Annotated in this window: 54 protein-coding genes and 1 tRNA gene (2 of these 55 running past the window's edge); 30 read left to right on the top strand and 25 right to left on the bottom strand. The window is 64.4% G+C overall.

The window, feature by feature from the left end:
• From flgL to BerOc1_RS16450, 9 genes are all read right to left on the bottom strand, one after another.
• A protein-coding gene (flgL, locus tag BerOc1_RS16490) for a flagellar hook-associated protein FlgL (protein ID WP_071546859.1) crosses the window boundary here: on the bottom strand, window positions 1-1,630 show its 5' portion. The gene continues 38 nt to the left of window position 1, outside the view; 1,630 of the gene's 1,668 nt are visible here — the first part of the coding sequence; the start codon lies at window positions 1,628-1,630; the stop codon falls past the left edge of the window.
• A gap of 15 nt (window positions 1,631-1,645) precedes the next feature.
• Window positions 1,646-3,781: a flagellar hook-associated protein FlgK gene (flgK, locus tag BerOc1_RS16485; protein ID WP_071546858.1), complete on the bottom strand. Its 2,136-nt coding sequence runs from the start codon at window positions 3,779-3,781 to the stop codon at window positions 1,646-1,648.
• Window positions 3,781-4,260 carry a flagellar export chaperone FlgN gene (gene flgN, locus BerOc1_RS16480; RefSeq protein ID WP_071546856.1) on the bottom strand — a complete coding sequence of 160 codons (480 nt, stop codon included), beginning with the start codon at window positions 4,258-4,260 and terminating at the stop codon, window positions 3,781-3,783. The genes flgK and flgN overlap by 1 nt, the downstream gene beginning before the upstream one ends.
• Before the next feature lie 77 nt (window positions 4,261-4,337).
• A complete protein-coding gene (locus tag BerOc1_RS16475; protein ID WP_071546854.1) occupies window positions 4,338-5,072 on the bottom strand; it encodes a rod-binding protein in 735 nt (244 codons plus the stop codon).
• A 1-nt stretch (window position 5,073) separates the two neighbouring features.
• Window positions 5,074-6,231 (bottom strand): flagellar basal body P-ring protein FlgI, encoded by a 1,158-nt coding sequence (locus BerOc1_RS16470; protein WP_071546853.1) that lies wholly within the window; start codon window positions 6,229-6,231, stop codon window positions 5,074-5,076.
• A gap of 57 nt (window positions 6,232-6,288) precedes the next feature.
• Entirely contained in the window at window positions 6,289-6,984 is a 696-nt protein-coding gene (locus BerOc1_RS16465) for a flagellar basal body L-ring protein FlgH (RefSeq protein WP_071546851.1), read from the bottom strand.
• Window positions 6,985-6,999: 15 nt separating this feature from the next.
• Window positions 7,000-8,013 carry a flagellar basal body P-ring formation chaperone FlgA gene (gene flgA, locus BerOc1_RS16460; RefSeq protein WP_071546849.1) on the bottom strand — a complete coding sequence of 338 codons (1,014 nt, stop codon included), beginning with the start codon at window positions 8,011-8,013 and terminating at the stop codon, window positions 7,000-7,002.
• A gap of 36 nt (window positions 8,014-8,049) precedes the next feature.
• Window positions 8,050-8,832, bottom strand: a complete 783-nt coding sequence (gene flgG, locus BerOc1_RS16455; protein WP_071546847.1) for a flagellar basal-body rod protein FlgG — start codon at window positions 8,830-8,832, stop codon at window positions 8,050-8,052.
• A 17-nt stretch (window positions 8,833-8,849) separates the two neighbouring features.
• Window positions 8,850-9,626, bottom strand: a complete 777-nt coding sequence (locus BerOc1_RS16450; RefSeq protein WP_071546845.1) for a flagellar hook-basal body protein — start codon at window positions 9,624-9,626, stop codon at window positions 8,850-8,852.
• 137 nt (window positions 9,627-9,763) lie between these two features.
• On the opposite strand from BerOc1_RS16450, the gene BerOc1_RS16445 reads away from it, so the two are divergent.
• The 12 genes from BerOc1_RS16445 to uxx1 all read left to right on the top strand — a co-directional run bounded on the left by BerOc1_RS16445 (window position 9,764) and on the right by uxx1 (window position 20,766).
• Window positions 9,764-9,839: transfer RNA gene (locus BerOc1_RS16445), tRNA-Gly, on the top strand.
• 116 nt (window positions 9,840-9,955) lie between these two features.
• Complete coding sequence (rimP, locus tag BerOc1_RS16440) at window positions 9,956-10,414, top strand: ribosome maturation factor RimP (protein WP_071546843.1); 459 nt, start codon at window positions 9,956-9,958, stop codon at window positions 10,412-10,414.
• A gap of 54 nt (window positions 10,415-10,468) precedes the next feature.
• Window positions 10,469-11,842, top strand: coding sequence for a transcription termination factor NusA (gene nusA / locus BerOc1_RS16435; protein ID WP_207503316.1), 1,374 nt, complete (start codon window positions 10,469-10,471; stop codon window positions 11,840-11,842).
• Between the two features lie 20 nt (window positions 11,843-11,862).
• The gene (locus tag BerOc1_RS16430) at window positions 11,863-12,099 is read left to right on the top strand and encodes a YlxR family protein (protein WP_071546839.1); all 237 of its coding nucleotides are present in this window, start codon (window positions 11,863-11,865) and stop codon (window positions 12,097-12,099) included.
• 4 nt (window positions 12,100-12,103) lie between these two features.
• Entirely contained in the window at window positions 12,104-14,995 is a 2,892-nt protein-coding gene (gene infB / locus BerOc1_RS16425; RefSeq protein WP_071546838.1) for a translation initiation factor IF-2, read from the top strand.
• Between the two features lie 71 nt (window positions 14,996-15,066).
• Window positions 15,067-15,360, top strand: coding sequence for a DUF503 domain-containing protein (locus BerOc1_RS16420; RefSeq protein WP_071546836.1), 294 nt, complete (start codon window positions 15,067-15,069; stop codon window positions 15,358-15,360).
• Between the two features lie 11 nt (window positions 15,361-15,371).
• Window positions 15,372-15,713 (top strand): 30S ribosome-binding factor RbfA, encoded by a 342-nt coding sequence (gene rbfA / locus BerOc1_RS16415; RefSeq protein WP_071546834.1) that lies wholly within the window; start codon window positions 15,372-15,374, stop codon window positions 15,711-15,713.
• The gene (locus BerOc1_RS16410) at window positions 15,688-16,656 is read left to right on the top strand and encodes a DHH family phosphoesterase (protein WP_071546832.1); all 969 of its coding nucleotides are present in this window, start codon (window positions 15,688-15,690) and stop codon (window positions 16,654-16,656) included. Before rbfA ends, BerOc1_RS16410 begins: the two co-directional genes overlap by 26 nt.
• Entirely contained in the window at window positions 16,657-17,598 is a 942-nt protein-coding gene (gene truB, locus BerOc1_RS16405) for a tRNA pseudouridine(55) synthase TruB (RefSeq protein WP_071546830.1), read from the top strand.
• Window positions 17,599-17,662: 64 nt separating this feature from the next.
• Complete coding sequence (gene rpsO, locus BerOc1_RS16400) at window positions 17,663-17,932, top strand: 30S ribosomal protein S15 (protein ID WP_071546828.1); 270 nt, start codon at window positions 17,663-17,665, stop codon at window positions 17,930-17,932.
• A gap of 254 nt (window positions 17,933-18,186) precedes the next feature.
• Window positions 18,187-20,436, top strand: coding sequence for a polyribonucleotide nucleotidyltransferase (gene pnp / locus BerOc1_RS16395; protein ID WP_071546826.1), 2,250 nt, complete (start codon window positions 18,187-18,189; stop codon window positions 20,434-20,436).
• Between the two features lie 126 nt (window positions 20,437-20,562).
• Window positions 20,563-20,766 carry a UXX-star selenoprotein family 1 gene (gene uxx1, locus BerOc1_RS16390; protein WP_071546825.1) on the top strand — a complete coding sequence of 68 codons (204 nt, stop codon included), beginning with the start codon at window positions 20,563-20,565 and terminating at the stop codon, window positions 20,764-20,766.
• A gap of 96 nt (window positions 20,767-20,862) precedes the next feature.
• Here the strand turns inward: uxx1 and amrB are convergent, their stop codons facing one another.
• From amrB to BerOc1_RS16375, 3 genes are all read right to left on the bottom strand, one after another.
• Window positions 20,863-21,672: an AmmeMemoRadiSam system protein B gene (gene amrB, locus BerOc1_RS16385; RefSeq protein ID WP_071546823.1), complete on the bottom strand. Its 810-nt coding sequence runs from the start codon at window positions 21,670-21,672 to the stop codon at window positions 20,863-20,865.
• A gap of 131 nt (window positions 21,673-21,803) precedes the next feature.
• Window positions 21,804-25,088: a tetratricopeptide repeat protein gene (locus BerOc1_RS19450; RefSeq protein WP_278248077.1), complete on the bottom strand. Its 3,285-nt coding sequence runs from the start codon at window positions 25,086-25,088 to the stop codon at window positions 21,804-21,806.
• A gap of 190 nt (window positions 25,089-25,278) precedes the next feature.
• On the bottom strand, window positions 25,279-26,295 hold the full coding sequence (locus tag BerOc1_RS16375) for a sigma-54 interaction domain-containing protein (RefSeq protein ID WP_071546820.1): 1,017 nt from the start codon (window positions 26,293-26,295) through the stop codon (window positions 25,279-25,281).
• A 432-nt stretch (window positions 26,296-26,727) separates the two neighbouring features.
• Between BerOc1_RS16375 and BerOc1_RS16370 the strand changes: the two genes are divergently transcribed.
• The 9 genes from BerOc1_RS16370 (at window position 26,728) to BerOc1_RS16330 (ending at window position 33,972) form a co-directional block, all read left to right on the top strand.
• Window positions 26,728-27,423 carry a type 1 glutamine amidotransferase gene (locus BerOc1_RS16370; protein ID WP_071546818.1) on the top strand — a complete coding sequence of 232 codons (696 nt, stop codon included), beginning with the start codon at window positions 26,728-26,730 and terminating at the stop codon, window positions 27,421-27,423.
• On the top strand, window positions 27,424-27,903 hold the full coding sequence (locus BerOc1_RS16365; protein ID WP_071546816.1) for a pyridoxamine 5'-phosphate oxidase family protein: 480 nt from the start codon (window positions 27,424-27,426) through the stop codon (window positions 27,901-27,903).
• 348 nt (window positions 27,904-28,251) lie between these two features.
• Window positions 28,252-29,079, top strand: coding sequence for a nitrogenase iron protein (nifH, locus tag BerOc1_RS16360; protein ID WP_071546814.1), 828 nt, complete (start codon window positions 28,252-28,254; stop codon window positions 29,077-29,079).
• A gap of 67 nt (window positions 29,080-29,146) precedes the next feature.
• A complete protein-coding gene (locus tag BerOc1_RS16355; RefSeq protein ID WP_242653023.1) occupies window positions 29,147-29,470 on the top strand; it encodes a P-II family nitrogen regulator in 324 nt (107 codons plus the stop codon).
• Between the two features lie 9 nt (window positions 29,471-29,479).
• Window positions 29,480-29,851 (top strand): P-II family nitrogen regulator, encoded by a 372-nt coding sequence (locus BerOc1_RS16350; RefSeq protein WP_071547161.1) that lies wholly within the window; start codon window positions 29,480-29,482, stop codon window positions 29,849-29,851.
• A 34-nt stretch (window positions 29,852-29,885) separates the two neighbouring features.
• Window positions 29,886-31,451 (top strand): nitrogenase iron-iron protein, alpha chain, encoded by a 1,566-nt coding sequence (gene anfD / locus BerOc1_RS16345; RefSeq protein WP_071546811.1) that lies wholly within the window; start codon window positions 29,886-29,888, stop codon window positions 31,449-31,451.
• A gap of 9 nt (window positions 31,452-31,460) precedes the next feature.
• Complete coding sequence (anfG, locus tag BerOc1_RS16340) at window positions 31,461-31,811, top strand: Fe-only nitrogenase subunit delta (protein WP_071546809.1); 351 nt, start codon at window positions 31,461-31,463, stop codon at window positions 31,809-31,811.
• A gap of 12 nt (window positions 31,812-31,823) precedes the next feature.
• A complete protein-coding gene (anfK, locus tag BerOc1_RS16335; RefSeq protein ID WP_071546807.1) occupies window positions 31,824-33,212 on the top strand; it encodes a Fe-only nitrogenase subunit beta in 1,389 nt (462 codons plus the stop codon).
• 112 nt (window positions 33,213-33,324) lie between these two features.
• Window positions 33,325-33,972 carry a gamma-glutamylcyclotransferase family protein gene (locus BerOc1_RS16330; RefSeq protein WP_071546805.1) on the top strand — a complete coding sequence of 216 codons (648 nt, stop codon included), beginning with the start codon at window positions 33,325-33,327 and terminating at the stop codon, window positions 33,970-33,972.
• Window positions 33,973-34,089: 117 nt separating this feature from the next.
• Here BerOc1_RS16330 and BerOc1_RS16325 read toward each other — a convergent pair whose 3' ends face one another.
• The 6 genes from BerOc1_RS16325 to BerOc1_RS16300 form a co-directional block, all read right to left on the bottom strand.
• The gene (locus BerOc1_RS16325; protein WP_084641650.1) at window positions 34,090-35,733 is read right to left on the bottom strand and encodes a sigma-54-dependent Fis family transcriptional regulator; all 1,644 of its coding nucleotides are present in this window, start codon (window positions 35,731-35,733) and stop codon (window positions 34,090-34,092) included.
• 656 nt (window positions 35,734-36,389) lie between these two features.
• Window positions 36,390-37,784 carry an NAD(P)/FAD-dependent oxidoreductase gene (locus BerOc1_RS16320; RefSeq protein WP_071546803.1) on the bottom strand — a complete coding sequence of 465 codons (1,395 nt, stop codon included), beginning with the start codon at window positions 37,782-37,784 and terminating at the stop codon, window positions 36,390-36,392.
• A 312-nt stretch (window positions 37,785-38,096) separates the two neighbouring features.
• Complete coding sequence (locus BerOc1_RS16315; protein ID WP_071546801.1) at window positions 38,097-38,423, bottom strand: flagellar basal body rod protein FlgC; 327 nt, start codon at window positions 38,421-38,423, stop codon at window positions 38,097-38,099.
• 89 nt (window positions 38,424-38,512) lie between these two features.
• Window positions 38,513-39,283, bottom strand: a complete 771-nt coding sequence (gene folE2 / locus BerOc1_RS16310; protein ID WP_071546799.1) for a GTP cyclohydrolase FolE2 — start codon at window positions 39,281-39,283, stop codon at window positions 38,513-38,515.
• A 191-nt stretch (window positions 39,284-39,474) separates the two neighbouring features.
• A complete protein-coding gene (gene nikR, locus BerOc1_RS16305; protein WP_071546797.1) occupies window positions 39,475-39,894 on the bottom strand; it encodes a nickel-responsive transcriptional regulator NikR in 420 nt (139 codons plus the stop codon).
• A 14-nt stretch (window positions 39,895-39,908) separates the two neighbouring features.
• A complete protein-coding gene (locus tag BerOc1_RS16300) occupies window positions 39,909-40,604 on the bottom strand; it encodes a class I SAM-dependent methyltransferase (RefSeq protein ID WP_071546795.1) in 696 nt (231 codons plus the stop codon).
• A gap of 314 nt (window positions 40,605-40,918) precedes the next feature.
• Here BerOc1_RS16300 and gcvH point away from each other — a divergent pair, with 314 nt between their 5' ends.
• From gcvH to BerOc1_RS16265, 7 genes are all read left to right on the top strand, one after another.
• Window positions 40,919-41,299, top strand: coding sequence for a glycine cleavage system protein GcvH (gene gcvH, locus BerOc1_RS16295; protein ID WP_071546794.1), 381 nt, complete (start codon window positions 40,919-40,921; stop codon window positions 41,297-41,299).
• A gap of 73 nt (window positions 41,300-41,372) precedes the next feature.
• Entirely contained in the window at window positions 41,373-42,707 is a 1,335-nt protein-coding gene (gene gcvPA / locus BerOc1_RS16290) for an aminomethyl-transferring glycine dehydrogenase subunit GcvPA (protein WP_071546792.1), read from the top strand.
• Window positions 42,704-44,146 carry an aminomethyl-transferring glycine dehydrogenase subunit GcvPB gene (gcvPB, locus tag BerOc1_RS16285; protein ID WP_071546790.1) on the top strand — a complete coding sequence of 481 codons (1,443 nt, stop codon included), beginning with the start codon at window positions 42,704-42,706 and terminating at the stop codon, window positions 44,144-44,146. The genes gcvPA and gcvPB overlap by 4 nt, the downstream gene beginning before the upstream one ends.
• Complete coding sequence (locus tag BerOc1_RS16280) at window positions 44,136-45,500, top strand: dihydrolipoyl dehydrogenase family protein (protein ID WP_071546788.1); 1,365 nt, start codon at window positions 44,136-44,138, stop codon at window positions 45,498-45,500. Before gcvPB ends, BerOc1_RS16280 begins: the two co-directional genes overlap by 11 nt.
• The gene (locus BerOc1_RS16275; RefSeq protein ID WP_071546786.1) at window positions 45,497-45,940 is read left to right on the top strand and encodes a NanQ anomerase/TabA/YiaL family protein; all 444 of its coding nucleotides are present in this window, start codon (window positions 45,497-45,499) and stop codon (window positions 45,938-45,940) included. The genes BerOc1_RS16280 and BerOc1_RS16275 overlap by 4 nt, the downstream gene beginning before the upstream one ends.
• A gap of 296 nt (window positions 45,941-46,236) precedes the next feature.
• On the top strand, window positions 46,237-46,413 hold the full coding sequence (locus tag BerOc1_RS16270) for an ATP-binding protein (protein WP_071546784.1): 177 nt from the start codon (window positions 46,237-46,239) through the stop codon (window positions 46,411-46,413).
• Between the two features lie 255 nt (window positions 46,414-46,668).
• Window positions 46,669-47,055 carry a rhodanese-like domain-containing protein gene (locus BerOc1_RS16265; RefSeq protein ID WP_071546782.1) on the top strand — a complete coding sequence of 129 codons (387 nt, stop codon included), beginning with the start codon at window positions 46,669-46,671 and terminating at the stop codon, window positions 47,053-47,055.
• Window positions 47,056-47,140: 85 nt separating this feature from the next.
• Here the strand turns inward: BerOc1_RS16265 and BerOc1_RS16260 are convergent, their stop codons facing one another.
• Window positions 47,141-47,662, bottom strand: a complete 522-nt coding sequence (locus tag BerOc1_RS16260) for a hypothetical protein (protein WP_071546780.1) — start codon at window positions 47,660-47,662, stop codon at window positions 47,141-47,143.
• 104 nt (window positions 47,663-47,766) lie between these two features.
• Window positions 47,767-49,530: a chloride channel protein gene (locus tag BerOc1_RS16255; RefSeq protein WP_071546778.1), complete on the bottom strand. Its 1,764-nt coding sequence runs from the start codon at window positions 49,528-49,530 to the stop codon at window positions 47,767-47,769.
• Between the two features lie 188 nt (window positions 49,531-49,718).
• Here BerOc1_RS16255 and BerOc1_RS16250 point away from each other — a divergent pair, with 188 nt between their 5' ends.
• Together BerOc1_RS16250 and BerOc1_RS16245 are read left to right on the top strand one after the other, a co-directional pair.
• Complete coding sequence (locus BerOc1_RS16250; RefSeq protein WP_071546776.1) at window positions 49,719-50,240, top strand: hypothetical protein; 522 nt, start codon at window positions 49,719-49,721, stop codon at window positions 50,238-50,240.
• Between the two features lie 2 nt (window positions 50,241-50,242).
• On the top strand, window positions 50,243-51,559 hold the full coding sequence (locus tag BerOc1_RS16245) for an L-cysteine desulfidase family protein (protein WP_071546774.1): 1,317 nt from the start codon (window positions 50,243-50,245) through the stop codon (window positions 51,557-51,559).
• Between the two features lie 354 nt (window positions 51,560-51,913).
• Here the strand turns inward: BerOc1_RS16245 and BerOc1_RS16240 are convergent, their stop codons facing one another.
• The 5 genes from BerOc1_RS16240 to BerOc1_RS16220 all read right to left on the bottom strand — a co-directional run.
• Window positions 51,914-52,381, bottom strand: a complete 468-nt coding sequence (locus BerOc1_RS16240) for a hypothetical protein (RefSeq protein ID WP_071546772.1) — start codon at window positions 52,379-52,381, stop codon at window positions 51,914-51,916.
• 66 nt (window positions 52,382-52,447) lie between these two features.
• The gene (locus BerOc1_RS16235) at window positions 52,448-52,915 is read right to left on the bottom strand and encodes an outer membrane protein assembly factor BamD (protein WP_071546770.1); all 468 of its coding nucleotides are present in this window, start codon (window positions 52,913-52,915) and stop codon (window positions 52,448-52,450) included.
• Between the two features lie 78 nt (window positions 52,916-52,993).
• Complete coding sequence (locus BerOc1_RS16230; RefSeq protein ID WP_071546768.1) at window positions 52,994-54,649, bottom strand: ribonuclease J; 1,656 nt, start codon at window positions 54,647-54,649, stop codon at window positions 52,994-52,996.
• Window positions 54,650-54,653: 4 nt separating this feature from the next.
• Window positions 54,654-55,376, bottom strand: a complete 723-nt coding sequence (locus BerOc1_RS16225; RefSeq protein WP_071546766.1) for a lysophospholipid acyltransferase family protein — start codon at window positions 55,374-55,376, stop codon at window positions 54,654-54,656.
• 219 nt (window positions 55,377-55,595) lie between these two features.
• A protein-coding gene (locus BerOc1_RS16220; RefSeq protein WP_071546764.1) for a 4Fe-4S binding protein crosses the window boundary here: on the bottom strand, window positions 55,596-55,628 show its end. Its footprint extends 741 nt past the window's final position; only the last 33 of its 774 coding nucleotides appear in the window; its start codon lies beyond the right edge, outside the window — the gene reads right to left on this strand; it ends in the stop codon at window positions 55,596-55,598.

Below are 55,628 nucleotides of genomic sequence, written 5' to 3'. Positions count from 1 at the left end.
AGGTCGAGCGCAGCACGGACTCGTAGACGATCTGCTGCTGGGCCAGATCGGTCATCAACTCGGACACGTCAGCGTCCTCGATGGAACTGAGCAGGGACTTCTCGTTGAGCGTCAGCCCGTCCACGATGTTCTCGCTGATGGCCAGCCGGTTCTGTCGGCCGCCCACCACGGCGATGGAGTTGACGATGTGCTCCTGGGCCTTGACGAGGTTGGCCAGGGACTGCTGGCAGCCGGTCTGGTTGTTGGTCTCGGCAAAAGCCACCAGGTTGCCCATGACCTCGAACAGATTCATGGAGTCCTCGTCCTGGCCCTGGATGGACAGGGCCATGTTCGGTGCGCCGTTGGAAAGAAACGCCCGGCTGGCGTTCAGGCTGCCCAGCGTCAGGATGGAGCCGTTGGACGACAGGATGACGTCCGGGTCCATGTAGATGCCGCCGAAGATGTCCTTGCCCACGTGGTTGACCTGGATCTGCTCGCTGTCCGAAACGTCCAGGTTGATGGCCGCCACGCGCGGGTGGATGACGAACTGCTGACCCGGCCGCAGCTGGTTGGAGCCGTTGGAGGTCAGGGTCAGGATGCCGCCGTTGGCTACGGACAGCACCGCCTCGTTGGCCGAGGTGTCGGCCTGGGCCACGTTGCCGGTCACCCAGTTGATGCCGCCGTCCAGGCTGTAGGAGTACTGGATCGCCTGGTCCATGGTCACGGCCGACTGGTTGTCGATGCGGATGGTTACGTTGGTGTCCAGGAAGGAGCCCGAGGCCGCGGCCGAAAGCAGGCCCACCCCCGGCCCCAGGGAATCCACCTGCGGCGGCGCGTCCTCGTCGTCGCCCACGTACTGGGCCGAGGGCCTGATCCACATCCAGGTGCCGTCGGACACGGCCACGTCGGTCGGATCGTTGACCTTGATGGCGGTATCCCCGTGGAAGCTCACGCTGGTGCCGCTCTGGGGCAGGTTCAGAACCCCTTCGGTGCCCGTGAAATTCATGGTCGCGTCCGTTTTCCAGGTGCGCCCGCCGTCGATGGAGTAGCGCACGCCCAGGTTGGGGTCGGACAGGTTCATGTTGCCGCCCACCGGGGTGGCCCCGGTGGTGTCGTAGTACTGTACCAGGACCGTGGTGTCCGAGGAGCCGTTGACCGTGAACTCCGCGTTGCGGCCGAAGTCCTCGTCGTTGGTGGTCAGCCACATGATCTGCTTGAAGGCCGCGCCGTCGGTCTTGTGTCCCGCGAAAATGGACTTGTCCTCGAAATCGGAGTTGGACAGGCTGATGAGCTGTTCGAACAGGGAGCGCATCTCGTAGCTGACCTGCTCGCGGTTGTCCGCATCCACGGTGCCGGTGGCCACCTGGGTGGCCAGCTCCTTGGCCCGGGTCAGGATGGTCGAGACCTGCATGAGGGCCTCGTCCGCGCTGCCCAGCCAGCCCTTGGCCGTGGAGATGTTCTCCCCGTACTGGTCGAGCGAACGCAGGGTGTCGCGGTGGTCCAGGATGCGGGTCATGCCCGTGGGGTCGTCGCTGGGCTTGTTGATGGCCTTCTGCGTCTGGGCCTTGATGTTCAGGTCCATGAGCGAACTCAGCGACGTGTTCAGATTGTACACGTAGCGATTGAAAAGCATCTGTTGTGTTACGCGCATAGCCTTTTCTCCGGCCTACGGTTTAAGCGAAAGGATGGTCTGAAGCATCTGGTCCGCCGTGGTGATGAGCTTGGCCGCCGCCGTGTAGGACGCCTGATACTTGATCAGGTCGCTCATCTCCTCGTCCAGGTTGACGCCCGAGATTTCCTGCTGGCGTTCATCCAGGTCATTGGCCAGGGTCTGATAAAAATTCTGGTTGAACTTGGCCCGATTGGTGTCCGTGCCCACGTTGCCCACGATGCCGTTGTAATAGTCGAGAATGGTCTGCGAGGTGGTCCCCTCCACGGCAGTGGAGGTGGTCACGTTGGCCTCGCGCAGGGCGTACATGGACAGGGCCGTGGTGTTGTCCCCGGAGTTCATCTCCCCGGCACCGTTCACGTGACCCGTGGCCAGATAATCCAGGTCGCCGGATATCTTCTCGTTGATGGCCATGGAGTTCGGGTCCTCCCCCTTGAAGAAGGTGTTCAGCCCCAGGCCGGCGTAGAGCCCCGCCGAGTCCGTACCGAAGGCGAAGGTGTAGCCGTCCTCGGCCTCCAGGCGCAACTTGTTGTTGACGATGGTGGCGTTGATGGCCCCGGCATAGGTCCGGTTGAAGGCGTCGCGCACGTCCTCCAGGGTGTGAATCTCCGGGTTGAAGGTTCCGCCGCTGCCGTCGAAATCCAGAGCCGCGCTCGAGGCCAGCAGGCCGGTGGACGCGTTGTAGACATACATGAAGGAACTGCCGGACTGGAGCTTGTCGCCGAAGGCCAGCCCCGTGGAGTCGCTGGCGAGCGCCTTGTTGGTGTAGTCCACCTGGTAGGTGCCGTCGGCCACGGTGAAGGCCTGCAGTCCCGCACCCTGGCTGTGTCGGCGGTTGGTCTCCCAAATAACCGATCCGGCCAGTTCGTCGAGCTTGGACCGGTACTTGCCCACATAGTTGTCGCGGAAGGAAAGCAGTGCGGCGATGGAACCGCCCGTGAGCCGCTGGGTGTTCTCCTCGCCGTTGAAATGCAGCTGCGGGGTGATTTCCTCGGCGTGGGAGGTGTTCTGCACCCAGTACAGTCCCTGGTGCGGGCTGATGATGAACCGGTCGCCGTCCACAAAGGTGCCCGAGGGCGAGCCCTGAGCCCCGGCGTTGGAGCCGAACCAGATCTGCAGTCCTTCGACGTTGACCCGGTCGTCGTACTCCCGGGCGGAAAAATAGCGCGTGCTGCCGTCCTCGTTGGCCAGCCAGGTCACGCCGCCGTCCAGGGAGACCCGGAACTGCGCCGCCCCCGCTCCCGAGCCCACCTGCCCCACCGGGTCGCCCGCGTTGGAGGACACGAACTCGATGGTGTACTCGAAGTCGTCGTTGCCGTCGAAATAGATGTTGCCGTCGAATGTGGAGTCCGGCCGCAGGTCCTCGACCTTGGCCGGTGCCCGGAAGTCCAGGGAAAAGGCGCTCTCCGCGTCCACCAGGGTCTGCCCGGACTGGGTCAGAACCGTGAAGTTGCCGCCGCCGTTGTCGATGGTCTTGATGTCCACCAGCTCGGCCAGGGCGCGGACCTTGCGTGCTCGCTCGTCGTACAGGGTGTTGGAGTTGTTCTGGCCGGGTACGTCATGAACCTGGATCTCCCGGTTCAGGGAGGCGATGTCCTGCATCAGGCTGTTGGCCTCGGCCACCTGGGCCGCCACCTCGCCGTTGATCCGCTCCTGCATGAGCGAGAGGTTGGTGTCCACGGCCTTGAGGGTGGATATCAGGGTGGCCGCGTCATTGACCACGGTCTGGCGCGCCCCGTAGTTGTCGGGCCGCTGGGAGACCTCGTTCCAGGAGTTGAAATACTGGGACAGGGCATCGCTCACGCCGCTGCCGCTGGACTCGTTGAGCAGGTTCTCCACGCCCTGGAGCTGTTCGAAGAGATTGCCCCACATGCTGCTCAGGGAGGACTGGCCCAGGTACATGGCCTCGACCATCTCGTCGAAATGCCGTACCACCTCCGTGGCCTTCACGCCCGTGCCGAGCTGGCCGGGCGAGTAGTCGATGTAGGGCCCCTCCTCCAGATTCACCGAGCGGCGCGAATAGCCTTCGGTGTTCACGTTCGAGATGTTCTCGCCCGTGACCTGCAGTTGGACCTGCGAGGCGAACAGGGCCCACCGGCCCATGTCCAGGATGGAGTTGGCTCCGAAGGACATTACAGTCTCCCGCTCAGCAGGCGCGCGTCATTGATGCCCTTGGCGAACCGGGCGGTCCGGCCGTAGGTCGTGGTGGATTTGGGCTTGATCTGGTTGTGCATGAAGTCGAGCAGCCCCTTGGACTGGTCGAACAGGGCCATGGCCAGCTGCTGGTTCTTGGCGGCCTGGACCCCGCACTTCTGCTCGGTTTCGTCGAGCCGCTTCAGAAGCTGGGTGATGGCCCCGGCCTCCTCCTCGTCCAGGCCGGGCAGGATATCCCGGACCCGCTGGGCCGAGGGCTCCACCCGGGCGACAAGACGACGCAGGGAGACGCGCTCGCCCGCCACCTGGCGCATGAGTTCCTGGATGGACAGCTCCACCCGGGAAACGGACTGGGGCTTGAGTTGGGTGAGGCGGGAAAATTCTTCCTCGAGCAGCAAGAGCATGAGCAGCATGGCCTTGTTCTGGCGGACCAAATTTTCCTCTATCAGACGGATCATCCTGCTACCTCATCATGAATAATTGGTTATATTCACTTAATAAATCTTGATTTTCGTCCCAATTCGCTCCCAAGAGCTCACCCAATTTCTGCAAGTTTCCGGCCAACCTCGCCGTCCCCGGCTCCTTCCGCCGTGTAGCCGTTGCGCCTGCCTCTCTGCGCGGCCCCGGACAGTCCCTCGCGGATGCGCCGGGCCTCAAGCCTGTGGGTCAGCGCATCGAGCCGGGTCCTGACCTCCGCGTCGCTCAACACGCCGGTCGGATCGTTGGTCCGCCCCTTCGCGTCGGACGCCTCCAGAGGAGCCGCCCCTCTGGAATCGTCGACCGCCGAGTCACCGCCCCAGTCCTCCAGGGTCATGCCCTTGTCGCGGTTCAGGGCGATGGGCTCGGCGTCCCGCTTCAGGGGGATGCCCTCCTCCTTGACCGGGTTGATCTCGACCCCGCCGGACAGGGTCTCCTGGCTGGCCTGCTTGAGCTTCTGGCTGAGCTGGTCATAGATCATGTCCGCCAGCCCGATGCCGCCCGCCTGGGCCATCTTTTCCGAAAAGTCCCGGTTGAACATGGACATGTAACTGTCCTCCTGCTTGGAATGCAGGTAGCCCTCCTTGGGCACGGACTCCTTCATCTGCTCCCAGAGCTTGCCGATGAAAACCGCCTCGAAATTCTGGCAGGCCTTCTTGAGCTTGCCCAGCTTGTCCGGATCCGCGCCGGACAGGTTCTTCTTGAGCCCGTCCATCTGCGACTTGAACCGGGCCAGGTCCTGGGTGTCGGCCACCTGCGCGGCCAGTCGGGGGTCCATGGTGCTGTCGATCATGCTAGATAACCTCCACTTCGGCGTGCAGGGAGCCCGCCGCCTTGAGGGTACGAATGATGGAGATGAGGTCGCGCGGGGTCGCGCCGATGGAGTTCAGGCCGTCGACCAGCTCCTGCAGGGTGGCGCCCTCCATGAGCATGAGCTGCTTGTTCTGCTCCTGGACCTGGATGTCGGTCTGGGGCGTGACCACGGTCTCGCCGTCCGAGAACGGGCCGGGCTGGCTGACCTGCTGGGTCTCGGAGACCACGATCTGCAGGTTGCCGTGGGCCACGGCCACGCGGCTCAGGCGCACGTCCTGGCCGAGCACCACGGTGCCGGTCTTTTCGTCCACCACCACCTTGGCCTTGCCGTCGGGCGAGATGTCCAGGTCCTCCAGGGAGGCCATCAGCGGGACCATGTTGCCCCGGAACCGGTCGGGCAGCTCCAGGTCGATGGTCGAGATATCCTTGGCCCTGGCGAACTGGCCGCCCATGCTGGCGTTGATCTTGTTGACCACCTGCATGGTCGTGCCGAAGTCGCGCACGTCCAGGTTCACGGTCATGTGGTCCTGGTTGTTGAACTTGAAGGGCACGCTGCGTTCGATCACCGCGCCGTTGGGAATGCGGCCCACGGTGGGAATGTTCTGCTGGGCGTTGGCGGCCGCTCCGGCCACGTTGAAGCCGCCGATGGTCAGGGCGCCCTGGCCCACGGCGTAGACCCGCCCGTCCAGACCCTTCAGCGGCGTGACCAGCAGGACTCCGCCGAGCAGGGACTTGGCGTCGCCCAACGAGGAGACCGTGATATCCAGGTTGGAGCCGGGCTTGGCCGAGACCGGCATCTTGGCCGTGACCATGACCGCGGCCACGTTCTTGGGCTTGAGGTCGTCCGGGTTGGCCTCCACGCCCATCTTCTCGAGCATGTTGGACATGGAACGCATGGTGAACGTGCTCGACGTGCCGTCGCCCGTGCCGGCCAGGCCGACCACCAGGCCGTAGCCCACCAGTTCGTTGGTCCGCACCCCGCTGAAGCTGGCGATGTCCTTGAGCCGGGCCGCCCGGGCCTCGGCCGGGGCGAACACGAAGGCCAGATACAGGACCAGCGTGACGAACAGGGCCGCCAGGATCAGGGTCCGGGCCGCTTCGCCGGTGTCCACGGGGTTGATGCGTTCATTCAGGGTCATGGCATTCACTCCTCAAACCTCTTCTATTTCTTCAACTATGTTGCCCAGCCGCTCAGGCTAGAAGGGGAAAATGTTGTCCAGGATGCGCGACAGCCAGCCGGGCCGCTGCTTGTCCGCCAGCACGCCCTGACCGTAGATCTCGATCTGGGCCTCGGCCAGGCTGGTGGACGGGATGGTGTTGCCCGACGAGATGTCGCGTTGGCGGATCAGGCCGCGGACCACCAGGAACTGGGTCTCGTTGTTGACCCGGATACGGCGCGCGCCCTCCACCTGCAGGATGTTGCCCGGCAGCCTGCGCACGATGCGCGTGGCCACCGTGGCCTCGAAGTTGGACTCCTGGGTGGTCTCGCCGGTGCCCTCGAACTCCGAGGACTGGTTGGCGACGATGCCCATGCCCGCCTTGGCCCCCAGAGTTCCCGCCAGAGGCACGCTGCCGATCAGCCCGGTGGTCGGCATGGCCGTGACCGAGGTGTTGATGTCATTGGACTTGTCGGCCGTGGTCTCGGACTTGATCTTGGTGTTCGCGGTCTCCTCCACCTGAACCAGAACGATGTCGCCCACGCGGCTGGCGCGGTTGTCGTCGTACAGGAACTCGGACCGGTTCGAATCATAGAGGGAGCCGGGGTTGGACGCGGGGTCCTGCTCCTCGTAGGCGGGCGGCGTGAGCACGGGCATGGGCTCGTTCTCGTATTTCCGCGCGCAGCCCGAGGCCAACAGAATGGCGGCCATGACCATCAGAAAATAGCGTCTCATGACGATGCTCCTTGTCTACCTGACGACCACGGTCTCGCCGTCCACGACGGTCGCCAGGATGATCTTGTTGCTCTGCGTGTTGCGGACTTCCACCTGCTGGCCCACTCCGGCCTCGCCCATGGCCTCGGCCTTGACCGACAGCCGGATACGGTTCCCGTTGTAGACCAGGTTGACCATTTCGCCCCGCTCGACCAGCGGCACCGGCTCCAGGTGGGACATGGTGAAGACCTGGCCCCGGCCCAGGGTCCGGGCCATGCGCCACGGCCCGCCCGTGCCGTCCCAGACGTCGCGGTTGTAGGCCATGTTCATGCGCCGGAAGGTGACCTTTTCCCGGGTCAGCCGCTCCATGCGGTTCAAGGGCCGCGCGGCCACGGGCACGGCCTTCCAGACGTCGGCGAAGACCACGGCCGACCGGCGTGAAACCACCTTGCCGTCCGGGGTCATGCCGCTCAGGACGATCTCGTTCCGGCCGGGCTCGAGGTCGTCGTTCATGCTGACGACCAGCTTGTCGTAATCGTTGGGGAAAAAGATATAATGCGGCATCTGGAGCGTCTTGAACTTCACGTCCCCGCCCAGGTCCTTGGCCCGAGGCGTCAAAAAGGCGACGATCCGTGACGTGAGCTCGGCCTCGTCGATCACCCGGCCGCCGGTCTGCACCGTCAGCTGGCTCGGCAGGGCCAGGTTGTCCGCCACGTCGCCCATGTAGTATTTAAGGATTTGGGCGATCTTGTCCCGGGGCACGGTGACCACATGGCCGAGGCGGTCCGAGGCCTTCCAGAGCTTGATGGACGAGAGCGTCGGCCACTGGCGCCGGGCCGCGTCGTCCACCGGGTCCGCGATCTCGCCCAGCAGGACCTCCGGCCCCTTGACGCAGGCCACGCTCCTGACCAACCCCTTCCACCGGTTGCCCTTGGCCGCGCCGGTCATGACGGGCACGGACAGCAGGACGAGGGCCAGGGCCGCCGCCAGGGCGTACCGGGCCGCGCCGCCCGCGTTGATGCGCTGATTGAACTTGCTCCACATAAACATGAACCTGCCTTGCGGCGTGATCTCCCCGATCCGCCGCTATCGCTTGATGTTGATGGCCGTCTGCAACATGCCGTCCGAGGTGGTGATGGCCTTTGAATTGATCTCGAAGGCGCGCTGGCCCACGATCAGGCCGACCATCTCGTCGACCATCTCCACGTTGGATCCCTCCAGGAATCCCTGGGCGATGGTCCCGTAGTTGTCGTCGCCCGGGGTCCCGGCCACGGGCGCGCCCGAGGCCTCGCTCTCGCGGTAGAAGTTCCGCCCCGCAGCCAGCAACCCGGCCGGGTTCTGGAACCGGTACAGGTCGATGTCCGCCGTGGCCAGCACGGTGCCGTCCTTGTCCAGGGCGGAGATGGTCCCGGTCTCGGAAATGGACACGCTGGACGTCTCCGGGGGCACGGTGAACTCGGGCTGCAGCGGGTAGCCGCCCGCCGTGACCACGCGGCCCTGGTCGTCCAGTTCGAAGGAGCCGTCGCGGGTGTAGACCTCGTCGTCGTTCATCATGACCTGGAAGAAGCCGCCGCCCTCGATGGCCATGTCCAGCGGGTTGCCGGTGTTCTGGAAATCGCCCTGGGTGAAGAACTTGTGCACGGACACGGGACGCACGCCCATGCCGACCTGCATGCCCACGGGCGTCCGGGTGCCGTCCGGATTCTCGGTGCCGGCCACCTTCAGCGTCTGGTACATGAGGTCCTCGAACTCCGCCCGGCTCTTCTTGAAGCCGGTGGTGGAGACGTTGGCCAGGTTGTTCGACAGGGTGTCGATCTGGGTCTGCATGGCGATCATGCCGGTGGCGGAAGTCCACAGGGAACGCATCATGATACGAGCCTCCTAGGCTATACGGTGGGACGCCCCACCTGGGTGATCAGTTTGTTGTCCAATTCGTTGTCGGCCTGGATCATCTTGGTATACATGGTAAAGGCCCGTTGGGTTTCGATCATGGAGACCATCTCGGTGACCACCTCCACATTGGACTTCTCGATGAAGCCCTGAGCCACTTCAGCGTCCTCGGACGGGACGCCTACCGCCCCGTCGAGCCCGCGATAGCTGTTGGAGCCCACCCGCTCGAGCTGGGTCGGGTCGGGAAAGTCCACCAGGTCGAAGGCCCCGGCCGGTACGCCGTTGACCATGACGTTGCCTTCGTCGTCCACCTGGACGCGGCCGCCCTGGGGGATGACCAGCGGGCCGCCGTCGACCATGACCGGATTCCCGTCCACGGTCCGGAGCATCCCGTCCGCGTCGGTGACGAAGTTTCCGGCCCGGGTGTAGAGCATCTCGTTGTCGCCCTGGATGGAGAAGAAGCCCGGTCCGGACACGGCGAAGTCGAGCTGGTTGCCCGTGTTCTCCAGGCTGCCCTGGGAGAGATCGGCCTGCTGGGCGGACAGGCGGGCCTTGGCCATGATGTGCCCCTCGGGGAACAACTTCTTGCCGCGAATGTAGGTTCTCTCATCCACCAGATAGTCGTGGGCGAAACGAACGAAGGTGTCGTGAAAGGCCAACTTGTCTTTCTTGAAGGCCGACGTGTTCACGTTCGCCAAATTATTGGCGATGGATGACATCCTCAATTCATTGGATAAAGCCCCGAAAATGGCGCTTTGTGTACAATCCCGCATAGGGCGATCCTCCTGTTCGACGAGGGAATTGCACTATGCATGCCAATGCGCGGCTCACCTTTTTCGGGTTCCGGCGGGAACCTGCACGATGGTTGTTGACAACCTGCGTATATATGTATAAATAGGCTCGTTTCCAAGCGGGTGTAGCTCAGTTGGTAGAGTACAAGCTTCCCAAGCTTGGTGTCGCGGGTTCGACCCCCGTCACCCGCTCCAAAAGCCTTTCGCAGGGTTCAATAAAAGAACCCTGCGGGGTTCGCGTAGGTGAGCTCGGGCTCACCTTTTTTATTTGCCGGACCGGGTATTCCGGTCCGGCGGGAGAATTAAGGACGATGCGTCAGACTTTCGAAGAAATGTTGTCGGACATGATCCGGCCCGAGGTGGAGAATCTCGGCTATGCCTTTTGGGGACTGAGCTCCCCTTCTTCGGGCAAGAAACGCGTCGTTCGCATATACATAGACGCCCCCGGCGGGGTGAACATCGACCAGTGCGCCGAGGTCAGCCGCCAGGTGGGGCTCATGCTCGAGGTCGAGGACGTCATTCCCGGCGCCTTCGTGCTCGAGGTTTCCTCGCCCGGCCTGGAGCGCATCTTCTTCGCCCCGGCCCAGCTGGCCGATTATGTCGGCCGCACGGTCGACGTCCTGCTCTTCGAGCCCATGGGCGACCGCCGCAAGTTCAAGGGCGAGCTGGCCAAGGTCGCGGGCGACACCGTCACGGTGACCGTCGACGACCAGACCATGAACTTCGACTGGACCGCCATCAAGAAGATCACCCTGGTCCACGAATTTTAGCAGATATCACTGCCGGAGGGGAAAGGCCCCGACCGGCACAAGCGGAGGTTTATCATGTCGGAGCTGAAAAGAGCCATCGACCAGATTAGCAAGGACAGGGGTATCGACCGCGACCTGCTGATCGACACCCTTGAAGAGGCCGTCCGGTCGGCCGTGGCCCGTAAGTACGGCGAGACCATGGACATCGAGGTGGCCTTCAACGAGGAGCTCGGCGAGATCGAGGTCTTCGAGTTCAAGGTGGTAGTGGACGAGGTGCACGACCCGATCAGCGAGATCGCGCTCGAGGACGCCGTGGCCCACGATCCCAACGCCCAGCTGGACGACGAGATGGGCTTCCCGGTCAAGGTCGAGGACCTCGGCCGCATCGCCGCGCAGTCGGCCAAGCAGGTCATCATCCAGCGCATGCGCGACGCCGAGCAGGAAATCATTTACGAAGAGTACAAGGACCGCGTGTCCGAGATCGCCAGCGGCATCATCCAGCGCCGCGACCGCACCGGCTGGATCATCAACCTCGGCCGGACCGAGGCGCTCCTGCCCAAGGAGGAGCAGATCCCCAGAGAGCGCTACAAGCGCGGCGACCGGGTGCAGGCGTATATCATAGATGTATTGAAGGAGTCGCGCGGACCGCAGGTCGTCGTGTCCCGGTCCCACCCGGACTACATGATCGAGCTGTTCAAGCGCGAGGTGCCCGAGGTGGCCGACGGCACGGTCAAGATCATGGGCGTGGCCCGCGACCCGGGCCTGCGCGCCAAGGTGGCCGTCATGTCCCGCGACCGCGACGTGGACCCGGTGGGCGCCTGCGTCGGCATCCGCGGCTCCCGCATCCAGAACGTGGTCCAGGAACTCAAGGGCGAGCGCATCGACATCGTGGTCTGGTCCCCGGACATCGCCATGTACGCCCAGCACGCCCTGTCCCCCGCCCTGATCTCCCGGATCACCGTGGACGACGAGGATGAAGCGCTGGAAGTGGTCTGCCCCGACGATCAGCTGACCCTGGCCATCGGCCGCAAGGGCCAGAACGTCAAGCTGGCCGCCAAGCTCCTGGGCTGGAAAATAGACATTTTCACGGAATCCCGGTACGGCGAGCTCAACGCCGCCCGCAAGGGCATGGACCAGATCGCCAGCGTGGCCGAGGTCCCCATGGAGAGCTTCTTCAGCGCGGGCTTCGAATCCATCGAGTCCATCGTCCAGGCAACGGACGAGGAACTGCTGGCCATCAAGGGCATGACCGAGTCCAAGATCGGCGACATGCGCCTGGCCATCAACATGCTCGCTCCCGACCTTGAGGCCGAAACCGACGATTCGGCCGACGCCCCCGAGGCTGAGGAAACGGTCCCCGAGGCGATTGAGGAAGTGGTCGAGGAAACGGCCGAGGACGGAACCGAAGACGAAAACGAAACTCCCGCCGAGGGCGAGGAGAACAAATAGGCTCCGCAAGGGGGCGACGCATGGGCGGCAAGGGACACCAGCCCGAACGCATGTGCGTGGTCTGCCGCGAGCGGTTCCCCAAGGGGGAGCTGATGCGGTACGTGCTCCCGGAGGAGACGGATGGACCGGACGCCAGCCCGGTGCCGGACCCGGCCATGAACAGGCCGGGACGTGGATATTACGTATGCGGCCAGGCCCGGTGCGGGGAACGATTCCCCAAGATGATCGTGGGCCTGATGAAGAAACGTGCGAGGTGATTAGATGACGGCGAAGGTTCGGGTAGAAGACTTGGCTGCTGAGCTCGGTCTCAGCAACAAGGAGATCATTCAGCAGCTTCGTGAGATCGGCGTTCAGGCGAAAAGCCAGAAGACCGTCGTGGAAGACGAAGATGTGGACCGCCTCAAGGCGGAATTGAAGAAAGGCGGCGGCAAGAAGGAAGTCCGCCGCGTGGGCGAGTCCGGCGTCATCATCCGGCGCAGGCGCAAGAAAGCCAGATCCCCCAGGGAGGAGGCCGTCGAACCCGAGGTCGAGGAATCGGCCGAGGAGCCGGAGGAGTCCGTCCCGGAGACTGGTGCGCCCGAAGCCGTCGAGGCCGCGCCCGCCGAACAGGAAGCCGAGGCGCCCGCCGCAGAGCCCGAGCTGGAGCCCGCTCCCGTGGAGGCACCGCGCAAGGCCGCGCCCAAGGTCAAGATCATCAAGCCCGCCGTGGAGGAGCCCGAAGAGGCCCCCGAAGCGGAAACCGCCGAGGCCGAGCAGGCCCCGGCCGGTGAAGCTGTGGCTGCAGAGGCCGCTCCCGAACCCGCGCCTGCCGAAGCCCAGCCCGAACCGGAAGCCGTTTCCGAACCCGAAGCCCCGGCCCCCGTCGAGGAAACTCCGGAAGAGGCCGTCTCCGAAGAGGCCGAAGCCGCCGTGTCCGAAGAGGACAAGGCGGACAGGGGCGATGCCAAAAAGAAGAAAAAGAAGAAGCGCGAGCCCGAGGCCCCCAAGGTCAAGATCATCTCCATGCCCACCGAGGCCGAGGTGCAGGCCCGCGAGGCGGCCAAGATGACTCAGCCCGAACGCCGTCCCGGCGGTCGTCCCGGCGGACGGCCTGGCCCCGGACGCCCTGCGGCCGACCGTCCCGGCGGTCCGCGCCCGGGCGGCCGTCCCGGTCCCGGCGGCGCTCCGAGCCCGGTCCCGGATCCGTCCGCGGGCGATGGCCGCAGCAAGAAGAAAAAGGGCAAGAAGGACCGCCGCGTGGTGGAATTCGCCACCGATGGCGGCCAGGATCATACCAACAAGCTGTACAATGACTCCAATTTCCCGCAAGGCCGCAAGGGCCGCAAGAAAAAGGGACGTCGCGGCCAGCAGCAGATGATGCAGCCGGAACAGACCCAGGCGCAGCCCATGAAGGCGGCCAAGCGCAAGATCAAGTTCGACGAGGCCATCCGCCTGGCCGACATGGCCCACCAGATGGGCATCAAGGCCCAGGACCTGATCAAGGCCCTGTTCGGCTTGGGCGTCATGGCGACCATCAACCAGTCGCTGGACCTGGACACCGCCAGCCTGCTGGCCGGCGAGTTCGGCTACGAAGTGGAGAACGTCTCCTTCGACGAACAGGAATTCCTGGTTCCCACCGAGTCGGACAAGGACGAGGATCTCAAGCCGCGTCCTCCGGTGGTGACCATCATGGGCCACGTCGACCACGGCAAGACCTCCCTGCTCGACGCCATCCGCATGTCCAACGTGACGGAAGGCGAGGCGGGCGGCATCACCCAGCACATCGGCGCGTACCACGTCCAGACCAACCGGGGCGAGATCGTCTTCCTGGACACCCCGGGCCACGAGGCGTTCACGACCATGCGCATGCGCGGCGCCCAGGTGACCGACATCGTCATCCTGGTGGTCGCCGCCGACGACGGCGTCATGGACCAGACCCGCGAGGCCATTTCCCACTCCAGGGCGGCGGGCGTGCCCATCGTGGTGGCCGTGAACAAGATGGACAAGGAAGGGGCCAACCCGGACAACGTCAAGCGCGAGCTTGCCGAACTCGGCCTGTCTCCCGAGGAATGGGGCGGCGACACCATCTTCGCCCACGTCTCGGCCAAGCAGAAGCAGGGCATCGACGAACTGCTCGAGATGGTCCTGCTCCAGGCCGAGGTCATGGAGCTCAAGGCCAACCCGGACAAGCACGCCCGGGGCCACATCGTCGAGGCGCGCCTGGACAAGGGCCGCGGCCCGGTGGGCACCATGCTTATCAGCGAAGGCACCCTGAACCAGGGCGACAGCTTCGTGTCCGGCATCCACTTCGGCAAGGTCCGGGCCATGTTCAACGACCAGGGCAAGAAGATCAAATCCGCCGGACCGGCCATGCCCGTGGAAATCCAGGGCTTCGACGGTCTGCCCGAGGCCGGTGACGAGCTCTTCGTGGTGGACGACGAAAAGGTCGCCCGCCGCATCGCGCAGTCCCGCGCCATGAAGCAGCGGGAAAAGATCCTGTCCGCCAAGACCAAGGTCACCCTGGAGTCCTTCCTGGCCTCCAAACCCAACGACGAGGCCCAGACCCTGAACCTGGTGCTCAAGGCCGACGTGCAGGGTTCGCTGGAAGCCGTGACCGAGGCCCTGAACAAGCTGTCCACGGACGAGGTCAAGATCAGCGTCGTCCACGGCGGCGCGGGCGCCATCACCGAGTCCGACATCCTTCTGGCGGGTGCCTCCGAGGCCATCATCATCGGCTTCAACGTGCGCCCGAACCTGAAGGTCAAGCAGATCGCCGAGCAGGAAGGCGTGGAAATCCGCTTCTACGACATCATCTACAAGCTGGTGCAGGAAGTGAAGGACGCCATGAGCGGCATGCTCTCCCCGGACATCGAGGAGGTCTACCTGGGCCAGGCCGAGGTGCGCGCCACCTTCAGCGTGCCCAAGGTCGGCATGATCGCCGGCTGCTTCGTGGCCGACGGCAAAATCACCAGGGGCGGCAAGGCCCGCCTGCTGCGCGACGGCGTGGTCATCTACACCGGCCAGGTCGCGTCCCTGCGCCGCGAGAAGGACGACGTCCGCGAAGTGGCCAAGGGCTACGAATGCGGCATCGGCCTGGAGAAGTTCAACGACGTCAAGGTCGGCGACACCATCGAGGTCTTCGAGACCAAGGAAGTCGCCCGCACCATCGACTAGCATAACGGACGAAAAATCGCGGGCGGCTCATTGCACGATGGGCCGCCCGTGTTTATTTTAGGGGAATCGGCATGATCATCGGCGTTCTCCACCTCGAGTTCAGGCTCCACGGCAACCGTTCCCTCAAGGGCAAGCGCAAGGTTTCCCTCAGCCTGAAGCAGAAGCTCCGGAACAAGTTCAACGTCTCGGTCGCCGAGGTGGACGCCCTGGATGTGCACGACAAGCTGGTCCTGGCCGTGGTCACCACGGCCAACGAATCGGCCCGGGTGGAAAGCACCCTGTCCAAGGCCCTGGCCATGGTTGAAGCCATCTCCCCGGCGGAACTGACCCGCTGCAACACGGAAATTTTCTCGGATACCGAGTAGAGGACAAGGCAATGAAAGCATCCGGTTCCAGACGCGCCGTCCGCATGGGCGACCAGATCATGCGCGAGATAGGCACCCTGCTCGTGGAGGAGGCGGCCGACCCGCGCCTGAACCTCGTCACCCTGTCCGGCGTGCGCATGAACGCCAACCTGCGCATCGCCGAAATTTTCTACACCGTGTCCGGCGACGCCGAGCACCGCAAGGAGGTTCAGGCGGGGTTGGAGAAGGCCACCGGTTTCCTCCGCTCCCGGCTCGGGCGCACCCTCAAGCTGCAATACACCCCGGAACTGCGCTTTCAGTTCGACGAATTCCTCGAGGACGTGGTCTATGGAAAATCCCATCCGACGGATTAGCGAGATCATCCGCGACCACGACGAGTTCCTGGTCGCCTCGCACTACAGCCCCGACGGCGACGCCATCGGCTCCATCTGCGCCCTGGGCCACATCCTGGCCGCGCAGGGCAAGAAGGTCAGCCTGTACAATCCGTCCGGCCTGCCCTCGCGGTACGCCTTCATCGACACGCCCGCGCCCGTCGAGCGCGAGCTGCCCGAGACCCTGCCCGCCTGGACCTTCGTCCTGGACTGCGGCAACGGGGAGCGCATGGGCGAGGCCCTGGCCGCCCGATCCGGCGAGACAGATTTCGTCAACATCGACCATCACCTGGGCAACGACGAGTTCGGCGCGGTCAATTGGGTGGACCCGTCCCAGCCCGCGGTGGGCAACATGGTCGCCCTGCTCGCCCGGGAGATGGGCGTGCCCCTGACCGGCCCCCTGGCCGAATGCGTCTACCTGGCCGTGGCCACGGACACCGGCTTCTTCACCTACGGCAACACCACCCCGGAGTCCCTGGAGCTGGCCGCAAGCATGCTCCGTGACGGGTTGGACCTCGCCCTGATGAACGAGCGCATCACCAAGCAGTGGTCCGAGAACCGCATGCGGCTGTGGACCGAGGCCATGGGCGCCATGGAGCTCTTCCTGGACAAGCGGGTCAGCGCCACGGTCATCACCAAGGAGATGTTCGCCCGCACCGGCACCGGCAACGCGGACACCGAGAACCTGATCAATTTCCTGCGCCGACTCAAGACCGTGCGCGTGGCCGCCATCCTGCGCGAGGAGGGGCCGGACTTCTACAAGTTCAGCCTGCGCTCGTTCGGCGACGACAACGTCCAGCAGGTGGCCGCCACATTCGGCGGCGGCGGACACAAGAACGCGGCCGGCGGGTCCATCAACGCCCCCCTCGATGAGGCCAAGGCACTCCTCGTCCAGGCCGTGGCCGACAAGCTGGGACTCGCCTAGATGGGACGCAGACGCAACAAACGCAGCGCCGAACAGCTCGATGGCCTGCTCATCCTGAACAAGCCGTCCGGCCCCACCTCGGCCGCCTGCCTGAACGACATCAAGCACCGCCTCAAGCAGTTCAAGATCGGCCACGGCGGGACCCTGGACCCGATGGCCCAGGGGGTGCTCCTGGTCCTGCTCGGCAACGGCACCAAGCTTGCGCCGTACCTGACCGGCGGGACCAAGACCTATTCCGGTACCTTTCGGCTCGGAATAACCACGGACACTCTTGATATTCAAGGAGAAGTGCTCAAGGAAAGCCCGGTGGAGGCAGTCCCGGCCGATGTCGAACGTGAAATTTTGTATTGGAAAGAGTTGACAGAGCAGGAAGTTCCTGCCTATTCGGCTGCCAAATACAAGGGTAAGCCGCTGTATGCCTTGGCCCGCGAGGGCCTGGAAACACCGGTCAAGAAAAAGCCCATTGTTATTTCTCATGTGGAAGCGCTGGACGTGAATCCGCCTGAAGCGGCATTCAGGGTCAGTTGTTCCGCGGGCACCTACATACGATCCCTGGTCCACAGCTTGGGGACTCGAATGGGGTGCGGCGCGGCGCTGACCAGCCTGGTCAGGGAAGCCAGCGAGCCTTTCCGGCTCGAACAGGCTTATTCCCTGGAGGACGTCCTGGAGAATCCGGAACTGTTTCCGGAACGGGTGATCCCCCTAAAGGACACCCTGCCCCACTGGCCCAGGTTCCGGTTGACCGAACCGCTGGCCGGACTCGTCATGAACGGGTCCTGGCTGCCGGTGTCCGATCAGCCGGGCGCGTTGCTCGCGGGCGAAATCGGCGACCAGGCCATGCTGCTCGGTCCCGACGACGAACCGCTGGCATTGGTCGAGGCGAAACTCCAGGACGGCAAGCCCAGATGGGCCATTCTCCGGGGACTCTGGAACCGGGACTGATCCGCTTAGAGCTCACTGTCCGGCATAACATAACAAGCAACATCCAACTTAGGAGGATATCGCTGTGGTGATGACTGCTGAAGAAAAACAGAAGATCATTGACGAGTACAAGACCTGCGAAGGCGACACCGGGTCCCCGGAGGTCCAGGTCGCGCTGCTGACCGCGCGCATCACCTACCTGGCCGATCACTTCAAGACCCACACGAAGGATCACCACTCCCGCACCGGCCTGCTGAAGCTGGTCGGACAGCGCAGGAAACTTCTCAAGTATCTGCAGAACAAGGACATCACGCGCTACCGCGAGCTCATCGGCCGCCTTGGCCTGCGCAAGTAGTTCTTTGAAGAATTGATGTTCGGGGGAGGTCAAACCTCCCCCGTTACGTACGTCACTTTCTGCGTCGGAGCCGTCTTTTCGGGCGCTCCCTGATCCCCACGCCCTGTTTAGTTGGCTGCGGAAGGCGTTTTTGGGACACTTTTCAAGTTTCCCATCGACCCAAAAGCCCCTCCCCAAGCCGGCTAATCCACCAGCGGGATTATCGCAGAAAGTGATTCACCTTTATTGCCTTATAAAAAGGCAGGAGAATCTCTATGACGATGATTCCTTTCGATGCCACCAAGGTCACCGCGACCGTCGGCGGCATCGACATCTCCATCGAAACCGGAAAATTCGCTCGCCAGGCCTCCGGCGCGGTGACCATTTCCTCCGGTAACACGACCGTACTGGTCACCGCCGTGACCCAGCCCCTGGAAATCGACCGCGGTTTCTTTCCGCTGACCTGCAACTACCAGGAAATGGCCTATGCCGCGGGCCGCGTGCCGGGCAACTATTTCCGCCGCGAGGGCCGTCCCTCCGAGCACGAGACCCTGGTCTCCCGGCTCATCGACCGCCCCATCCGGCCTCTGTTCGCCAAGGGCTTCGCCGATGAAGTCCAGATCATCGCCACGGTCCTGTCCGCCGACAAGCGCGTCAACCCGGACGTCCTGGCCCTGACCGGCGCTTCCGCCGCCTGCCACATCTCCAAGATGCCCTTCCTCGGCCCCATCGTGGGTGCCCGCGTGGGATACGTGGACAACGAATTCGTCCTCTACCCCTCCTATCGGGGCATTGAGGAGCGCTCCTCCCTGAACCTCGTCTTCGCGGCCACCCGCGAGGCCATGGTCATGGTCGAAGGCGGCGGCAACTTCGTCTCCGAAGACCTGGTGGCCGACGCCCTGGCCTGGGGCCACGAGCAGGTCCGCCCGCTCTTCGACATCCAGGACGAGCTGCGCGAAAGGGTCGGCGTGCCCAAGATCGAGGTCACCGCTCCGGTGCGCGACGAGGAAGTGGCCGAGTACCTCGGCGAGATCCTCACCGCCGACCTGGAAAAGGCCCTGACCACCCCCGAGAAGATGGTCCGCTACGCCGCCAAGGACGCGGCCAAGCAGAAGGCCAAGGAGGCCGTGGCCGAGAAGTTCCCGGAGGACGAGGCCAAGCTGGCCGCCGTGGGCGACATCGTCGGCGACATGACCAAGAAGATCGTGCGCGAGCGCATCGTCAAGGAAGGGCTGCGCATCGACGGCCGCGACACCACCACGGTGCGCCCGCTGTCCATCGAGGTCGGCCTGCTCCAGCAGACCCACGGCTCTGTCCTGTTCCGCCGTGGTGAAACCTGCTCCCTGGCCGTGGCCACCCTGGGCTCCACCCGCGACGAGCAGCGCTACGACTCCCTGCTCGGCGACGCCACCAAGCGGTTCATGCTGCACTACAACTTCCCGCCTTACTGCGTCGGTGAAGCCCGCATGCTGCGCGGCACCTCCCGCCGCGAAGTGGGCCACGGCGCCCTGGCCGAACGGGCCATCTCCCCGGTGCTGCCCAGCCCCGACGAATTCCCGTTCACCATCCGCGTGGTCTCCGAGATCATGGAGTCCAACGGCTCCTCGTCCATGGCCTCCGTGTGCGGCGCCACCCTGTCCCTGATGGACGCGGGCGTGCCCATCTCCGAGCCGGTGGCTGGTATCGCCATGGGGTTGTGCAAGGAAGGCGACGACTACTTCGTGCTGACCGACATCCTTGGCGACGAGGACGCGCTCGGCGACATGGACTTCAAGGTCGCGGGCACCCGTGACGGCATCACCGCCATCCAGATGGACATCAAGATCGCCGGCATCCCGCAGGACGTCCTCAAGAAGGCCCTGTACCAGGCCAAGGAAGCCCGCACCCACATCCTCGACCACATGGCCGAGGTGCTGGACAAGCCGCGCGCCGAACTGTCCGACCTGGCCCCGCAGATGGCCGTGGTCTACATCGACCCCGAGAAGATCCGCTCGGTCATCGGACCCGGCGGCAAGAATATCAAGGCCATCACCGCCGAGACCGAAGCCGACATCGACATCGAGGATTCCGGCAAGATCTCCATCTTCGCCCCGACCCTGGCGTCCATGGAAAAGGCCAAGGAGATGGTCCTCTACTACGACCAGAAGCCCGAGCCCGGCAAGAACTACAAGGGCGTGGTGCGCAAGATCCTCGAGGTCGGCGCGCTGGTCGAGATCCTGCCCGGCCTGGAAGGCATGCTGCACGTGTCCCAGCTCGACTTCGAGCGCGTGGAGCGCGTGGAAGACGTGGTCCAGCTCGGCCAGGAAGTCTGGGTCAAGTGCATCTCGCTTGAGCCCGGCGGACGCATCCGCCTGTCCCGCAAGGCGTGGCTCATGGAAGAGGCCGGCCAGGAAGTCAACCTGGACGACTTCAAGCGCCCCGCTCCGCGCGGCGGCGACCGGGGCGACCGCGGTGACCGAGGCGGCCGTAACGACCGCGGCGGACGGCGCGACAGCCGGGGCGGCCGAGGCCGCGACCGCCGCTAGGCCCATCCGTCAGCGATAATGAAACGCCCTGCCCGGCACCCGCCGGTCAGGGCGTTTTTCTTTGGTCCCCGGGCGGGGTTGTGCCGGTGCCTGCGCAGGTGGTATCCTCGACAACAGGAGCGAACCATGAGCGAGATCGTGATCTACGGCAAATCCACCTGCCCGCACACCAAGCGGGCCCTGGCCGCGCACCCTGAGGCGCGCTTCGTGGACATCCTGGCATCGGAGAAGAACCTGGAGGAGATGCTCAGGCTGTCCGGCGGACAGCGGCGCATCCCGGTCGTGGTCGAGGACGGAAAGGCGTGCGTCGGCTTCAGGCGGGGCTCCTGACACGTCTGATCCCCGGCAGGCTGCCGGACCACGAAAAAAAGGCCATCCGATGGATGGCCTTTTTTTCTTTGCCGCGCCGGGTGAGAAACCGGCCCCCTAGCTGACCAGCACGCCCGCGTAGCCCACCACCTGCTCGAAGTCGCCCGAGACCTCGCCCGAGGTGGCGTAGTCCACCAGCTCGGCGCGGGTCGCGCCCAGGGTAATGGCCGCGAAAAGGCCGGTGGTCATGGGCAGCACCCCACACATGGAGATGTGCCGCGAGCGCACGGTGTCATAGAGCGCGGCCGGGTCGAGGGTCATCATCGGTTCGAGCGCCATGCCGTCCATCTTGCGGGCGGCCTCGCTGGTGATGTAGTGACTCATGTCCGAGCTGACCACGATGGACACGGGCGCGCCGAAATCCTTGAGCGCCCGCCCCATGGCCCTGCCCACCCGCTCCAGGGATTCCAGGGTGGGCGAGGAGACGCACACGGGCACGATGGTCGTCTCCGGGTTGAGCCGCTGCAGGAACGGCAGGACCACCTCGATGGAATGCTCGCCCATGTGGGCCGAGGTGTCCTCCTTGACGGCCGGGTCTGCGTCGAGCAGCGCCTCGGCCAGTCCGGCGTCGATGGGCAGGGCCGCGCCCGGGATGTTCCAGGCCCCGTCGGGCCACAGGGCGAACCGCTCGCCCCGCCCGGTATGGTTGGGCCCGAGCAGGAGCACGGTGGGCGCAAGGTTGGCCGTGCCCAGCGTCTTCCCGCAGACCCCACCGGAAAAGACATACCCGGCATGGGGCACCATGGCCAGCAGGGTCCGGTCCTCCTGCCTGCCCTCGGCCCGGCCGAGGAACCCGTCCACCGCTTCGCGCAGCCGCTCGGGCTGCGCATCGTAAAACCGTCCGGCAACTATGGGCTGTCTGTCCATGTCTCCACCTCAACAAATGGCTGTTTTAACACCCTGCGCCTGATGCTTAACACATTCCCGCGCGCAACCAAACCCGCGAAACGGGATTTTCGCGCCCGGAATGAAAATGGAACGGCCCGGCCGGAAACGGCCTAGCCCGGATTGGGGGCGTATTCGCTGGCCTTCTGCTCAAGCTCGTAGGTGTCCAGGGCGGACTTTGCCAGTTGCGCCTGGAGGGAGTCGGGCTTCTTGTCGATGATGTCCTGGAGCAGTTGCTTCCATTCGTCCATGGCTCCGGCCTTGCGGTAGATGCGGGCCAGCTTGAACCGGGTGGAGGCCCACTCGGGATTGTCCGGGGAGATGTACTTGTCGTACTCCTTGGCCCACTTGAGGGCCTCCTCGTAGCGCCCGGACCGCTCGGTGGCATAGATGGACATGAGCACCGCGTCCTTGATCTTCTCGGGATCGCCGTTGGTCTGCAGCAGCAGGGACAGGGCCTCCTGGGCGTAGACGAAGACCCGGCGCAGGTCCTGGCGCTCCATGGCGTCCTTGGCCATGTAGTACATGGCGTAGGCGCGGAAGGCCGGATCCACGGTGGTGTCCTTGGCCAGGTCGGCCCACAGGGTCACGGCCCGCTTGCCGTCGCCCATGTTCTGCAGGGCCATGGCTCGGGCGTAGTCCACCTGGCGCTTCTGCCCGGGCTCAAGCTTCCAGTTCCTGGAGGCCATGTTGACCAGATCGTTGATGTCCTGCCAGGCCAGCTGGTCCAGGTAGATGTTCACGGCCAGGCCCAGGGCCTGGTCCGAAACGCCGGGAATCTGCTTCCTTGTCAGGTATGGCTTGAGCAGGTCCAGGGCCTTGTCGGGCTGGCCGATCTTCCAGTAGCTGGTGGCGATGGCAAGCTTGGTGTTGTCGTCGACCTTGGAGTCCTTCTTGCCGATGAAGTCGTAGGTCTCCCAATAGCGGACGATGCGGCCGTAGCGCTGTTCCGCGAGCATGCCGGGCACGGCCCGGACAAAAACCGAGTCGCCCAGGGTGCGCGCCTTGTCCACCAGCGGGCTGTCGGGATATTTCTCGATGAGATCCTGGGCCGCGGTCAGCGCCTCGGGGTACTTCTTGTTGAAGGCGTACCACATGGCCAGCTTGAGCTGGGCGATGGGCGCCAGCGGGCTGTCCGGGTGCCGGCTGACGATCTCGGTGTAGACCCGCTTGGGATTGAGATTGTACGGACGGTTGAAGACGTCGACCATCTCGCTCATGCCCGGATCGTCGTAGATGCCCTCCTCGGCCAGGCGCATCTTGCTGATGAGCCCGCCCTCCTTGTCGGGGTAGTTCTTGACCGCCTTCTCGTAGACCTGCTTGGCAGGGTCCTTCTCGTTCTTGCGCAGGTAGATGTCGCCGATGCGGGCCAGGACCACGTCCGCGCCGTCGGCCTCGGGGTTGAGGTTGTAGTAGGTGAAATAGTGGTTCTTGGCCTGGTCCCACTTCTTGAGCTGCATCTCCACCCCGCCGGCCAGCCGCAGGAATTCCATGTTCTCCATGTAGTAGTCGGGCCAGCGCTTGTCGATGTAGTCCACGATCTGGAACGCCTGGTCCAGGTAACCCAGCCGGTTCAGGGAATCGGCCAGGTAATAGGCGGCCTGCTTGGCCAGCTGGTGCTCGGGATAGGTCTGGATGAGGTACTGGAACTGGTCGGCGGCCTTCTTGTAGTCGCCCTTGCGATACCAGTACTCGCCCCAATAGTAGCTGATGGCCGGAATGTTGTCGTCTTCCGGGTACTTGTCCTGGAGAATCTTGAAATAGGCGCGGGCCTCGGGGAAGTTGCCCACCTGGAGGTTGAGCAGGCCGAGGTTGAGCAGGGCGCGCGGCACCCGGCTGGAGCGCAGGTTGGCGTTCATGGCCTGGATGTAGGCCTGGGCCACCTCGTCGAATTTGTTCGACAGATCGCCCGCGTCGAGTTGCCGCTTGATGTCCGCGATGGCGTACAGGGTCTCCTCGCGCACGTCGTCCGGCAGCTTGGGCTGCTTGAGCAGGTCCTCGTAGATGGGCAGGGCGTCGTCCAGGGCCCCGTTGAACATCATGGACTGCGCCTCGTAGAGCTGGTCGCGGATGGCCTGCATCCGGGCCTTTTCCTGCTCTTCGGGCGTCAGCTTCTTCTCCGCCTGGCCGTCGGCGCCGGGCTGGCCGCCCTGATCGGAGGCGGGCTGATCCGGGACGGACTGTTCATCGGCTGGCTGCGCGGGCTCGGGCGACGGGGCCTCGGCGGTCTGCACGGGCTGTCCCGGGGCCGGTTCCGCAGGCTGGGCGGGTTCCGGGGCCGGAGCGGCCGTCTGGGGCGTCTCGGGCGCGGGCTGCGTCTCGGCCGGAGGCGGCGACACCGCGCCGCCCGCCTGGCCCGGGCCGGATACCGGTGGCGGAGGCGGAGCGACCGCCCCGCTGACCTGCCCCTGGCCGGACACCTCGTCCGGGGCCGGGACCTCGGCCATCATGGGCGTCCCGTCCCGTCCCGCCGATTCGGCCGGGGGCGGGGTCACGCTGCCGACCATCTGGCCGGGGGACGGAGACTCCTGGACCGGTGCCTCGGGAGCCGGTTGCGGCTCGGGCCCGGCAGGCTGCGGCAGGGGTGTGACCGCCTGGCGCGTGGCCGGTTCGCCAACCGGTCCGGACGCGACGTCAAGCGGAGCTACCACCGGGGCGCTCCCCCCGGCATCACCGGCCAGTTCCGCGAACTTCACGTCCTCGGCCGACTTGTTCACCGCCTTGAAGCGCAATTCGCTGGCGGGCGGATAGTCGCCGGTCACGGCCTCGGCGGGCGCGGCGGCCGTCCGTACGCCCGGGGCCTGGGCGGCGGGCGCTTGGTCCGCCGCTTGGCTGACGGGTGCCTGGTCGGCGGGAGTCTGAACCTCGTTGCGCACCGAATAGGGCACGGCGAAGAACGGCTTGCGCTCGGCGGACGGAATTTCGGGAGGCAGGTCGGCCTCTCCTCCCGCAGGCCGGGGCTGGTCGGGCCGGACCGTGGAAAGATTGCGGGCCACGTCCGCAGCCGAGGGAACCATGGGCTCGGCCGCCGGAGCGGATGCGGATGCGGCGGGAGCCTGGACGGCGGGGGCCGGGGCGGGCGTGGCGGCCTGTCGGGCCGGGGGCGCGTCGGGCGACCGCCAGCGCGCGCCGATGGAATCGGCGTAGACCTGTAGCACGAATTCGGATTTGCCCTGGGCGGGCACCCGGATATAGCCGAATGCGTCGGTGGAGGTGGTTATTTCCACCCCGTTGTCCGTGGTGGCGATGGATTTGACGAGGCTGCCGGGGAGGTCCCGGGCATCGGGCCGGGCTTCCCGGCTCCAGATGCCCATGGGCAGCAGGACCTTCAGGGTCCGCTTGCCGGTTCGCGTTACGGGCGACTGTGGCAATGTGTCGGAATCAAAAGCAAAAGTCATCCTCTCCGAACCGCCCTGAGAGGAAAAACCTACCCGCAGGGCTTGGGCGGGATCGGCCAGGATCAGTCCCAAGACAAGGGCGGCCGCCAGGGGCCAGGCTATACTTTTGACATATTTCACAGTCACGGCAAGCGGTTATGCAATTGTCGTGCTACCCGCGAAACGGGCAACTCCTGCACTCCCCCGCGGGTTACAGCAAATCCCTTTTTTTCAACTTCTCGATGAGGGTGGTCCGCTTTATGCCGACCAGCTCGGCGGCCTTGTTCTTGATCCCGTCGGCCTGTTCCAGGGCCTCGGCCAGCAGGCGGCCCTCGATGGCCTCCAGGAAGTCCTTGAGCTTGAGATCCTTGTCGCGCATGTCCTTGAGCGAGGGCCAGGCGAATCCGGCCGGGCGCATGGGCACGACCTTCTCTTCCTTCCTGAGCGGCTTCTCGCCGATGTCCGCGAATATCTTGTCCGGCAGGTCCTCGGGCCGGACCTCGCAGTCGTCGCACAGGATGGTCAGCCGCTCCATGAAGTTCTCCAGCTCGCGCACGTTGCCGGGCCAGGAATATGTCAGGAGCATTTCCCGCGCCTTGTCGGACAGGGCCAGCGGCTTGCGGGCCTTGCTGCCGCAGTGCCGGTTCAGGAAATGCTCGGCCAGGAGCAGGATGTCCATGCCGCGCTCGCGCAGGGGAGGCAGATTCAGGGGGATGACGTTGAGGCGGTAGAAAAGGTCCTCGCGAAACCGGCCCGAGGCCACCTCTCCCTCCAGGTCCCGGTTGGTGGCGGCCACCACGCGCACGTCCACCTTCTTGATGGAGGTGCCGCCCACCCGCTCGATCTCCTTCTCCTGGAGGGCGCGCAGGATCTTGACCTGCAGCGACAGGTCCATCTCCCCGATCTCGTCCAGGAAGATGGTCCCGCCGTCGGCCAATTCGAAGCGGCCCGGCCGGGAGCGGATGGCGTGGGTGAAGGCGCCCTTCTCGTGCCCGAACAGCTCGGACTCGAGCAGTTCCCTGGGGATCGCCCCGCAGTTGATGGGCACGAACGGCATGTCGCGCCGCTCGCTGTTGCGGTGCAGCGCCCGGACCAGCAACTCCTTGCCGGTCCCGGATTCGCCCATGACCAGCACCGTGCTGTCCGTGGGCGCGACCTTGCCCAGGACTTTGAAGACCTTGGCCAGGGCCGGACTGTTCCCGATGATGCCGTCCAGGTTGAGCGACATTTCCCCCCTCCGAAATTCATATGGATACGCGGCCGACAGGACCCCCTGCCCCGCAACCATATCTTTACTATATATCTTCTCTGTCAATTTACTGACGGCATGTCAACGACTATAACTCCTTCACACAAAGAAATTCTGGAAAATCGCCCTCCTGCCCGGCCGCTTCGCGAAGAGGACTCCCGGTCCCGTCCGGGAGAGGACCGAAAACCGATTCGAACCGGCTTCCGGCCGCCCGCCATTTTATCGAAAATTTCTCTCCGCCGTATCAGTTCTAAGAATCGATAGGGCCGGATCGAACGGACCGAACGGGCACCCCCGCGCCCGGTCCCGAAAAACGACGGCCCGGCGGGCACCCGGCCCGCGCCCGCACCGTTGGCCCCATATTTGCTTTGGCAGACCAACAAACGCAACCACGGAGGATGCAGCAAAGCCATGCGAATTCATACTCTCGAACACGTTCCGTTCGAAGGCCCCGCCGCCCTTGAACAGTGGGCCCGGGCCAACGGGCACACCCTGGCGCGCACGCCGGTCTATGCGGGCGGCCCCCTGCCCGGGCCGGAGGACTTCGACTTCCTGGCCGTGCTGGGCGGTCCCATGAGCGTCCACGACGAAACCGAGCACCCCTGGCTGGTCGCCGAAAAGGCGCTCCTGCGCGGGGTGATCGAGACCGGCAAGCCCATGCTGGGCGTCTGCCTGGGAGCCCAGCTGTTCGCCGAAGCGCTCGGCGGCGAGGTCACCCGCAACCCCGAACCCGAAATCGGCTGGCTGGCAGTCGAAGCCACCGCCGGGGGAGCCGTCTCCCCGCTGTTCAAGGGGTTGCCCGATTCGTTCACGGCCTTCCACTGGCACGGGGACACCTTCTCCATCCCGCCGGGAGCTGTCCATCTGGCGCGTAGCCGGGCCTGCGCGAACCAGGCCTTCGCCTTCGGGAACCGCATTCTCGGCGTACAGTTCCATCTAGAAACCACCCCGCGCAGCATGGAGCTGCTGCTCACAAACTGCGCCGACGAGATCGTGGACGCGCCGTTCGTGCAGGACGCGCGGCAAATGCGCTCCCAGGCCGACCGGTGCGACACCATGCGTCCGACGCTCGACACCCTGTTGAACAACCTCATAAAGGAGAACTAGATGCGGCATCCCAAGCGCGAAATTCAGGACAAGGCCATGGTGGAGGAGCTGCTCAAGCGCTGCACCACCCTGCAACTCGGACTGTGGGACGGCGAGAGGCCCTACGCGGTCACGGTGGACTTCGGTTATGCCGACAACGCCATCTACTTCCACAGCGCCATGGCCGGGTTCAAGATGGACTGCGTGCGCGCCAACGGTCTGGCCGCCTTCACCACGGTGGTGGAGAGCGAACTGATCCGGGCCGAGGACGGCTGCGGCTACACCACCCACTTCACCTCGGTCAGCGGCCGGGGGCGTGCCACGGTACTGGAGGACCCGGCGGAAAAGGCGGCCGGGCTCGACGTCATCCTGGCCCAGCACCAGGGCCCCACCGGCGGGTACCCGGAAAAGGTCCTGCGCAAGACCGCCGTGGTGCGCATCGACCTGGACGAGATGGTGGGCAAGGTCAATCCCGCCTATCCCGGCGATCCGCAGATCTGATCCCCCCTCCCCATCCATTCCGACCATACGGGCCGGAGGCGACCGCCTCCGGCCCTTTTTCGCGTCCAGGGCCCCGTACCGTCCGGTGCGAACCGCGCAAAAGCGTACCGATCGGTACGATACGGCCGAATCGGACCGCCGTTGTTTCGCACCGATCCGTACAATCACGCCGAAATCCGTTCGCCCGGAGTACGGAATCGGCCCCTTTTTCGGTCTGGAAATCAAATTCGACCAATTTCAGCCCGGTTTTTCCCTCCTGGCATGCGCCATGCTCATATGAGCCCGAAACGAACCTCAAAAGGCGTCCCCGAAACCTGAAGCAGGGGCAAGAACGCCAAAGGAAAGAGCATGACCCGGAAAATCGCTATCTACGGAAAGGGCGGCATCGGCAAGTCCACGACCACGCAGAACACGGCTGCGGCCATGGCCAACTTCCACGACAAGAAAATCTTCATCCACGGCTGCGACCCCAAGGCCGACTCCACCCGGCTGATCCTCGGCGGCAAGCCGCAGGAGACGCTCATGGACGTGCTGCGCGACCAGGGCGCGGAAAAAGTCACCAAGGAAAAGGTTATCCGCACGGGTTACAAGGGCATCCAGTGCGTCGAGTCCGGCGGCCCGGAACCGGGCGTCGGCTGTGCGGGCCGGGGCGTCATCACCGCCATCGACCTGATGGAGAACAACGGGGCCTATACCGAGGACCTGGACTTCGTCTTCTTCGACGTGCTCGGCGACGTTGTCTGCGGCGGCTTCGCCATGCCCATCCGCGACGGCAAGGCCCAGGAGGTCTATATCGTGGCCTCGGGCGAGATGATGGCCATCTACGCGGCCAACAACATCTGCCGCGGCCTGGTCAAGTACGCCAAGCAGAGCGGCGTCCGCCTGGGCGGCGTGATCTGCAACAGCCGCAACGTGGACCAGGAGCGCGAGTTCCTGGACGAGTTCACCAGCGCCATCGGCACCCAGATGATCCATTTCGTGCCCCGCGACAACATCGTGCAGAAGGCCGAGTTCAACAAGAAGACCGTCTGCGAATACGACCCCACGGAAAACCAGGCCCTGGAATACAGCACCCTGGGCCAGAAGATCATCGACAACGACAACTTCGTCATCCCGACCCCGCTGACCATGGACGAGCTCGAAGCCATGGTGGTCAAGTACGGCATCGCCGACTAGCCGGCCCGGGGCGGGGCGGCGCCCCTCACCCCCGGACAATCTTTCACCCCTTGATAAGGAGCACCACATGGCACTGAAGATGATCAAGGCAATCGTTAGGGCCGACGCCGCGGACATCGTGGCCGACGGACTGGCCGAGGCGGGTTTCGCATCCATGACCAAGATAGGCGCGTTCGGACGCGGCAAGCAGAAAGGCATCACCGTGGGCACCATCCACTACGATGAACTGCCCCGCACCATCCTGCTGATGGTCGTCGAGGAGGCGGACGTGGACGAGGTCCTCAAGCTCATCCACTACAAGGCCTACACCGGCAATTTCGGCGACGGCAAGGTCTTCGTCACCCCGGTGGAGAACGCGGTCACGGTGCGCACGGGCACGAACGGACTGTAGGTGGCGGCCATGAAGGAAATCATCGCCATCATCCGGCCCCGGAAAATGAGCGCGACCAAGGAGGCCCTGGACGGACTCGGCTTCCCGTGCATGACCGCGGTTCAGGTACTGGGACGCGGCAAGCAGCGCGGCATAGCCGGCGAGCTCAACGTGGACATCCGCCCCGAGGAGCTGGCCAAGGGCAAGTACAAGGCCGTGTCCTACATCCCCAAACGCATGCTTTCGGTCGTGGTCCCGGACAAGGCGGTCGCCCCGGTGGTCAACACCATCGTGGAGATCAACCGGACCGGCCAGGTGGGCGACGGCAGGGTCTTCGTCTGCCCCATCGACGACGCCCTGCGCGTGCGCACCGACGAGCACGGCGAAAGCGCCATCCTGTAAACGCAGACCCCCGACAGATTCAAGGAGACACCCCATGCCATATCATGAGTTCCAGTGCAGCAAGTGCATCCCCGAACGCAAGCAGCACGCCGTGGTCAAGGGCGAGGGCGAGGACCTGACCTCCGCCCTGCCGCTCGGCTACCTGAACACCATTCCCGGGACCATATCCGAACGCGGCTGCGCCTACTGCGGCGCCAAGCACGTCATCGGCACGCCCATGAAGGACGTCATCCACTTAAGCCACGGGCCCATCGGATGCACCTACGACACCTGGCAGACCAAGCGCTACATCAGCGACAACGACAACTTCCAGATCAAGTACACCTTCGCCACGGACATGAAGGAAAAGCACATCGTGTTCGGGGCCGAGAAGCAGCTCAAGCAGTCCATCATCGAGTCCTTCAAGGCGTGCCCGCACATCAAGCGCATGTCCATCTACCAGACCTGCGCCTCGGCGCTCATCGGCGACGACATCGAGGCCGTGGCCCAGGAGGTCATGGAGGAGATGCCGGACGTGGACATCTTCGTCTGCAACTCGCCCGGCTTCGGCGGGCCCAGCCAGTCCGGCGGGCACCACAAGATCAACATCGCCTGGCTCAACCAGAAGGTCGGCACCGTGGAGCCGGACATCAAGAGCGACTACGTCATCAACTACGTGGGCGAGTACAACATCCAGGGCGACCAGGAAGTCATGATCGACTACTTCAACCGCATGGGAGTGCAGGTGCTGGCCACCTTCACCGGCAACGGGTCCTACGACGACCTGTGTTCCATGCACGGCGCGCACCTGAACGTGCTCGAATGCGCCCGCTCGGCCGAGTACATCTGCAACGAGCTGCGCAGGCGCTACGGCACCCCCCGCCTGGACATCGACGGCTTCGGATTCGAGCCCCTGGGCACCTCGCTGAAGAAGATCGCCCTGTTCTTCGGCATCGAGGAGCGCGCCCAGAAGATCATCGACGAGGAGACCGCCCGCTGGAAGCCGGAGCTGGACTGGTACAATGTCCGGCTGAAGGACAAGAAGGTCTGCCTGTGGCCCGGCGGCTCCAAGCTGTGGCACTGGGCCCACGTCATCCACGACGAGATGGGCATGGACGTGGTCTCGGTCTACACCAAGTTCGGCCACCAGGGCGACATGGAAAAGGGCATCGCCCGCTGCGAGCAGGGAGCCCTGGCCATCGACGATCCCAACGAGCTCGAAGGGCTCGAGGCCATGGAAAACCTCCAGCCGGACATCATCCTGACCGGCAAGCGCCCCGGCGAGGTGGCCAAGAAGATCCGCGTGCCCTACCTGAACGCCCACGGCTACCACAACGGCCCGTGGAAGGGTTGGGAAGGCTGGGTCCGGTTCGCCCGGGACATCTACAACGCCATCTATTCTCCCATCCACAAGCTCTCCCTGCTCGACATCAGCAAGGACGAGATTCCCACGGACAAGGGGTTCGAGACCCAGCGCATGATCTCGGACGCGGACCTGCCCGACGAGGTCAGGAACTCCCCCGACATGCGGGAATACACGGGCAAGTACAACTGCCTCAAGGACCTGCGCAAGAAGACCTACCCGCCGTTCGAACACAACGTGCTGGCCGACGCCGTCTAGGAGGGACCCATGGCCGAATCGATGCAAGACAAGATCGCCGTACTGGAAGACTACATCATGAAGAAATGCCTGTGGCAGTTCCATTCCCGGACCTGGGACCGGAAACGGCAGAACGAGAACATCCTGGGCATGACCAGGAGCCTCCTGCTGGAGGAGCCGGTCAGCAGAAAGACCCCGGAGGAACGCTGCTACTGGGTGGACGCCGTGACCATGGCCGAGGCGTTCAGGAAACGCTGCCCCTGGCTCGCGGGCATGTCCAAGGAAGACATCGCCGTTCTCATGGACGGGCTGTTTGCGCGGATCGACCACCTGACGGTCAGCGGTTCGCTCAACCAGGAACTCAACGACCAGCATTATTAGAAAGGAAAGCATATGCCCTGCGAAGTTAAGGAAAAGGAACGCGTCGGCTGCATCAACCCGATCTTCACCTGCCAGCCGTGCGGCGCGCAGTTCGCCAGCATCGGCATCAAGGAATGCATCGGCATCGTCCACGGCGGCCAGGGATGCGTCATGTTCGTGCGCATGCTCATCTCACAGCACTTCAGGGAGAGCTTCGAAATCGCCTCGTCATCGGTCCACGAGGACGGCGCGGTCTTCGGCGCGTGCTCCCGCGTGGAGGAGGCCGTGGACGTCCTGCTCATGCGCTACCCCGACGTCAAGGTGGTGCCGATCATCTCCACCTGCTCCACCGAGGTCATCGGCGACGACATCGACGGCGTGGTCACCAAGCTCAACGCCGAACTGCTGCCCCAGAAATACCCGGGCCGCGAGGTCCACCTCATCCCCATCCACACCCCGAGCTTCGTGGGCAGCATGATCACGGGCTACGACCTGGCCGTGAAGGACTTCGTCGCCCACTTCGCCGAGAAGACCGAGCCCAGCGAAAAGATCAACCTGATCACCGGCTGGGTCAATCCGGGCGACGTGACCCATCTCAAGCACCTGCTGGCCGAGATGGACGTGGACGCCACCGTGCTCTTCGAGATCGAGACCTTCGACTCCCCGCTCATGCCCTCGGGCAACCACGTGTCCCACGGCGAGACGACCATCGAGGACCTGCGCGGCACGGCCAACGCCCTGGGGACCATCGCCCTGAACCGCTACGAGGGGGCCAAGGCCGCGCAGTACCTGGAAGACGAGTTCAGCGTTCCGGCGGTCATCGGGCCCACGCCCATCGGCATCCGCAACACCGACACCTTCCTGAACAGCCTCAAGGCCATGACCGGCAAGCCGATCCCCGAATCCCTGGTCCGGGAACGCGGCATCGCCATCGACGCCCTGACCGACCTGGTGCACATGTTCCTGGCCGACAAGCGCGTGGCCATCTATGGCGCGCCCGACCTGGTCATCGGCCTCGCCGAGTTCTGCCTGGACCTGGAGATGCGGCCCAAGCTCCTGCTGCTGGGCGACGACAACGTCCGTTACGTGGACGACCCGCGCGTCATCGCCCTCAAGGAGAACGTGGACTACGACATGGAGATCGTGACCAACGCCGACCTCATGGAGCTGCAGGACCGCATCGTCAACCAGGGGCTGGAGCTGGACCTCATCCTAGGCCACTCCAAGGGGCGGTTCGTGGCCATCGACAACAATATCCCCATGCTCCGGGTGGGCTTCCCGACCTACGACCGGGCGGGCATGTACCGCCATCCCGTGGTCGGCTACGCGGGCGCCACCTGGCTGGCCGAACAGATGGCCAACACCCTGTTCACGGACATGGAATACAAGCACAACAAGGAATGGGTCCTCAACGTCTGGTAGCCCTTGATACCTCCATGGGTTCTACCGACTTTGACCGCGGGACCGCCGAAGGTCTCTTGCTCTCGGCCTTTGGCGGTCCCGCAACTTCACAACCGCACAGGAGGATACCCCCATGCAACCGATCACGGTCCGGACCGAAAGCCTGCCCAGGAAGGAACGGCAGGCGGCATCCAGGATCATCTATTTCGCCTACGGTTCGAACATGAACCCGGAACAGATAAGACAGCGCTGCACCGGCGCGGACGTCCTGGGCCCGGCCCGGCTCCCCGGCCTCGCCCTGGGCTTTTTCGGCAACAACCGGCTCTGGGACGGCGGCCTGGAGACCGTGATCCCGGCCCCCGGGCACACCCTGTGGGGCGTGGTCTACTCCCTGGGGCCCACGGACGCGGACAGCCTGGACGCCTGGCAGGGGGTCCGGCTCAACGGGACCGGCGACTATTTTCACAGCCCGGCCACGGTCTACGATGCAACGGGCGAGGGCCGCTACGCCGTCCTGTACAAGAAGGACCTGCTCGGCGACCCGGTGCCGCCAAGCAGGGAATACCTCCATTTCATCGTCGAAGGAGCGCGCGCCCACGGGCTGCCGCGGGCATACGTCGATGAACTGGCCGGACTGCCCCGGGCCCCGGCCCGCTTCATCGTGCCCAGGAGCCCGGCCGAGGCGCGCGACGGCACGCTCTCCACGTCCTGCCCCGACTGCACGAGCCTGATCGACGAGAACGGGCAACTGACCTGTGATCTTTCCGGCGGAGCCTCCTAACCGCCGAGTCCGCCCGCACGCGGACCCGAGGACGCAGACTGGCGATGGCGGGAACCCGGCAGGCTCCGCCATCGCCAGTCACACGTTCGGCAATGGGATCGGGTGAGGACGGTGCCCCTACAAGGCCCGCTTGTCCACAACCTGGCGGAAGGACTTGTAATTCAGGTTGAAGCGCTTCATGCGCAGCCCCATGGTCCGCCGGGTCAGCCCCAGGGCTTGAGCCGCCTCGGTGGTGTTGCCGCGATGCTGGCGCAGGGCCTCGACGATCATCTCGTATTCGATGGACCGCAGGCGCGCCTCCAGGCCGTTGGGCATACCGCTGTCCGCAAGCTGGGGCGACTGGAGGGACAGGGGCAGGTCGTGGCTGTGGATGGTCTCGTCGTCGGCCAGGATCACGGCCCGGTGCAGGACGTTCTCCAGCTCGCGCACGTTGCCCGGCCAGTCGTGGCGGGTGAGCATGTTCAGGGCCGAGGTGGAGATGGAGGTGATCCTTTTTTCGGTCTCCACGGCGTAGCGGGCCACGAAGTGCTCGGCCAGGGTGACGATGTCATTGCCCCGCTCGCGCAGGGGCGGGACCATGATCGGAAAGACGTTGAGCCGGTAGTAGAGATCCTGGCGGAAGGTCCCTTCCGCGACCATCTCGGCCAGGTCCCGGTTGGTGGCCGCGATGATCCGGATGGAGACGGTGATGGAACTGTTGCCGCCGACCCGCTCGAACTGGCGGTCCTGGAGCACGCGCAACAGCTTGGCCTGGGCTCCCAGGGCGAGCTCCCCGATCTCGTCCAGGAAGATGGTCCCGCCGTCGGCCTCCTCGAACTTGCCCTTGCGGGACTGGGTCGCCCCGGTAAAGGCCCCCTTCTCGTGGCCGAACAGCTCGCTCTCCACCAGGTTCTCGGGCATGGCCGCGCAGTTGAACTTGACCAGCGGCCCCTCGGGCGTCGGCCCGCCGTAGTGCAGCGCGTCCGCGATCATCTCCTTGCCCACCCCGCTCTCGCCGAGAAGCAGGGCCGTGGTCCGGGTCGGCGCGACCTTGCGGATCAGAGCATAGACCTCGCGCATGGGGGCCGAGTTGCCGATGATGTTCGGCGGCTTGAACTGTTCCTTGATGCGGCTGATGAGCTGCCGGGTGCGGTTCTCCCACTGCACCTTGTCCACGTTTTCGATCAGGTACAGCTCCAGCGCGTGGGCCAGGATGTAGGACATGACCACGAGCACGTCGAGGTGCTTGTCCACGAACCACTTGTCGTCGTAGCGCCGCTCCGCGCTGATGGTGCCCAGCACCTTGCTGCCGCGCACGATGGGCACGCACATGAAGGAGCAGTCCAGGTCCTGCTTGCCGGACAAGGATTCCGTGCGGTTGAGGAAGGTGGGCTCGTCGCCGATGCGGGAGACGACGATGGGCCGCGCGGTCTCGACCACCTTGCCGGTGATGCCCTCGCCCATGAGATACACGCCCCGGTCCTCCTCGGCCGGGGTCAGGCCGATGCTCCGGTGCACGAAGATGCGCCCGCTCTCGCGGTCGTACAGGCTGACCATGCCGCGCCGGATGCCCATGTCGTTGCGCATGTAGGCCAGCAGGCAGTCCAGGGCCCCGCTGAAGTCGTCGCGCTCGGAAAGCAGTTCGTTCATCCGCCGCAGCAGCGGAACGATCCGCCCCCGGCACGTCCCGGTGGAGCATTCCCCGGCCTTGCCGCTTTGCTTTTCCGCACAGGACAATCCCGTGCCGTCCTGCACCCCCGGAAAATGGGTTTCCGTTTCCATTCCGCCACGCAGCTTGTTCCCGACCGATGCCTGTCGCACGATGCCGCCTTCCCGTTTGATTTGGTTCCGAATGACCGCCCTTGCCCGCCCTCTTCCCAAAGGACGGAGATTACCAGGGAGCATACCCGAAACCTATGCATCGCAATGATCATGCCAATGGCTCGGGCCTGAAAACTCGAGACACGCTGCACATCAACACAATGAATTAAAAGGATAATATTCTTACCCGACCGGCAGGAGCGGCATCGATCCGGGGGACGAAAAGTACATTTTGGTACGATTCCGGCGGTAGCTTACACATACGGATACGATAAATGTAGCATCGGGCACGGCCCTCCCGGGGTGCCGCCCCATCGCTGCTGTCGACGGCTCCAGGCCCCCACACGGCCCCCGCTCAAAAGCTTTTGCCGCTTCACAGGGATTCTGCGATGGCGATCATTCTTATCTTTGCCCGACCGAACTGTCTCATCCGGCCGGGCTTCGGCGAAGACGCACGCTCCCCCTCAACCCACCCCACGCGCGCATGCGCATACAAAAAGTTTAGGAAGGGAGAGGGGATGGGGGCCCGGGGGAAGGGGAGAGGGAAAGCCCTTTGCAAAGGGTTTCCCTCTCCCCTTCCCCCGGCCGCCGGAGGCACTAATAAAGCACCCCGCCGCCTACGAGCGGCGGATGATTTCCTTGGCCGGGATGAGGGCGGTGGCGGCGGCACCGACGATGTTGCCGGCCACGCCGGGTCCGTCGCCGGCCACGAACAGGCCGTCCACGCTGGTTTCCAGGTGCTTGCGGGTGTCCACCTGGGTGGCGAAGAACTTGATCTCCGGGGCGTAGAGCAGGGTCTCGTCGTTGGACACGCCCGGGACCACGTTGTTGAGCTGTTCCAGGCCGTCCATGAGGTTGGTCAGGATGCGCTCGGGCAGGGCCATGGCGATGTCGCCTGGGACCACGTTCTTGAGCGTGGGCTCGATATAGCCGTTGCCGATGCGGTCCCAGGTGGACCGGCGGCCCCGGCGCAGGTCGCCGAACCGCTGGAGGATGGGCTTGCCCCCGCCGATGAGGGTGGCCAGGCGGCCGATGGATTCGCCGTAGGCCTGGTTGTCCTCCACCGGATCGTTCAGGACCACCTTGGACAGGAAGGCGAAGTTGGTGTTGTCCGACTTCTTGTTCATCAGCGCGTGGCCGTTGACGCAGACGAAGTCCTGGTAATTCTCGAGAGCCACGTAGCCGCCCGCATTGGTGCAGAAGGTGCGGGTCTGGTCGTCGTACTTGTTGGTGCGCACGAAGAAGGTCGGATCGTAGATGACCGAGCAGAGGTCCTGCATGATCTCGTTGTGGACCTCCACGCGCACGCCGACCTCGATGCCGCGCTGGGACACGCCGATGCCGTGCTTGCGCACCTCGTTGGCAACCCATTCCGCGCCCACCCGGCCCGGGGCGAGGATGACGTTCTTGGCCGTGTATTCCTGGCGGTTGGTGACCACACCCGCGACCCTGCCGCTTTTGACGACCACGTCGGTGACGTTCTCCGAGGTGTGAAAGACCACGCCCTTGTCCTGGATGTGGTCGGCCATGCCCGCGATGTGCCCGGGCAGGTTGTCGCTGCCGAGGTGCTTCTGCTTGATGACCAGCAGGTCGATGCCGTGCTTGCGCGCCTGCTTGCGGATCTGCTTGGCCTCTTCCATGTCGGTCGGGAAGACCTTGCCGTCCATGCCGAACTTGTTGAAGATCTCCTCGGTCTCGTCAATCAGCTTGATGGCCTCGGACGTGCCCACGAACTGAGTCAGATCGGTCTTGCCGAGCTTGTGGATGTAGTTGAGCTTGCCGTCGGAAAACAGCCCTGCCCCGCCCACGCCGCACAGGATGTTGCACGGTCGGCACTTGACGCATTCCTGATCTCCGGAAAGGGGACAGTTGCGCTTGAGCGAGCGTTTGCCCTTGTCGATGAGCAGCACGTCCAGGTCGGAGTGCTCGCCCAGGTAGTACGCGGCGAACAGCCCGGCCGGGCCGCCGCCCACGATGATGACGTCGAAATCGGTCTTTACTGCCTTGTTCATGTCGCAATGCCTCCGGCGCCCGGGGGAAGGGGAGAGGGAAACCCTTTGCAAAGGGCTTTCCCTCTCCCCTTCCCCCGGGCCCCCATCCCCTCTCCCTTCCTAAACTCTTTATCGGCGCTTCGCGCGGTCGGGTGGAGAGCGGGCGTGGATCCCCTGTATCGGGGTTTGGTGTTGTTACGCAAGTATGGCCCGTACCGGCCGCTCCCCGAAAAGGGAACGCGCGCAGACGGGCCATGATAGACCGTATGACATGGATCGAGGAGATGTCAAGGCGGGGCGCCGCCGGGCGGATTCAGGGGAGCGACGCCGGTATCAGGCGATCATGTTGAGCAGATGGCCGGTCATCTCCTCATCCGCACGGATGAAGGTGGTGTTGGCCTCGAAGGCGCGGCTGGTGGTGATCATGTCGACCATCTCGCGGCCCAGGTCGGTATTGGAGGTCTCCACGCCGCCCACCATGGAGCCGGGCGTGGTGGACTCGGTGATGGAGGCCACATCCACGCCCTGCCCGCCGGGGCCGGACTCGAGCGACACCGCCGAGGCCTTGAAGCCGTCGGTGTTCATGTTGGCGATGTTGTTGGCCGTGACGTCCTGCACGGTGGACAGGGCGGACAAGGCCGAGATGCTGGCGTCGGACATAAGTGATCACTCCCTTGGGCAGTCAGGGGAAGCAGCTACAACATGGTATAGTCCCTGAAGGCGCGGGATGCAAATCGGGCCTGGAGCGGCTACCCGTCGCTCTCGATGACCGCGAACGCCGAATGGTTGTGGATGGATTCGAAGGACTCCACCTCGACCTTGTACCAGGTGACCTTGGGGTGCTCGTCCAGCCCCTTGGCGGCCTCGCGGACCACGTCCTCGACAAAGGTCGGGTGGGCGAAGGCGGTCTCGGTGACGTATTTCTCGTCCTCGCGCTTGAGCAGGGAGTAGACCTGGCAGGAACCGGCGCGCTCGCCGATCTCGATGAGGTCCTCGAGCCAGAGGAAGCCGTCGAACCGCGTCCGGATGCGGACCTCGGCCCGCTGGGAGTGCGCACCCTCGTCCGAGATGGCCTTGGAGCACGGGCAGACGGTCATGACCGGCACGTCCGCGCCCAGGGTGAAGGTCAGCTTGCCGTCCTTGAGATAGCCGTCCACCCGGCAGGTGTAGTCCATCATGCCGCCCGTCTTGGTGACCGGCGACTTGCGGCGCAGGAAATAGGGGAACACGAAACGCAGGTGGGCGCTGCGGGCCTGGAGCCGGTCCACGACGTCGTCGAGCAGGGACAGGAAGGAGTTGTAGTCGAGCGTTCCTTCCCAGTGCTCCAGGGCCTCCACGAAACGGCTCATGTGCGTGCCCTTGAACTCGGCGGGCAGGTCCACGGACATGGACACCTGGGCCACGGTGTGCTGGACCCCGGACTCGCGGTGCCGGACGGTGATCGGCAGCCGCAACCCCTTGACCCCCACCCGGTCGATGGGCATGGCGATGGACGCCTGACTCTTCTGTACGTCTTCCATAATCTATCCCTTCCTTGCTCAGGTCTCCCCCCTCTTGCGCAAGCGGCGTACTCCCACCCTCCTCCGGCCCCGCGAAGCGGCACCAAAAAAGTTTAGGAAGGGAGAGGGGATGGGGGCCCGGGGGAAGGGGAGAGGGAAAGCCCTTTTCAAAGGGTTTCCCTCTCCCCTTCCCCCGGCCGCCGGAGGCCTTCTTAAATCAAGTCTTTGCCGGTGGTTGTCAAGGCGAGGTTGCCGTGCTTGACGCCCTTGGTGGAAATGAGTTTCTGGCCGAGTTCCTTGATGACCTCGGCGTCGCCCTTGAGGATGATCACTTCCAGGCAATTGTAATGGTCGAGATGGACGTGCAGCGATGACTGGATGACGTGGTGCGCCTCGTGCTGGATCTCGGTCAGTTTCTGGGACAGGCCGGACTTGTGGTGGTCGTAGACCAGGGTCAGGGTCCCGGCCAGGTCGCCCTCGGCCTGCTCCCACTCGCGCTGGACCAGGGTGTTGCGGATCAGGTCGCGGATGGCCTCGGAGCGGGTCTGGTAGCTGCGCTCCTCGCAGTGCTGGTCGAACTTCTCCAACAGGTCGGAATCCAGCGACACGCCGAATCGGATGGTCTTGCCCATAATGTCCTCCAATCTCAGGGGATGGTGATTTCCCACAGGTTTACCGTGGCGTTCTGGCCGCACAGGGCGACCTTTTCCACGGTCAATTTCCTTGCCTCGAACCCCTCGTCCGCGAGCCGCTCCCAGACGGGCCGGGACACGGTGCGCACGGGCTCGCCGATCCAGATGCGCCCGTCCGGGGCGAGCGCGTGGCGGAAGAGCCGGATCAGGGGATCGAAAAACCGCTTTTCGTAAAGCACGTCCCCGCCCCAGATGAAGTCGAACGCGCGGGCCCGGACCGCCGGATCGCGCCAGTCCATGAGCAGCCACAGGGGCTGGGGGACGTCGTTCAGCGCGGCGTTGTGCCGGGCGAAACGCACGGCGGGCCACTCGTAGTCGAAGGCGGCCACATGCGCACCCACGGACGCCGCGATCAGGCCGGTCAGGCCGAGCCCGCAGCCGATGTCCAGGCAGGCCCTGCCCGCAAGCCGGTCCGCGTTGCGCAGGATGTGCCGCCCGAGCAGCACGCTGGCGGGCCAGACCTCGGCCCAGTACGGCAGCCGCTCGTCCTCGTCCAGATCCTCGTCGTCCATGGCGTCCCACAGCGCCTCCATGTCCGCGGCCCGGTCGAGCAGCCAGACGCGCCCCCCGACCTCGACCTCCACGCGGGAGCCGGGATCGGGTGCGGCAAAGGGCTCTGACAGGCCGGATTTCGACGGTGCAACGCTCATACGCATCGGCCAGGATACCCCTGCTTCGTGCCATGGTCAACCACCGTCGTAATACTTTCTACACCACCACAATAAAACAAATATGACTATATTGAACACGTCTTCGCGCTCAATCGTCCGGAAACACGGAGCTATTTTGTCCGCCGCCGAAGTCTGTTCGTCAGCTTTTTGGCGGATTCGCGCATTCCTCGGCGAAAACGGACAAAAAGCTTGGAAGTGTCATTATTTTTACTGTTTCCAACAAAATAATCCCATGCTAATAGTCTGGCGATCACACACTTGGAAATACCCCTTTTGAATCTAAGGAGAGAGATATGATTCCCGAAGATCTTTTGTATGCGAACACCCACGAATGGGTCATGGTCGAAGGCGACGTCGCCACGGTGGGCATCACCCACTTCGCCCAGGAGCAGCTGGGCGACCTGACCTTCGTGGAGCTGCCCGAGGTGGGCGACACCTTCGAGGCGGGCGCGGAGATGGGTTCCGTCGAATCCGTCAAGGCGGCCAGCGAGATATACGCCCCGGTGACCGGCGAAGTCATCGAGGTCAATACCGAACTCGAGGACGCCCCTGAAAAGGTCAACGAGGAGCCGTACGGCTCGGGCTGGCTGCTCAAGTTCCGGATCAAGGGCGATCCCGAGGGACTGCTGGACGCCGAAGCCTACGCCGCGGTGGTCGAATCCGAGGCCCACTAGCAACGACGCTGACAGGGCCGGGGCACACGTCTCGGCCCTTTTTCTTTCCCCCAATAAACCAGCAGGTTCCATCATGCCGTTTGTACCGCATACCGAAGACGAAGTGCGCGAGATGCTCGCCGCCATCGGCGTGGGCTCCGTGGAGGATCTCTTTGCCGAGATCACCCAGGACATGCGCCCCAAGAGTTTCGACATCCCCGACGGGCTGAGTGAAATGGAGGTCCTCTCCAAGCTCGAGGGGTTGGCCGCCAAGAACGCCACCAACAGCGTCAGTTTCCTGGGCGCGGGCTTCTACGACCATTACATTCCCGCCGCCGTGGACGCCCTGACCATGCGCGGCGAATTCTACACCGCCTACACCCCCTACCAACCCGAGGCCTCCCAGGGCACCCTGCAGGCCATCTTCGAGTACCAGACCGCCGTGACCCGGCTGCTGGGCATGGAGTGCGCCAACGCCTCGGTCTACGACGGCGGCACCGCCCTGTACGAGGCCCTGATGATGGCCGTGCGCAAGACCAAACGCCGCAAGATCGTGGTCTCCGAAGCGCTCAACCCCATCTACCGGGTCATGCTCGGCTCCTACACCTCCAACCTGGACCTCGAGTTCGTCACCGTACCCCACAAGGACGGCCGGACCGACGTCGAAGGCCTCAAGGCCGCGCTGGACGACTCCATCGCCGCCGTGCTGGTCCAGAACCCGAACTTCTTCGGCTCCATCAACGACTTCACCGAACTGTTCGCCGCGGCCGCCAAGGTCAAGGCCGTGTCCGTCGTGTCCGCCTATCCCGTGCTCCAGGCCCTGCTCAAGACGCCGGGGGCCATGGGCGCGGACATCGCCGTGGCCGAGGGCCAGTCCCTGGGCCTGCCCCTGTCCTTCGGCGGCCCGTACCTCGGGATCATGACCTGCACCAAGGCCATGATCCGCCAGATGCCCGGCCGCATCGTGGGCCGGACCACGGACACCGAGGGCCGCACCGGCTACGTGCTCACCCTCCAGGCCAGGGAGCAGCACATCCGCCGCCAGAAGGCCACGTCCAACATCTGCTCCAACCAGTCCCTGTGCGCCCTGCGCGCATTGGTCCACATGTGCGCCCTGGGCGAGCTCGGCATCAAGCGCGCGGCCCGGGTGTCGGTGGAACGCGCCCACATCTGCGCCGAGAGGCTGACCAGCATTCCGGGCGTGGACATGCTGACCAAGGGCGCGTTCGGCAACGAGTTCGCCGTGACCCTGCCTGTCAACGCCTTCGAGGTCATCGCCAAGCTGACCGAACGCGGCTTCGTGCCCGGCTTCCCGCTGGGCCGGTACTTCGACGGATTGGAAAACGGCCTGCTGGTGGCCTGCACGGAAAAGACCAGCGAAGAACAGATCGGCATATTCGCCGAGATGCTGCGAGGTGCGCTGAAATGAAGACCATATTCGAAAAATCCGTAGCCGGACGCGAGGGCTGCTGGCCCTGCGAAGGCATGGCCGAAGAGGCCTATATCCCCAAGGAACTGCTGCGCGACGGCGACGTCGGCCTGCCCTCGGCCTCCGAGCTCGACGTGGTCCGCCACTTCACCCGGCTCTCCCAGCGCAACTTCGGCGTGGACGGCAACTTCTACCCGCTGGGGTCGTGCACCATGAAGTACAACCCCAAGTTCACCGAAGTGGTCGCGGCCATGCCCGGCTTCACCCGGCTGCATCCGGTCCTGCCCCAGCTTCGGGGCGCGGGCGGGCTGTGCCAGGGCGCGCTGGAGGTCATGTACGAGACCGAGTCCCTGCTCTGCGAGATCACCGGCATGTCCGCCTTCACCCTGCACCCCATGGCCGGTGCGCACGGCGAGCTGACCGGCGTCATGCTCATGGCCGCCTACCACAAGGACCGGGGCAATAAAAAAACCAAGGTCATCGTGCCCGACTCGGCCCACGGCACCAACCCGGCGTCGGCCGCCATCGCGGGCTTCGACGTGGTCTCGGTGGAGTCCAAGGACGGCATCGTGGATCCGGCCGCCCTGGCCGAGGTCCTGGACGACGAGGTGGCGGGCATGATGATGACATGCCCCAACACGCTCGGCCTGTTCGAGAAGAATCTGCCCGAGATCGTCAAGATGCTGCGCAAGGTCGACGCCCTGCTCTACTACGACGGGGCCAACCTGAACGCCATCATGGGCAAGATGCGCGTGGGCGACGTGGGCTTCGACATCGTCCACCTCAACCTGCACAAGACCTTCGCCACCCCGCACGGCGGCGGCGGTCCCGGCTCCGGCCCGGTGGGCGTGTCCGAAAAGGTCGCCCCGTTCCTGCCCATCTCCCGCGTGGCCAAGCGCGAGGACGGCCGCTACTTCCTGGATTACGACCAGCCCAAGTCCATCGGCTACGTGGCCCCGTTCTACGGCAACTTCGGCGTGTACCTGAAGGCCTACGCCTACATCCTGCGCCTGGGCGGCAAGGGGCTGACCCGGGCCACCGAAAACGCGGTCCTGGCCGCCAACTACATGCGCAAGCGGCTGTGCGACCACTTCGAGGTCCCCTATAACCGCATCTGCATGCACGAATTCGTGGCCTCGGCCTCCGAACAGGCCAAGAAGGGCGTGCACGCGCTCGACTTCGCCAAGGGGCTGCTGGACAAGGGGTATCACGCGCCCACGGTCTACTTCCCGCTGATCGTGCCCGAGGCGATCATGATCGAGCCCACCGAGACCGAGAACAAGGAAACGCTGGACCAATTCTGCGACGATCTCATCGAACTGGCCGGACTGGTCGATTCCAACCCCGAGGCGCTGACCTCGGCCCCGGTCACCCTGCCCGTGACCCGGCTGGACGAGACCAAGGCCGCCCGTTCCATGGAGCTGACCGATGACCTTTGATCTCGTGGTCATCGGAGCCGGTCCCGGCGGGTTCGACGCCGCCGTGGAAGCCGCGAACCTCGGCCTGTCCGTGGCCCTGGTGGAAAGGGACTTCCTGGGCGGCACCTGCCTCAACCGGGGATGCATCCCGACCAAGCTCTGGCTCGGCGCGACATCAAGCATCGAGGAACTGCACAACCAGGCCCGCATGAAGGTCGCCTCGGGCGAGGTGACCGTGGACTTCGCCGGGCTGCAAGGCCGGGTGCAAAAGCACCTCGGAGCCACCCGCAAGGCCATGGCCATGCAGCTTAAGAAGCTCGGCGTCGAGCTGGTCGAGGGCACGGGCCGCCTGTCCGGCGATCACCGGGTAACGGTGGTCACGGCCGACGGCGAGCAAACGCTGGACTACAAAAAGCTCGTGGTCGCCACCGGGTCCAAGCCCATCTTCTTCCCGGGCCTGGAGCCGGACGGCGAATGCGTGCTCGACTCCGACATGTTCCTGGCCATGGAATCCATGCCGAAATCACTGATCGTGGTCGGCGCGGGCTTCATCGGCCTGGAAATGGCCCAGGTGGCCCACCGCTTCGGCTGCACGATCACCGTGGTGGACGCCATGGACCGCGTGGCCCCGCTGGAGGACCCCGAGGTCTCCAAGGCGCTGGCCTCCATGTTCAAGCGCTGGAAATGGGACATCCGCCTGGAGGAGCGCGTGGCCGGTGTCCGGACCAGGGACGGCAGGGCCGAGCTGACCTTCCAGACCGGCGACAAGCTGACCGCGGACAAGGCCCTGGTGGCCGTTGGACGCGGCCCCGTGACCCAGGGGATCGGCCTGGAAGAGGCGGGCATCGAGTTGCTCTTCAACCAGATCCAGGTCGACGACTACCTCATGGCCGCGCCCGACATCTACGCCATCGGCGACGCCAACGGCCACATCCAGCTGGCCCACGCGGCCTCCCACCAGGCCCATTACGTGGCCCGGCACGCCGCCGGAAGGATCGAAGGCCCCTACGCCTGCCCGCCGGTGCCGAGCGTGCTTTACGGCGCGCCCGAGGCCATGCGCGTGGGCATGATGGAGAACGAGGCGTTCCTGGCCGACTTCGACTCCACCGAGGTCTCCACGGCCCAGCTCGCGGCCAACCCCATGGCCCAGGCCCACGCGGCCACCCAGGGGTTCGTCAAGGTGGTCTGGTCCGGCGGTCGCGTGGTCGGCGTCACCGCAGTGGGCCACGACGTGTCCCGCCTGGTCACCCCGGCGGCCATGATCGTGCAACAGGGCTGGACAGCGGACGATACGCACTCGATCATCTTCGCACACCCGTCCCTGGACGAGTCCCTGCTCGCGGCCCTCACGGCCGAAAGGAAGAAAGTACAATGATCCTGGACATCCTCGATAACGCGGACCTGTACGCGGACCTCAACCCCCGCTTCCCCGCCGCCTTCGCCTTCCTGCGCAGGCCGGACCTCGCCGATCTGCCCGCCGGGCGGATCGACATCGAGGACGGCCTGTACGCCATGGTCGCCAAGGGGCCGGGCCGCAAGCCCGAGGACGCGCTCATCGAGACCCATGACCATTACATAGATCTGGCCTACGTCATCTCCGGCGCGGACTCCATCGGCTGGAAGGCGCGCCGCGACCTCGGCCCGGCGGTCGATGCCCCGGACCCGCGCGCCGACGTGGCCTTTTACGAGGACCGACCCACCCACTGGGCCGAAGTCCTGCCCGGCATGATCGCCGCCTACTTTCCCGAAGACGCGCACATGCCCATGATCTCGGACGCCGAGATCCACAAGATCATCATGAAGGTCAGGGTCTGAACCGACGAACAACGAATCCCCAAAAGGGCGTTCCTCAACGGGACGCCCTTTTTTTGTCCAGCCGGATGAAACAACAACGTTCTGTACTCCAGCCGCAAAGACAATGATTCCCAGACAAACGGCATATCGATGAAAACACCATGACCTGATTTCAGCCAAATCTGCCTTTTTTGTTTACTATTCGTTGCGCCAAGGACAAATGACGCCAGCCAAATTACAATTGACAGCACATTGCGGCATCATGTAAAAACGAACTTCTTTAATTTTAACAATTTCGTACAGTTGGAGGAGAGAGAATGCATACGATCAACCCTGATGAATGTCAGTTCTGCGGCGCGTGTCAAAGCGCCTGTCCCCAGGAAGCGATCATCCACCCCGACGGCAAGAATTACTATGAGGTGACGGATGATTGCATTGATTGCGGCGCATGCGAAGCCGAATGCGGCTTCAACGCGATCAGTGCCGACGACTAGTCCATCCACTGACCCGGTTTTTACAAAACGGCGCCTGAGTGTTCTCGGGCGCCGTTTCGCATTGAAGGGGCAAATCAGATTATCCCCCATTTGGTTTCATGGGGAATGTCCCTCTCCGGTTTCACCGCTTCGCACGGGCACCCGTGCCTGGGTTCGGCTTATCCGAATGGGGGGCTCGGAATTTGTGGCTGGCGTGTCTTCGGGGGGCCTGCCTAGGGTGAGAATACCCCGATCACCAACCAACAAGGAGACGCCATGCAGGACCAACTGAGCCACTACGAGAACAAGCTGCGCTGGGAGATCGATTCCTGGGATTTGAACGAGAGCCGCAAGAACGGACAGAACGTGGTGGTCATCGACGCGCGCGGAACCGCCGCGTATGACGCCGAGCACATCCCCGGCGCGGTCGGCCTGCCCCATCGGGAGATGAACGAGGCGTCCACCGCCGGATTCGACCGCGACGCCCTGTACGTGACATACTGCGACGGCATAGGCTGCAACGCCTCCACCAAGGGCGCCCTGAACATGACCCGTCTGGGCTTCACCGTGAAGGAACTCATCGGCGGGCTGGACTGGTGGCGGCGCGACGGCTACCCCACCGAAAAGGGCGAAGCGGCACCCACCATAGGCTGCGCCTGCTGACGGGGCCGTCCGGAAGGATGGGCAAAAAAACGATTGTGAATGGATTCCGGGATGGGAGGACCAACTCCCGTCCCGAATCAAGAGGCTAGTGCAGGGCGCGCCCTTCGGGCTCCAGGGCGAAAAAGCCGCCCTCCTGGTGGGGCACTTCCAGGGCCAGGAGCCCTTCCACGGACAGGTCCGGGCCGACCCACAGGGAGCCCGAGAGCTTGAAGCCCTTGGCGATGCGCTTGGCGTGGTCCAGGGCGATGGACACCTGCTGGAGGTAGAGGTCCTTGGGGAAGACGAACTCGGCGTCGTGCTCCCAGTCGGGCCGGGGTTCGTCCGGGGGCCAGGAGATGGGATTCTTGAGCCGCCAGACGACCGTGTCCGGGGTGTGGGAGACCATCACCCCATCGTCGATGCCCTGGCAGGCCGGGTTGCCGCAGTCGCAGGTGTAGATGAAGAACTCGCCCGACATGGTCGCCGAGGTGGCCAGGTCCACGGGATCGACGTACACGCCGACCTCATGCAGGTACTGCCCGTCCACGGACAGGTTGAAGTCTATGTAGCCGTCCTCGGGATGCTTCTCGTCCAGGGACAGGGTCACGGAAATACGGATGTCGTTCATGCGGTCGGTTCCTCGAAATACTCTTTATCGGTCTGCGTAGCCGATATCCGGAGGCTAGCACAAAGGGCGGAGGGCCTCAACGGCAATCGGGCGGCCCGGCCCGCCTAGAGGGCGTCCCGGTTCGGGCCTTCGGCTATCTCCGCCCTGACCGTGGCCGAGTTGTAGGCCGCGTCGATGGCCAGCTCGGTCAGGGTGCCGACCACCCTCGGCTCCTTGCCGGTGGATAGCACCGGGAGTTGGGATACGCCCCGGTCCGTGATCTTGTCCAGGGCGTCCTGCAGGGTGTCGTCCGTGGTCACGGTCACCGGGTTCTGGGTGGCCAGGTCGTGGGCGATGAGCAGGTCGGCCAACCCTTCCTCGTTGAGCACGGCCCGCAGGTCCCTGAAGGAGATGATCCCGGTCAGCCGCTGGTCCTCGTCCACCACGTGCAGGTACGGCGCGTTTTCGGTCTTGAAGGTCCACAGGATACTCGACAGGGTCATGGTCTGGGGGATGGTCACGAAGTCGCGGACCATGACCTCCTTGACCAGCATGTGCGAGAGCAGGTGCCGCTCCCGGCCCGCCTCGATGTCGATGCCGCGCCGCAACAGCTTGGTGGTGTAGATGGACGCCCGCTGGATGGTCGAATTCATGACCGTGGCCGTGATGCAGGTCAGCATGAGCGGCAGGATGATGGAGTAGTCCGAGGTCATCTCGAAGATGATCAGAATGGCCGTGATGGGCGCGTACGTCGTGCCCGCCACCAGGCCGCCCATGGCCACCAGGGCGTAGGCAGCGGGCGTGGCCGTGTAGGCCGGAAGCAGCATGTGGACCACGTAGCCGAAGGCTCCGCCGGTCATGCAACCCATGAACAGGCTGGGCGCGAAGATGCCGCCCGACCCGCCCGAGCCCAGGGTCACCGAGGAAGCCACGATCTTGACCGCCACGAGCACGAGCATGAGGGCGAACGGGGTCTTGTCGAGCAGGGTCGCGTTCATGGCCCCGTAGCCCACGCCGAAGACCTGCGGGTACACGGCGAAGACGACACCGAGCACGGCCCCGCCGATGGCCGGCTTGGTCCAATCCGGGATGGGCATGGCGTCGAAACGGTCCTCAAGCCAATACAGGGAGTTGGTGAAGGCCAGGGCCACCAGACCCGTGACCACGCCGAGCACCGGGTAGAACAGGTACTCCCACAGGGAGACGATGGAATAGGTGGGGATGTCGAAATGCGGAAAATCGCCGAAATAATAGCGGGAGATGGCCGTGGCCATGACCGACGACAGGACCACGGGCGAGAACTGCATGACCCCGAAGTCGCCGATGATGATCTCCAGGGCGAAGAGCACCCCGGCTATGGGCGCGTTGAAGGTGGCGGCGATGCCCGCGGCGGCCCCGCAGCCGACCATGGTCTTCATGTGCACGCGCGGAATCTTGAATATCTGGCCCACGGACGAGCCGATGGACGCCCCGATCTGGACCATGGGTCCCTCGCGGCCCACGGACCCGCCCGAGCCGATGGTCACGGCCGAGGCGAAGATCTTGGCCGCGGCCACCCGCTTGCGGATGCGCCCGCCCCTGAGCGCGATGGCCTGCATGACCTCGGGCACGCCGTGGCCCTTGGCCTCGGATGCGAAATAGCTGACCACCAGCCCGACCACCAGGCCGCCCGCCGTGGGCATGACCAGTTTCATCCACAAGGGAACGGAGCCCGCGAAGGTCAGCCAGTCGGCGGTGTCCTGATAGAACAACCACTGCATGTATTTGAGGATCAGCTTGAACAGAACCGCCCCGTACCCGGCCAATCCGCCGATGAGGATGGCCAGGAACAGAAATCGGATGTTGGGTCGTCTGAGCTTGAGAAAGAGCGGTTCGCTTTTGTCGGCCATTGAATCTCCGGGTAGCTCCAGGGCACGGTTTGACGATGCGGGACCGGGGCCTATCTCCCTCGCAATGCAATACTAACCCCACTTCCTTGCCAAGCGCAACGGATTGACCGGAAAACTTGAGCGCGGCCCGGAAAAAGGGTAAGCAAAGCCTCCCCTACGCACCCAATTTCCCTTTACGGAGAAGAACCATGGCCAAATACGACATCACCCCCCTGACCCCGAATCCCGATTTCGACATGATGTACTTCATGGAGATCGCGGGCGAAACCCGCATCGACGGCGACATGCTCGAGGACTTCGAGGAGTTCTGGGACAAGTGGACGGCCGAGAGCCTCAAGGCCTATGAACTGAAGAATACCGAGGGGGAAGGCAGCTTCGTGCTCATCTTCCTGGACCAGTCGGCGGAGGACGCCATCGAGGGCATCTGGCAGGATTCCCCGACCCACGGCCTGCTCTTCCACGCCCTGGCCATCACCATGGTCATGAGCTCGGCCCAGGGCTTCGTGCCCGAGTTGCAGACCGGCAAGTGCGCCCCCCTGCCCCGGCCGGGCGAGGGCGTCCTGGCCGCCTTCAAGGAGCTCGGCCTGACCTGGAACGAGGAGGGCTCGGTCAACCGCAAGTACGCGGTGCTCACGCCCTACCCGTATACCGGCGGGTGCGAGGTCTGCCATTTGAGCGAGAACTGTCCCAAAAGCACGGTGAGGAAGTAGCCATGAGCTTCACGGTCAAGGACGTTCTTTCCATCCAGGTCGCCCCGGCGCTGGGCTGCACCGAGCCCGTGGCCATCGCCCTGGGCGCGGCCGCCGCCGTATCCCTGCTGCCCGGCAAGGCGTTCGACTCCCTGGAAGTGGCCGTGGATCCCAACGTATACAAGAACGGCCTGGCCGTCTCCATCCCCGGCGCGGGCGGCCTGTCCGGCCTGGACACCGCCGCCGCGCTCGGCGCGGCGGGCGGCGACCCGGCCCTGCGCCTGGAAGTGTTGCAGAGCGTCACGGACGAGGACGTCAAAACCGCGAAAAAAGCCCTGGCCGAAGGAAGGGTGAACGTCACCCTGATCAAGGACCACCAGGGGCTGCTCATCCGCTCCAAGGCGACGGCGGACGGCAAGACGGCCGAATCGGTCATAGAGGGGCTGCACGATAACATCGTCTCCCTGACGCTGGACGACCGGCCCATGGACAGCCCGCTCATCCGCACCCGGGCCGACGGCGCGCCCTCGCCCGTGGCCGCCATGGAGGCGTGGCTCAAGACCCTGACCCTGAACGAACTCATGGCCCTGACCGACGAACTGGACGAGGACGACTACGCTTTCCTCCAGGAGGGCGTGGACGTGAACGTGCGCCTGGCCGAGCAGGGGCTGAAGTACGGCCTGGGGCTGGGCGTGGGCAAGACCCTGGAGCGGCTCTGCCGCCAGGGGCTGATCAAGAAGGACATGATGCTGGCCGCACGCATCCTGGCCTCGGCCGCGGCGGACGCGCGCATGTCCGGCGCGTCCCTGCCCGCCATGTCCTCGGCCGGGTCCGGCAACCACGGCCTGACCGCCATCCTGCCCATCTGGGCGGTCAAGGACTACGTTCAGGACGTGGAGATCAAGGACGTGCTCGAAGCCGTGGCCCTCTCCCATATAGTCACCGCCTTCGTCAAGGCGCATACCGGCCGCCTGTCCGCCATCTGCGGCTGCTCCGTGGCCGCCGGGGCCGGGGCCACGGCGGGCATAACCTTCCTGCTCGGCGGCGACGCCCACCACATCGCCGGGGCCATCAAGAATCTCCTGGAGGACCTGGCCGGGATCATCTGCGACGGCGCCAAGACCGGCTGCGCCCTCAAGCTGGCCACGGCCGCGGGCACGGCCGTCCAGGCCGCCCTCTTCTCGCTGCAGGGCGTCAACGTCCACCACACCGACGGCATCATCGGCCTGTCCTCCGAAGACACCATGAGAAACGTCGGAACGCTCGCTGTCGATGGCATGATCCAGACGGATCAGACCATCTTGCAGATCATGCTTGAGAAACGTTTCTCGGACGTATAGCGGCTTCCGATAGCGGCGCATCTGCACATTTTTTCCGGTTGCACACCTCACGTAGACGGCTACGCTGCGGTGAAAGCCCTCCGGAAGTAAATACACAGCTACACCACTCTCGAAAGCCTATCCCGAGCGCGGGGGACTGAGCCGCTGTCGGGTGCTGAAGCACCCGATTCGCTCCAAAGGAAAAGATAAAGCCTTTGACTCTCTGTTGAGTCGAAGGCTTTTTTTCGTCGCCACTCCCGCGAAGCGGCAATAAAAAGTTTAGGAGGGAAAGGGGGATGGGGGTCCGGGGGAAGGGGGAAAGGGAAGCCCTTTTCAAAGGGTTCCCTTTCCCCCTTCCCCCGGCCGCCGGAGGCGCTAAAAATACGCCAAGCCCTGGGGTGGGGTCTTGTCCTCGAAGAGTGCCTCGATGCGTTCGCGGTCGGCGGCGGAGATTTTGAGGTCCGAGACGTTGAGGATGGCACCGAACCCGCCGTAGGTCTTGACGGCGCGGTCGATGAAGTCGGCGTCGACGAACGCGCCGCTCAGGGTGACGGAGCGGGCGCCCCAGGAGACGGTCAGGGGCAGGAGCGGGTCGCGTTCCGGGGCTTTGGTGATGAGGTTGCCGGTCCTGACCAGGGCTTCGAGGACCTGTTTGGGGAACATGCCGCCCAGGCGGGCCAGGGTCTCGACGAACCCGGGCATGACCGCGAGGTAGTAGTAGTGGTCGATCTTGCAGGCCATGGACCGGCCCGGCATGTTCAGCAGCCACGGTTCGTCCGCGTAGACCCTGCCCAGCGCCCTTTGCAGGCGGTCGATGCTCGCCGTGTAATCCGCCAACGCCATGTCGCCCTCCCCGGTTTGCAGGATGCGCCACGAAAAACGCCCCGCAGGGCGGGGCGTTTCGGTATGCTAGTTCATGCTCTTTTCAAATCGCTTGAGGTAGTCGGCCCGCAGGATGTCGTTGACCTTGCCCTCTATCCGCTCAATCGCCCGCACCTCGATCTTGGCCGACAGGGCCTCGAGCTTGGCCGGGAGTATCCGCTCGCAGTAGTCGCTGCGGGCATAGGTATCCAGGTTGACGTGGGTCTGGTTGGCGACCACGTAGCAGGCCACGACTTTGGCCGCGTAGAAGTTTTCATAAGCGGCCTCGAAGTCGGAGGCCTTTTCCGCGCACTCTCCCTTGAGATAGTAGGCGTAGGCCAGGTCCGCCGCGCTATCGGGCTGGGCGATGGTGTTGTCCAGGTAGACCTGAGCCTGGCCGCAGTTGCCCTGCTTGACCATGGCCCATCCCGTGTCGAGGTCGTTCTTCTGCGCGCCGCAGGCGGCGAGCAGGGAAATCATGGCCGTCATGGCCGCTGCAAGCAGAATTCGTTTCATGTCAGGTATCCTCTCAGAAAAAGCATCTCTTTCGGTTTATTGAAATATCTAGCCCAACATCGGGCCGAAGTCCAGACGCTAGATGGAAATGACCAGGGGGACGACCACGGGGTCGCGGCCGAGCACCTTGCGGAAGAAGCGGCGCAGGGCCGAACGGATGCGCTCCTTGAGCTTGGTCGTGTCGCCGGGCGCGATGTTCTCGTGCACGTCCAGGACGATGCACTTGGCGTCGTCGAGCAGGTGCATGTACTGCTGCTCGAAGACGAACCCCTTGCTCATGATGTCCGGGCCCATGGAGATTTCACCAGAGGCCTCGTCGACCACCAGGACCACGATGACCATGCCCTCGCCCGCCAGCAGCTGGCGTTCCTTGAGCACGGTCTGGCCCACATCGCCCACGCCCTTGCCGTCCACCAAAATCTTTTCCGCCGCGATGCGCGGCGGCAGTTCGATGGCCCCGTCCTCGAAAAAGGTCACGGGCTGGCCGTTCTCCACGACCATGGATTTCCCGTCCTCCACGCCGCTGTCCACGGCCAGCCGCCGATGCTTGACCAGATGGCGGTACTCCCCGTGCACGGGGATGAAATATTCGGGCCGCACGGTCTGGAGCATCAATGTCAACTCGCCCGCATGGGCGTGGCCCGAGGCGTGGATGCCGTGCATCTTCTCGTACAGGACCTCGGCCCCGAGCCGATAGAGGTTGTTGATGACCCGGTTGATGGCCTTGACGTTGCCCGGAATGAACCGCGAGGAGAGGATGAACAGGTCGTCGGGCCGCACGGAAAGCTGACGGTGCTCGCCCATGGCGATGCGCGACAGGGCGGCCAGGGGTTCCCCCTGGGAGCCGGTAACCAGCAGGACCAGCTGGGAGTCGCCGTATTCGTCCAGGGCGTCCAGCTCGATGAACGTGCCCTTGGGCACCTTGAGATGCCCGAGGTCGCGGGCCAGCTCGATGTTGCGGTGCAGGGACTTGCCCGACACGGCCACCTTGCGCCCTTCGGCGTCGGCCAGGTCGAAGATTTCCTGGATGCGCTGGATGTGGCTGGAAAAAAGGGAGACCAGGATGCGCCCCTTGGCCGTGTTGAATATCTCGCGCAGGGAGACCTTGATCTCCCGCTCGGTCAGGGCGAACCCCTCATTGCCCACGTTGGTGGAGTCCGAGAGCATCAGCCGCACGCCGTCGTCCGAGAACTTGCGGAAAGCGGCCAGGTCGGTGGCGTGGCCGCCCAGCGGATTGCGGTCGATCTTGAAGTCGCCGGTGTGCACCACCCGGCCCACCGGGGTTTCGATGCCCAGGCCGAACCCTTCGATGATCGAGTGGCAGACCGGGAAGAAATTGAAACGGAAATCGCCGAGCAGAAGGCGGTCGTAGGGGCGCACCGGGCGCAGGTCGGCCCAGCGGTCCAGGTCGTGCTCGCGCAGCTTGCTCTCGACCAGGCCGAGGGTGAACTCCGAGCCGTAGACCGGCACGTCCACGTTCTGCAGCAGCCAGGGCAGCGCGCCGATGTGGTCCTCGTGGCCGTGGGTCAGGACGATGCCGTTGAGCATCTTCTTGTTGCGCAGGACGAAATCGAAACAGGGGATGACCACGTCCACGCCGAAATGGTAGTCCTCCGGGAACATCAGGCCACAGTCCACCATGACCAGGGACCTCTCGGTCTGGTAGAGCATGCAGTTCATGCCGATCTCGCCGAGCCCGCCCAGCGGATAGAGTGTGAAGGACTTTTGGACCACGCGCCTACCCCTTTGCCAGCAGTTCCTGGTACGCCGCGTTCATCATGTCGTACAGGTCATCCTTGAACCGCTCACGCTCCTTGAGGGTGTATTGCGCCGGGTCGATGACCGGCAGCGCCTTGAACCGGACCACGGGCCGATTGTCGATGAAGAAGTCGCCCTTGCCCATGACCCGCCCGGTGTTGGTCATGACGAACGGAACCACGGGCAGACCGGCCTTGAGGGCCAGGATCATGGCCCCGATCTTGAAGTCCATCAGCTTGCTCAGGTCGAGGTTGCGCGTGCCCTCCGGGAAAATGAGCGGCGATATGCCCGCCTTGGCGGTCTCCACGGCGTCGTTCAGGGATTGCATGGCCGCGCGGCGGTTCCCCCTGTCGATGCAGATGTGCCCGGCATGGCCGAGCGCCTTGCCGTAGAGGGGAATCTCGAACAGGGACTTCTTGGCCACGAAGCGGATGCGGTTGCCCTTGAGCAGGTAGAAGAGCACGGGGATGTCCAGGTTGGACTGGTGGTTGCCGATGAACACGTAGTGCCCTTTCGGGTCCACGTCGCCCATGTCCGCCTCGATCTTGACGCCGGACAGCTTCACGGCGGCCGCCCCCCAGGCCAACCCCCAGCGGTCGTATTCCTCGGGTGTGGACGTCTCGGGGTCCACCTTGAGCATCTTCAGAGAATACCAGATGGTTACGGGAACAAGCAGGATGGTGAAAAACAGTCTTCGGAGCATAGGTTTCCTTGTTTGAGTGGCTCCAGTCTGAGTAAACCATATCGCGGCGCGAAACAAGAGCGCAACCAGGCGGTATGCGTTATAATTCGGCGTCAAAACATGTTTTTTCGATTCCGGACCTTTATTTTCGGAGCAAAACGAGCCGTTGCGGACAAAAAAAGAGGGGGAAAATCCCCCTCTTTGCTTCACGCATGCCGGACGGTACCCGGGCCGGAATCGCTAGGCGGTCGATTGGGGACCGCGCCCCTTGGC

Source organism: Pseudodesulfovibrio hydrargyri, from assembly GCF_001874525.1.
Taxonomy (GTDB): Bacteria; Desulfobacterota; Desulfovibrionia; order Desulfovibrionales; family Desulfovibrionaceae; genus Pseudodesulfovibrio; species Pseudodesulfovibrio hydrargyri.
Note: the sequence above shows the minus strand (reverse complement) of the source record. Positions and strands in the feature narration are given on the sequence as shown.

Excerpts from the sequence above, each read along its gene's own strand:
- truB (WP_071546830.1), top strand. The coding sequence starts at position 16,657 with ATGGGACGCAGACGCAACAAACGCAGCGCCGAACAGCTCGATGGCCTG.
- flgK (WP_071546858.1), bottom strand. The coding sequence starts at position 3,781 with ATGTCCTTCGGAGCCAACTCCATCCTGGACATGGGCCGGTGGGCCCTG.
- BerOc1_RS16330 (WP_071546805.1), top strand. The coding sequence starts at position 33,325 with ATGCAACCGATCACGGTCCGGACCGAAAGCCTGCCCAGGAAGGAACGG.
- BerOc1_RS16320 (WP_071546803.1), bottom strand. The coding sequence starts at position 37,784 with ATGAACAAGGCAGTAAAGACCGATTTCGACGTCATCATCGTGGGCGGC.
- nusA (WP_207503316.1), top strand. The coding sequence starts at position 10,469 with ATGTCGGAGCTGAAAAGAGCCATCGACCAGATTAGCAAGGACAGGGGT.
- BerOc1_RS16245 (WP_071546774.1), top strand. The coding sequence starts at position 50,243 with ATGAGCTTCACGGTCAAGGACGTTCTTTCCATCCAGGTCGCCCCGGCG.
- nifH (WP_071546814.1), top strand. The coding sequence starts at position 28,252 with ATGACCCGGAAAATCGCTATCTACGGAAAGGGCGGCATCGGCAAGTCC.
- BerOc1_RS16225 (WP_071546766.1), bottom strand. The coding sequence starts at position 55,376 with ATGCTCCGAAGACTGTTTTTCACCATCCTGCTTGTTCCCGTAACCATC.
- pnp (WP_071546826.1), top strand. The coding sequence starts at position 18,187 with ATGACGATGATTCCTTTCGATGCCACCAAGGTCACCGCGACCGTCGGC.
- uxx1 (WP_071546825.1), top strand. The coding sequence starts at position 20,563 with ATGAGCGAGATCGTGATCTACGGCAAATCCACCTGCCCGCACACCAAG.
- BerOc1_RS16410 (WP_071546832.1), top strand. The coding sequence starts at position 15,688 with ATGGAAAATCCCATCCGACGGATTAGCGAGATCATCCGCGACCACGAC.
- amrB (WP_071546823.1), bottom strand. The coding sequence starts at position 21,672 with ATGGACAGACAGCCCATAGTTGCCGGACGGTTTTACGATGCGCAGCCC.
- BerOc1_RS16240 (WP_071546772.1), bottom strand. The coding sequence starts at position 52,381 with ATGGCGTTGGCGGATTACACGGCGAGCATCGACCGCCTGCAAAGGGCG.
- BerOc1_RS16325 (WP_084641650.1), bottom strand. The coding sequence starts at position 35,733 with ATGGAAACGGAAACCCATTTTCCGGGGGTGCAGGACGGCACGGGATTG.
- flgG (WP_071546847.1), bottom strand. The coding sequence starts at position 8,832 with ATGATGCGTTCCCTGTGGACTTCCGCCACCGGCATGATCGCCATGCAG.
- flgA (WP_071546849.1), bottom strand. The coding sequence starts at position 8,013 with ATGTTTATGTGGAGCAAGTTCAATCAGCGCATCAACGCGGGCGGCGCG.
- BerOc1_RS16315 (WP_071546801.1), bottom strand. The coding sequence starts at position 38,423 with ATGTCCGACGCCAGCATCTCGGCCTTGTCCGCCCTGTCCACCGTGCAG.
- rimP (WP_071546843.1), top strand. The coding sequence starts at position 9,956 with ATGCGTCAGACTTTCGAAGAAATGTTGTCGGACATGATCCGGCCCGAG.
- BerOc1_RS16235 (WP_071546770.1), bottom strand. The coding sequence starts at position 52,915 with ATGAAACGAATTCTGCTTGCAGCGGCCATGACGGCCATGATTTCCCTG.
- folE2 (WP_071546799.1), bottom strand. The coding sequence starts at position 39,283 with ATGGAAGACGTACAGAAGAGTCAGGCGTCCATCGCCATGCCCATCGAC.
- BerOc1_RS16265 (WP_071546782.1), top strand. The coding sequence starts at position 46,669 with ATGCAGGACCAACTGAGCCACTACGAGAACAAGCTGCGCTGGGAGATC.
- infB (WP_071546838.1), top strand. The coding sequence starts at position 12,104 with ATGACGGCGAAGGTTCGGGTAGAAGACTTGGCTGCTGAGCTCGGTCTC.
- BerOc1_RS16260 (WP_071546780.1), bottom strand. The coding sequence starts at position 47,662 with ATGAACGACATCCGTATTTCCGTGACCCTGTCCCTGGACGAGAAGCAT.
- BerOc1_RS16355 (WP_242653023.1), top strand. The coding sequence starts at position 29,147 with ATGGCACTGAAGATGATCAAGGCAATCGTTAGGGCCGACGCCGCGGAC.
- BerOc1_RS16430 (WP_071546839.1), top strand. The coding sequence starts at position 11,863 with ATGGGCGGCAAGGGACACCAGCCCGAACGCATGTGCGTGGTCTGCCGC.
- BerOc1_RS16375 (WP_071546820.1), bottom strand. The coding sequence starts at position 26,295 with ATGTCGCTCAACCTGGACGGCATCATCGGGAACAGTCCGGCCCTGGCC.
- BerOc1_RS16450 (WP_071546845.1), bottom strand. The coding sequence starts at position 9,626 with ATGCGGGATTGTACACAAAGCGCCATTTTCGGGGCTTTATCCAATGAA.
- nikR (WP_071546797.1), bottom strand. The coding sequence starts at position 39,894 with ATGGGCAAGACCATCCGATTCGGCGTGTCGCTGGATTCCGACCTGTTG.
- anfD (WP_071546811.1), top strand. The coding sequence starts at position 29,886 with ATGCCATATCATGAGTTCCAGTGCAGCAAGTGCATCCCCGAACGCAAG.
- BerOc1_RS16420 (WP_071546836.1), top strand. The coding sequence starts at position 15,067 with ATGATCATCGGCGTTCTCCACCTCGAGTTCAGGCTCCACGGCAACCGT.
- rbfA (WP_071546834.1), top strand. The coding sequence starts at position 15,372 with ATGAAAGCATCCGGTTCCAGACGCGCCGTCCGCATGGGCGACCAGATC.
- BerOc1_RS16255 (WP_071546778.1), bottom strand. The coding sequence starts at position 49,530 with ATGGCCGACAAAAGCGAACCGCTCTTTCTCAAGCTCAGACGACCCAAC.
- BerOc1_RS16475 (WP_071546854.1), bottom strand. The coding sequence starts at position 5,072 with ATGATCGACAGCACCATGGACCCCCGACTGGCCGCGCAGGTGGCCGAC.
- BerOc1_RS16275 (WP_071546786.1), top strand. The coding sequence starts at position 45,497 with ATGATCCTGGACATCCTCGATAACGCGGACCTGTACGCGGACCTCAAC.
- BerOc1_RS16300 (WP_071546795.1), bottom strand. The coding sequence starts at position 40,604 with ATGAGCGTTGCACCGTCGAAATCCGGCCTGTCAGAGCCCTTTGCCGCA.
- flgN (WP_071546856.1), bottom strand. The coding sequence starts at position 4,260 with ATGATCCGTCTGATAGAGGAAAATTTGGTCCGCCAGAACAAGGCCATG.
- BerOc1_RS16370 (WP_071546818.1), top strand. The coding sequence starts at position 26,728 with ATGCGAATTCATACTCTCGAACACGTTCCGTTCGAAGGCCCCGCCGCC.
- BerOc1_RS16350 (WP_071547161.1), top strand. The coding sequence starts at position 29,480 with ATGAAGGAAATCATCGCCATCATCCGGCCCCGGAAAATGAGCGCGACC.
- anfG (WP_071546809.1), top strand. The coding sequence starts at position 31,461 with ATGGCCGAATCGATGCAAGACAAGATCGCCGTACTGGAAGACTACATC.
- BerOc1_RS16470 (WP_071546853.1), bottom strand. The coding sequence starts at position 6,231 with ATGACCCTGAATGAACGCATCAACCCCGTGGACACCGGCGAAGCGGCC.
- BerOc1_RS16465 (WP_071546851.1), bottom strand. The coding sequence starts at position 6,984 with ATGAGACGCTATTTTCTGATGGTCATGGCCGCCATTCTGTTGGCCTCG.
- BerOc1_RS16365 (WP_071546816.1), top strand. The coding sequence starts at position 27,424 with ATGCGGCATCCCAAGCGCGAAATTCAGGACAAGGCCATGGTGGAGGAG.
- BerOc1_RS16270 (WP_071546784.1), top strand. The coding sequence starts at position 46,237 with ATGCATACGATCAACCCTGATGAATGTCAGTTCTGCGGCGCGTGTCAA.
- BerOc1_RS16250 (WP_071546776.1), top strand. The coding sequence starts at position 49,719 with ATGGCCAAATACGACATCACCCCCCTGACCCCGAATCCCGATTTCGAC.
- BerOc1_RS19450 (WP_278248077.1), bottom strand. The coding sequence starts at position 25,088 with ATGACTTTTGCTTTTGATTCCGACACATTGCCACAGTCGCCCGTAACG.
- BerOc1_RS16280 (WP_071546788.1), top strand. The coding sequence starts at position 44,136 with ATGACCTTTGATCTCGTGGTCATCGGAGCCGGTCCCGGCGGGTTCGAC.
- gcvH (WP_071546794.1), top strand. The coding sequence starts at position 40,919 with ATGATTCCCGAAGATCTTTTGTATGCGAACACCCACGAATGGGTCATG.
- gcvPA (WP_071546792.1), top strand. The coding sequence starts at position 41,373 with ATGCCGTTTGTACCGCATACCGAAGACGAAGTGCGCGAGATGCTCGCC.
- anfK (WP_071546807.1), top strand. The coding sequence starts at position 31,824 with ATGCCCTGCGAAGTTAAGGAAAAGGAACGCGTCGGCTGCATCAACCCG.
- gcvPB (WP_071546790.1), top strand. The coding sequence starts at position 42,704 with ATGAAGACCATATTCGAAAAATCCGTAGCCGGACGCGAGGGCTGCTGG.